The following is a 45,442-nucleotide window of genomic DNA, read 5'->3' on the forward strand; positions in this document are numbered from 1 at the left end:
CGAAGCGGTAGAGAAAGAGCTGTGAGAGGTCCGAAAAGAGCCTCTCAGCAGCAAGTGAAGCGTACAAAAGCTAGCTCGCGACCTGAAAGGTCGAAAATAGACCGCTCGGGGTCGAAGCGGTGGAGAAAGTGCTGTGAGAGGTCCGAAAAGAGCCTCTCGGCAGCAAGTGAAGGAACAAAAGCTAGCTAGCGACCTGAGAGGTCGAAAATAGATCGATCAAGGTCGAAACGGTGGAGAAAGTGCTGTGAGAGATCCGAAAAGGTCCCAAAACGACCTTGTAAAGCGTTAATATATGAAATTCCAACAGGAAATTTATGGTACAAAAGGATGAATTTTTTTATAGCATTGAAATCCCTTTCAGTTTTTTATTCGCCAAATGGTTAGGTCTATATAATCAAAACGTCTAGACCTTTATTCCCGAAAATCACTATTTTCCATTTTATGAGACACAAAACTACAAATAATACGAAGTATATAGTCATATTCAGCCCTTTTGACTGTAAAAATTTAACTGTTATGATAATGGTAAACTTGGGTATTGTTTAAGGAACCAAATACAAATATCGGTTAAAGGATGATTACACAGATGAGAAAGATGTTCTCTGGTGGAAGTAAAGTCTTTTACTTGTACCGGTATATTTCACTTGGTGGAACTTCGTTAGTGTATGCCATTGAGGATCGTGGCCCCCCGTTAAGTATTAAAATTGGCATCATCTTGGCGCTATTCATCTTTGCCAAGTGGATTACGGACATGTATTCCCGAAGTGGCCAAGCCTCTCGCACAATTAAAATAACCGTAGGCTTGGAAATGACGGGGATGATGATCCTGCATCTTCTGAGCGGCGGTATGGACAGTCCGTTTCTGTGGTGCGTATTCAATCCCGCTTGGATGGCTGCCAGCTATTTATCCTCGGTTTATTGCTGGTTTATGATGCTGATTTACTTCTTATTCGTCACCGCATTTTCCTACTTTTTTGCCAATGACCAATCGCTAACCACTATTTTGCTTGAAGAAAATCGATTTTACTTGATGTTATTGTTTATGACGCTCTCGATTCAACTATTAGCTGGCGTCAAAAGTAGGCTTGAGATCGCGAACGCTCGCACCACGGAAACGATGGAGCATATGAAGTCGCTGTATCAATTCGTGGAAGCAGCTACGCATAGTGAATCGGAGAATTTGAAAATTATTTTTGCAGAATTTGCTTTAAAGCTGACCAAGCTCAAGATGTCCTTCTTCTGGGATGTCAATGGGAATGGCGGACATGATCCGCTTATTACCCAGGGTATCACGCCAGCTGGCGTAGAAGCTTCCCTGATTGCAGCAATTGACATGCATGCAGCCGAGCTTAGACAGCTCGATAGCTGTATGGTGATGAATTTACCTGAGTATGGTGATTTTCTTGTGATTCCCATCAAGTCGTCTACCCGGTTCTGGGGAGTGATGGGGGTGAAGATTGAGCGCTCCACCTATGAGGAAGGCAGGCATTGGTTCGTCAAACAGCTGTATTTTCTATCTGAGCTATGCGCCGTCATTCTGGAAAGGCACCAGCTTGAGCGTATCGAGAACCAGCTGATGATTATCGAGGAACAGAATCGGATTGCTGATGAGATGCACGACAGCGTCTCGCAGTACATTTTCGGAATTGTGTATGCCGTCCATTCGCTCAGTCGCAAATGGAAAGACATTTCAACAGATCAGATTAAGGAACAACTGCAAATCATTCAAGAGTCATCTGTTGCAGCTTCTCAAGAGCTTCGTTCCACGATTTATAGTCTTAGCTCTCGGAAAAATGGCGGTGCTTTTTGGATCACTACCGTCAAATCTCATCTGGATAGCTTGTCCAAGCTGCACGCTGTGAAAGTAACCTTAAATGTTACTGGAGATGATCATGGCCTACAGGTCAATTATCAGAAGGCATTGTTTAGAATTATATCGGAAGCAACTGGAAACGCCATTCGTCATGGTCGAAGCAGTCACATTAAGGTAGATCTCAGTATGAAGACAGAAGAGGTAAGGCTTTCGGTCTTGGATAACGGAAGTGGTTTCAGTGTTACAGAACGTCTTTCTGACCCTAAGGTATCAGGGCTTGGCGTGAGCAACATGGAGCTGCTTGTTCATTCTTTTGGCGGAACGATTAGCATTCAGAGCACGAAAGGAAAAGGTACACATATTCAAGTGACTCTCCCAACTGGGAATCAGGATAAAAAAGAACAAAATGAATTTCAGTTGATGGGCTAAACAAGGTCATGAAGGCAATTCCCATTCTAACGAAAGCAGGTGGTACTTTGAAAGTTGTTATCGTAGATGATCATCCGTTGGTGCGAAAAGGATTGTCAGCTGTGCTAAAGCTTGAAGCTAACATCGAAATTTCTGGCGAATCGGAAACGGTGGAGCACGCTTTGGAGTTAATCAAGGAAACGAAACCGGATTTGGCAATTGTGGATCTGAAGCTCGGTAATCGCTCTGGTCTCGAAGTGGTTGAGAATATCAAGGATTCATCTTGCCGAAGTATCATTCTAACCTCATCGACCATGGAGCAAGATGTCAGAAGGGCAGAGGCAGTGGGGGCGGATGGTTATGTGCTCAAAGAAGCGCTGCCAGAAGAATTGCTGCTTGCAATTAAGTTGATTTTCAAAGGGAAAAAGTATTACGATCCGGGTTTGATGGAAATGTTGTTCAAGAAAGAGGAAGAGGACAGCTTCAGTAAGCTCACGCCGAAGGAGCGGGAAGTGTTAATTGGTCTAGGAGAGGGTTTGTCCAATCAAGGAATGGCCAAGAAACTGATGGTAACTGAGTTCACAGTCAAGAAGCATGTTAGCCAAATCCTAAACAAACTATGCGTCAACGATCGTACACAAGCGGCTTTGTTAGCGCAATCCAAGGGACTGGTCAGCAGTTTTCAGTAAGCTATTTATGCAAATATGGTCCGAAAGTATACCATCGCTTTATTACATATAGCCATTGGTGGATACACGAAATAGACCCAAAAATTATAATATCGAGTAATATCATAATTCTGGGAATTCATATAGTATTTGTGTATAACCAACTAACTGACAAAAAGCGGCATTCTTCATTCCTTTTGATCGTAGAGTGCTTCACCTAAGCTACTGAATAGCTAACTCTGTCGAAAAGAGATTGTTGAATGCTCTGGCTAAAGGAGTGATTGAATGTCGGTTCGATAGTGGGTGTAATCGTAAATGAAACGCTTTCATTGCAAATATCATAGCTCAATTTTTTGGGAAAAGCAAGACTGAATTCATCGGTTTTTAATTATTTTTTTGGGAGGGTACCATGGAGAAATCGATCTTGGATTACTTTGTACTCATTCGCAAAAAACTGTGGATGATTGCGCTGTTCGTTCTTCTCTCGTGTCTGACAACGTTCTATGTCAGCAAAACTTTCGTCGAGCCGGTTTACAAGGCGAACACACAAGTGCTGGTTAGCAGCACGTTCAAGAGTGAAGAAGCGATAGATCTTAATGATGTGTCGATGAACTTGAATTTAATTGAGAGCTACAAGGAAATCATGAAATCAGATCATATCATTCAACAGATGCTGCAGAGTCACCCCGAATTCGGAATGACTCAGAAGGAGCTGCTGAAGAATCTGAAAGTGAGCTCCACGGATAAAACACAAATTATCAAAATTGAGCTTGAGGATCATAGCTATGAAAAAGCGGTTGTGATTACCAAGACACTTGCGGATACGTTCATTAATGAAGTACCAAGCTTGATGAATATGAATAATGTCAAGATTCTTTCTAGTTCCGATGCTGCTGTGAAGCCATTGCCAGTTAATTCCAGTGTGGTCATCAATCTTGCTTTGAGCTTCATTTTATCGGCGATGGCAGCTATTGGTGTTTTCTTCTTCTTTGAAAATATGAATGATACGATTCGTTCTGAAAAAGAAGCCGAGCATATCGTTGGGCTGCCTGTACTCTCTTCCATCGGAACAATTAAAAAGGGCAAAGCATCGAAACCTTCGCGTGCACGAAGCAGAGAGGTAGGGGAAAAGGCATATGTCACAGCTAAGTAATGTTCTTGTGGCTGAATTGGATCCGATTTCGTCAGTCTCTGAAGCTTATCGTTCCTTGCGTACAGCGGTACGCTATAAAAAGGTTGTGCCAGCTGGTCAAGGAATGGTGCTCATGGTTGCATCTCCCAAGCCGCAAGAAGGCAAGACGACGACACTTGCTAATCTGGCTATTACCTACGCTCAGGAAGGTAAGTCTGTCGTGGTCTTAGATTGTAATTTACGGCAACCAGCCCTGCATGAGATGTTTGGTGCCAAGAATACGAAAGGCCTGGTCCACTTTTTAAATAAAGGGCTAACCGCCCAAGAAATCATTACACCGACAGGAATCATCGGGCTTGATCTGATCACCAGCGGTGGTCAACCGATGAATCCATCCGAGCTGTTAGGCTCCGCCAAAATGGATGCCTTGATGAACCTACTCAAGCAGCGATATGAAGTCATTCTCATCGATTCGCCATCAACGCTTGACTACACAGATGCTTGTTTACTTTCTGAGTATAGTGACGGCGTGATGTTAGTTGCCAAGAATGGCAAGACGAAGCGAGAATGGGCGAAGCAAGCGAGAACCCAATTAGAGCAGTCCGGAGCCAGGATGCTCGGTATTGTTTTCAATCAATAATTGAAAACATTAGACTTTCCATAATCGACAACGGATGCTTACGAAGTTAGCTTTGCTGAAGCAAAACTTTTAGGAGGATGAAAACGATGAAAAAGGTGAAGAAAGCCATTATTCCGGCCGCAGGCTTAGGAACGAGATTCCTGCCTGCTACGAAAGCGATGCCTAAAGAGATGCTCCCGATCATCAACAAGCCGACTATTCAATACATTGTGGAAGAAGCCATCGAATCCGGAATCGAAGATATTATTATTGTTACCGGTAAAGGGAAGCGGGCAATCGAAGATCACTTCGATAATGCTTTCGAGTTAGAAAATAAGCTGTTGGAAACGGGGAAGCTGGAGCTTCTTAAGGAAGTTCAACGTTCATCCAAAGTAGAGATTCATTACATTCGTCAAAAGGAACCCAAGGGTCTTGGACATGCGGTCTGGTGTGCAAGAAGGTTCATTGGAAATGAACCATTCGCTGTGCTGCTAGGCGATGATATTGTCACAGGGAAGGTGCCCTGCCTAAAACAGCTCATTCAGCAATATGAATTATCAGAAAATTCGGTTATTGGCGTACAGACTGTACCGCCAGAGCTTACCAATCGTTACGGTGTCATTGATCCAGGTGAACAAAATAACCGGCTTTATCAAGTGAAAGACTTTGTTGAAAAACCAAAATTAGGCACTGCCCCTTCCAATCTTGCCATTATGGGCAGATATGTGTTCTCCCCTAAAATCTTTGAATTTTTGGAGCTTCAGGAGAAAGGCGCTGGCGGAGAAATTCAGCTGACGGACGCGATTCAGAAGCTTAATCAAATAGAACGAGTGCTAGCCTATCATTTTGACGGTATTCGTTATGATGTGGGTGAACGTCTCGGTTACATTCTCACAACAATGGCGTTCGCCTTGGAGAGTAAAGATCTACGTCCGGATGTACTTGAAGCGATGGCTGCCATCCTTATCAAAGAGCAATATGCGCCAATTCTAGAGCATCTGGGAGGTGGAGACCATGAGCTTGCGCGAATTGCAGGAGGATTATGAGTACCTGGGACCACAGAAAATTTCCCAGAAGAGCTACTACACGGCTGCTGCCCCTAGATCGCAAGAAAGGAAAAGCGCCGCTTCCTATTTGTTCGTAAAGCGTATGCTCGATATTATGCTATCCCTCATGGGCCTTTTCTTCCTGACACCGTTATTTATCATCATTGCTACTTGGATTAAGTTGGAAGATCCTAAAGGCGCCGTTTTCTTCAAACAAAATCGAGTCGGGAAAGACGAAATCCTGTTTCCCATGTATAAGTTTCGCTCGATGGTATCCAATGCGGAAGAGCTGAAGCAGCAGTTGATGAGTCAGAATGAAGTTGAAGGCGCGATGTTTAAAATGAAAAATGATCCTCGGGTCACACGCGTCGGACGATTATTGCGCAAAACAAGTATAGATGAGTTGCCACAATTGTGGAATGTACTCGTCGGTGATATGAGCTTAGTCGGGCCAAGACCGGCTTTGCCGAGTGAAGTAAGTGAGTATACACCATATGAGAAGAAGCGTTTAGCCGTTACTCCTGGCTGCACGGGTTTATGGCAAGTAAGCGGACGAAGCAATTTAAGCTTCGAGCAAATGGTTGAGCTCGATTTGACTTACATTAGAAAACGAAGCATTTTCTATGATTTGAAAATCATCCTGAAGACAGTATCGGTCCTTCTTGGCTCCAAAGACGCCTTTTAGAGAACAAAAGGGAAAGGAGTAACACCGTCGTGCTAATTCAGCCAAAACCAAGGGTTTCTATTGTCATCTGTACCTATAACCGTGCTGATTTGCTTCAAATCACCTTGAACGCCTTACCTGCTTTAAAGGCTATAGACAAGGCTGAGATTCTCATCGTGGATAACAATTCCGCAGATCATACGCGTGAGATCTCACAATCGTTTATTCAGCGTCAAGCAGGGGAGACAGACGTTCATTATCTGTTTGAACAAACCCAAGGGCTTTCGGCTGCGCGAAATAGAGGTATTCAAGAAGCTAAGGGTGATATTGTTGCCTTTCTCGATGATGATGCAGTTCCTTACATGGAATGGATTCGCACCATCATAGACACCTTGGATAGTCGACAGGATGTCTATGCGCTGGGAGGTATGATTCGACCTCGTTTCGAAACAGAACGGCCGAAATGGCTGATCAAATCGTTAGAGCTGCCTTATACGATTGTGGATAGGGGAGCAGCTGTTCATGAGTATCCGATGAACAGGCATCCATTTGGTGCGAATATGGCGATTCGCAAATCCTTTCACGACAAATACTTGTTCCCAACCGACCTAGGAAGGAAGGGAACACTGCTGTTGTCTGGGGAGGAATCCTGGATATTTGAGCAGATGAAGAAAGAAGGGAAGGCTATTCTTTATCAGCCTTCCATGGTGGTTGATCACTTTATCCCGGATAGCCGGTTGACGAAGGATTGGATCAAGCAGCGCTATTATTATCAAGGTGTTACGAATGGCTCGATGCATAAGAGTCGTATCAGCAAGCTTATTCTTCTCGGTAAGGTTGCCAGTAAGGTGCTCTACATTGCCGTAGATGCCTTGTTCGCACGTACCGAAGGAAGTAAACTGCTGATCACATGCCGATTGCAAAGCATACGAGGCACGCTAGACACGCTCAGTAGACGTGGAAAAATGCACTTAACAGGGTGAGGATACTGATGATGCCGGATCTTCCGATACAGCTCAAAAAACCGATGTATTATGGTGCGGTTTATGTCCTTCTTGCCGTCATGGTTGGCGTAGCAGTTGCTTATCAGCCTATGTTCAGTATCTTAGGACTTGGCGTTATTTTCCTAATCATGTATGCCATCTGCCAGCCGGAGAAAATGAGTTATCTAGTCCTGCTCTCAACCGCCATATCGATTAACTACATTGTCGAAGCGAATGTGCCTGGGCTAGAGATTATTTCTCTGTATAAGCTTGGCATTTTGATTCTGTTAGTTCCCAGTATGCTGCAAAACGGACTTCGATTGAAGTTCATCTATCCCATAGCAGCTATCGCCAGCATGTTATTTCTTACCTTGTTCTTCTCAGAATGGCATCCAAGGCTGACGTTGTCACTCACCTTGAAAGCATTTATCGGACTGACGCTTCCCTTCTTTTTTCTCATGATTAAATGGAACAAAGGAACAGCGCAAAGGCACATCCGAATCATTTGTCTGCTGCCATTGGTAAGTGTTGGAACTGGGGCCCTGCTTCAATTGGCTCATCTGTATTCGTTTCTCAATGTGGAGTTTACGGGAGCGATTCGGGTACAAGGAGCGAATATAGCACCTCATTTGGCGATGCTAGCTTTTCTAGGCATTACCGTTGCCTTAATAGAGACTAAACGCAATCCGCTGCAAGCCAGGTTTTTTTATTGCACATTGGCTGCTAACTTTGCGATTCTGATCGCTACGGGAACTAGAGGACCTATTCTCGCCATGCTGGCCATGGCTGCTTACTATTTCTACGATATGGTTAAGCAGTATATCAAAGGGAAGCTAATCTTAATTATCCCGCTGCTTTGTTCCTTGGTCTTGATCGGCGGGGCCGTTTATGTACAGTGGGACAATATGACAAAGCGTTCGTTCGAACGGCAGACCGGCACGGGGATCGACTTGTCAGGAAGAACCGAAGCATGGAGCTACTTCTTAAAAGGGGTGAAAGATTCTCCTCTGACAGGTAGAGGGCTAGGTGCAGTTACCGTTGCAAATGATGGAAGTTTATATGAAGGATTTGTGGTTCCCCATAACGAGTATATCCGTTTTTATTATGATGCTGGTTATATCGGATGCAGCCTGTTGTTTCTATCTTTACTCGTCTTATTTGGAATGATTTATCGAGTAATCCCGCAGAGAATTAAGATTTACTACATGGCGTTCATCCTGGCGTTCTTCCTGTACTCCTTGTCGGATAACACCTTATCGACTGTTCAATTCATCATCCCTTTTTGCTGGTATTTGAATAGCTTGTATATTCTGTCAACGACAAATTCGAAAAAAGAAGAAGTGATCTGATGAGTAGAGTGACTATGTTCGATGTACATTTTGATAATTATGATTTTCTGGACTTGCTTGCCTATATGGATGAGGTCATACGTCAGAAAAGTCATTCTTACATTTTGACCTGTAATGTCGATCATTTAATCAAGCTCAGAAAGGATGCTGAGTTTCAGAAGGTGTATTCAGGCGCAGGTGCTATTGTTGCGGATGGAATGCCGATCATATGGGCATCGAGGATGCTCCGTAAACCGCTCAAGCAGAAAGTATCCGGATCCGACTTGTTCAATAAGTTAGGTGGAGCTTTCGCAAGCAGACAATATAAGCTTTTTTTCTTAGGATCAGCTGCTGGCATTCCGGAGCAAGCGGTAAAGAATTTGAAGCTCGTATTTCCAAATCTGAATATCGTTGGCTGTTATTCACCCTCTTATGGTTTCGAGAAGAAAAAAGAGGAGAATGAGCAAATTGTTCAGATGCTGATAGATACGCAGCCGGACATCGTGTTCGTAGGCGTTGGCGCTCCGAAGCAAGAGAAGTGGATTTACCAAAACTATCTTCAGTATAAAGTTCCGATCTCAATTGGCGTTGGCGCAACGTTCGATTTCATTTCGGGCACAGTGAAGAGAGCTCCAAACATTATGCAGAAAACAGGATTCGAATGGTTCTGGCGTCTTGCCCAAGAACCGCGAAGGCTATGGAAGCGTTACTTGGTTCACGATGCGATGTTTGCGGTCCTGCTATGGCGGGAAATAGTTAAGCAATTCAAGATGAAACGGGAGGGGACGGGAATCAACAGTGGATGAAATAAGCAAAATGATTAAGCCCCCTTTTATTATGATGCAGGCTAGCCGGATGCCAATCCTGTTGGTTGGAATGGCTTTGTTCGTCTCTTTACTCATTGGTTATTCTAGTGCGACTCTGAGTCCTGAACTTAGTATCCAAATCACAATCTTGTCGATGCTGCTGTTTCCCGCATTTGTGATGGCCTTGCTAGATTCTCGTCGATTGATTCCTTATATCCTGCTCGTTTGGGTCATTTGTCCGGAGATCCGGAGAATCCAGGATTGGATGGAAGGTACGTACCATTCTGTTTCCTTGCTGAGCATTGCCCCGCTGTTAACGAGTGCGGTGCTTATCATTCCAATCCTTGCTAAGTTTCATCAGATGGAATCTCGCATATACAAGCTGCTCATCTATGTGGGTATTGTGCTGCTGTATGGAAGTTTGATTGGTGCAGCTAAGAATGGGAGCGGAGCTTTCTATGACTTAGCTAACTATGTGATTCCATTATTGTTAATCCCTTATGCTGCCTTATCTCATTGCGATAATAAAGCGTTAGACCGCTTAATTGTCGCATTCTCTAACACCGCTATCTTGGTTGCTGCTTATGGCATTATCCAATATGTGATGGTACCGCCTTGGGATGCATTCTGGATGAACCATGTGGAGATGACCTCAATTGGTCACCCGTTTCCCTTGGAGATCCGAGTGTTCTCTACATTGAATTCCCCGGGACCCGCAGGGATGTATATGGGAACTGCGCTTGCGCCGATGATTCTGGAAAAAAGGTGGCGGGGACCGCTGGGCTGGATCGGCATTATACTGGTAACGGTAGGGCTGCTTATCACATTAGTCCGGTCGGCTTGGGTCATGTTATTCATCGATATCGCCATTTATACAGCCGTATCAGCGGGTAGACAGAAATGGAAATTGATTGCTCAATTAACAGCGGTTATTGCAGCCATGTATCTGATTATTCCAAAGCTGCCTGGAGCACAGGGGTTGATCGCCCGATTGGATACAATGACAGCGATTCAGGACGATCATTCCTACAATGAAAGATTAGATTTCTTTCATACCGTATTCCCTATGTTGTTTGCTAAACCGCAGGGGTTAGGTCTTGGCAGTATTGGCGTCGGCACCAAGCTTAGCAACGGAGGGGCACTTGGTGAATATGGCATTTTCGATAATGGATTTGTCGCCATTTTCTTGACCTTTGGTATTCTTGGAGGCTTGCTGTTTCTATGGGCCTTATGGCTCGTGACTCGTTTTCTTTTATCCCAAAAAAAACAACCAGGCGGTATAACCGCTTACGGAAAACTGGGGCTCTCAGCTTTGCAAGGAAGTATTGTTTGTCTCGTGTTTGAAAATGGTTATACGGGTTTGAAAGGCTTTCTACTATGGATGGTTGTAGGAATTGGAATCATGGCGCATCAAACGATCGTTCAAGAGAGGAGGCAAATTCCGGATGCAGCAACCAGTCAACTTGAAAATAGTCCGCATAAAGCCTCTATTCGGCTTCATTAAAGCATTTTTTTCAAGCAAGAGTCATATCTCGGCTTCCATTAGAACGATGTTTTTCAGTGTACTCATCTTAGTGATTAATATGCTTACAGGTATTCTAACAGCACGTTTTCTAGGACCATCCGGCCGAGGAGAGCAAGCAGCTATGGTCTTATGGTCACAGTTCCTAGCCTTTAGTTTCACTTTCGGTCTGCCTTCCGCCATTATTTACAACGTGAAAAAGAACATGAAGGATTCCGCCAAGCTTTATTCAACCGCTGTTCTCATGGGTTTGACAGCAGGCATGCTTGCGATGAGCTTGGGGATACTGGTGTTACCCTATTGGCTCCGTACGTATTCAGACAGCGTGGTCCTTTTCTCCCAGTGGTCCATGGTGCTCGTACCTCTCATTGTATTGTCTCAGATTAATAATGCGATGATGCAGGTGAGAGGCGAATATAAGCTGTTCAACCGTCTGCGCTTTCTTGTTCCGCTTAGTACGCTCATCGGCTTAGGGCTGCTAATCCTAACAAGAACCATGAATCCTTACACGTCAGCCGTGGCTTATCTCGCTCCGGCGGTTCCCTTTTACATATGGACGACAGTACGCTTACTTAATCAGTACAAATTTGTGATAAGGGATGCTTTTCACTCCTTCAAGACATTAATCCGGTACGGTATTGGATCTTACGGCAACGATTTAATGGGGAATGTCTCCTATTATATTGATCAAATTGTTATTATCGGTCTCCTTAATCCGGCAGAGCTTGGACTATATGCGGTGGCGGTAAGCCTTTCCCGTGTAGTCAATATATTCTCTACATCCATTATCGTGGTGTTGTTCCCGAAAGCCTCGGGTTTACCTAAGGATAAAGTCGTTGAGATGACCTTCCGTGTATATAGGATCAGCACATGTGTCGCTTTGCTTTGCTCATTGATGATTATGCTGATTGCACCTTTCGTAATGCCTTTACTGTATGGCCCTGATTTTAAGGAAGCGATCAGTGTTTTTCGAATGCTGCTCCTCGAAGTTTCCATCTCCGGTGGAACCATGGTCTTGGCTCAAGCGTTCATGGCATTAGGAAAGCCCAAGATTGTTACGATTCTGCAAGGGATAGGGCTGCTAATCGTCATCCCGTTACTAACGGTACTGATTCCGAAGTTCGGATTGTTCGGTGCGGGAATGGCCATCTTATCATCGGGTTTACTGCGATTCGTCTTTATTCTACTCAATGTCAAATACACTTTGGAGACGAAACTTCCTAAATTATTGATTAATAAAGATGATGTGCGTTGGTTACTTTCAGCAATATCAGCATATAAAGCCAAATAATTTGTTTGAAACTGGGGGAGGGGCGAACGAAATGAGTCACTATAGTGACGCTGTAGGAGAGAATCGGATTTCTGTTGTCATCATTGCGCAAGACGATGAAACGAGAATAGCGAGTGCGATTGCCTCCTGCAAGCCTTTTGCAGACGAAATTGTTGACATTGATGGCGGGAGCAAGGACGGAACGGTCCGTGTATCTGAGCAGTTAGGCTGCAAGGTATATGTGAATGCTTGGCCTGGTTATGCAAAACAGCGTATTTATGGCAGTGATAAAGCTACCTATGATTGGATTTTCGTTATTGATACCGATGAGGTTGTCAGTGAACCTTTAGCGGCTTCCATACAGAAGTTAAAAAGTGACTTGTCTAATCCGAGCAAAGCCTATGCTGTCTTACGAATTGGTGACTTTCTAGGACGCTGGATGGGCAAAGGCGAGAAGCTTGTCCGTTTATATAACCGTACCGAAATTCAGTACCAGGAAAGTCTGGTACATGAAACACCGGATGTTGCAAGTGAGAATATCGTGTATGTGCCAGGTGTTCTGTGGCATTATGGTTTCCGCAGCATTCATGATCACATTCAGCGGTTTAACAAGTATACCGATCTGGAAGCGGAAGGCGCTGTTGCTGCGGGGAAACGATTTAGCCTGCTGCGAATGATCGTCCGTCCTCCCTTGCGATTTGTACAGAAATATATCGTTCATCGCTTGTATAAGAAGGGAATTCCAGGACTTGCGGTATCCCTCTTCTGGGGCATATACGAATTCCTAGTATGTATGAAGCAGTATGAGCTTGGGCTAGCTCGGAAAAGAGTGAAAAAGTCCCAGGAAGAGCCAATTAAGGAGGGGAAAGCTTATGCTACACTGCAATAGTTTGCGGATCCTGTGTACCGGAATGGGTTGGCCATCTGCACAGCCTGGAGGATTAAACACCTATTTCAAGCATATTTGCGAAAGCTTAGCTGCCCGTCATGAGTTGGAGGCACTGGTATGCAGTGCGAAAAAGCCGGTCGTTCAAGACATCCGTGTCACGAATGTTGCCGCAGCTGATATGAAGTTAAGTAAAAGACGAGATGCCTTTCGGAAGCACGCTGCAGAGCTGATGAATGGGCAGGACATCGATATCGTTTATTCCCACTTTGCTCCCTATAGTATAGGCGTTGCCATGGAGGCCAAAGCGCGAAATATTCCGGTGGTGATGACGTTTCATGGTCCTTGGAGTGAGGAAATCAGGCTCGAAGGCAAGGGACTTAAGCATCGAATCAAAACCATAATCGCTAAGAGTTGGGAGATGAAAGCATATCGGCTCGCGGATGCCTTCATAGTGTTAAGTGAAACTTTCCGTGATATTCTTCATCACCAGTACGGTGTCCCGCTTTCAAAGATTCACATTATTCCAGGCGGAGCTGATGTAGCCCGGTTCAAGCCGGCTGCGGATCGCACAGCGATAAGAAGGAAGTTGCACCTGGAGGAAGGGACGACAGCGGTGTTGACCTTAAGAAGACTAGTTAACCGAATGGGGCTTCTTCAATTACTAGAAGCTTGGAAAGAGGTGGCGAGAACGGTTCCGGATGCCGTGCTGTTCATTGGGGGCAAAGGGCCGCTGCATGGAGAGCTGGAAAGCCGAATTGCTGAATATGGACTCCAGTCTCGCGTCCGATTGCTTGGCTACATCCCGGATCATGAGCTTGCTGACTACTATCAGGCCGCTGATCTGTTCGTTGTACCTTCCCAAGCATTGGAAGGCTTCGGATTAATTACGGTAGAAGCAATGGCTGCCGGAGTTCCAGTCATGGCGACACCGATTGGAGGCAACCGTGAAATTCTTCAGAAATACCGGCCAGATATGCTGTTTGCAGGTAAAAGCAGCGAAGCTATGGCTTCTGGGTTAATTCGCTTATTGCAGCACCGTGAAATGTGGCCTACCGCAGAGCAATGCAGAAGCCATGTATTGGAGAATTATACGTGGGATCGTGTATCCAAACAGGTAGATAGCGTATTTAATCATGTTATCGATCAACATCTGATTGCTTACGGCGGCATTCGTCAGGAAACCGCTGGGAAGAAAGGAGGACGTGAACAGGATGAGGGTAGCTTATTTGGATCATACCGCTAGATGGAGCGGGGGAGAAGTCGCACTTTATAACATTATTACCCATCTCGGAAATGAAGTAGACCCATTAGTCATTGTGGCCGAAGAGGGTGCGCTCGTAGATCGTTTAAGAGACAAAGGTATCGACGTTCGCGTCCTGCCTTTAAGTGATAAGGTGCGTAATCGCAACCGGAATGCCGTGAATTTGCAAGCTGTATCGGCCGCTTTTGAGCTTCTCGCCTATGGGAAGAGGCTCTCCAAATTATTGAAAGCCGAACAAGTCGTCTGTGTACATACGAATTCGTTGAAATCAGCCTTTTATGGAGCGGTAGCTGCTAAATTGGCAGGTATTCCTCTCATCTGGCATATACGGGACCATATTGGAGTTCCGTACTTGAAACCGATCGTCGCTCAGGCGATACGATGGATGTCCCGCTTGCTGCCGAATGGCGTCATAGCCAATTCAAATTCAACCCTGAATGCTCTGCATTTGCCGAAATCGAAAAAAACGTTAGTTGTCTACTCAGCTTTCGCTAAAACGAAGCATGCTGGGGTTGCTGTAGAGAAAAAGTGGATGAAGCCCTACGTTGTGTTGCTTGTTGGCAGGTTGGCGGAGTGGAAAGGCCAACATATTTTACTCGAGGCGGCCAAGTCGTTTCTACCCGATCAGCAGGTTCAGTTCTGGATAGCCGGGGATGCCTTGTTCGGGGAAGATGCTTACAAGCAGCAGCTGCTTAAGCAAATGGCAGATGACAAGCTGTACAATGTCACGTTATTGGGACATGTGGATCATATTCAAACCTTAATGCAGCAAGCGGACCTTCTGGTTCATACTTCCATTACTCCAGAGCCATTTGGTCAGGTCATTGTAGAAGGTATGGCAGCTGGATTACCCGTGATTGCATCTAACGAAGGCGGTCCGACAGAGACGGTTGTCAATGGCGAAACGGGACTTCTCATAACTCCCGGGGACCCCGCTTTGCTTGCCGATTCCATACGCTACCTGTTGGAGAATCCTGATGTGCGGCGCAAAATGAGCGAGAATGGCATAAAACGCGTGGAACAACACTTTGTCATTGAACGAACCGTTACCCAAATCACTCATTACTATGCAGGTTTAATTGCTAACTCGTAATTATCCTACTAGTAAATAAAGGATGGATCAAATGAAAATAGCAATCGCGCATGATTATTTGGTTCAAATGGGCGGGGCCGAAAGAGTGGTTGAGGTCTTTCATCAAATGTACCCGAGTGCTCCCATCTATACAACCATGTTCAGCAATAATCGGCTGCTCGATGAGCTTAGAGATGCGGATATACGAGCTACCTGGTTGCAAAAAATGCCCGGTGGGAAGAGCCATTTTAAAGAAATGCTCCCCCTATACCCGTTTGCGATTAAGGATTTTGATTTTCGAGAATTCGATATTGTACTTAGCTCAAGCAGCGCGTTCATGAAAAGTATTCAGGTTCCGAAGGAAACGTTTCATCTCTGTTACTGCCATACACCGATGCGATTCGCTTGGGATTATGACACATATATGGAGAGACAAAGCAATTCAAGTGTGATGAAGCGGCTTTTGAAAATCTATATTGATAGGCTAAAGCAATGGGATCAAAAGACGTCCGCCAATGTGAATCAGTTTATAGCAAATTCTTCCGTTGTAAAAAGTCGCATTCGTAATTATTACCAACGCGATTCAGATGTTATTTTTCCGCCGATTAATACGTCGCGCTTCCATAGCTCAACTTCCATTGATGATTATTATTTGATTGTGTCGAGACTTGTTTCGTACAAGCGAATTGATCTGGCGGTAGAAGCATTTAATCGAAATGGACTGCCTTTATACATCGTTGGAGAAGGACCCGATATGGCGAGGCTTAAGGCTATGGCCAAAGGGAATATCCGTTTCCTGGGAAGGCTGGATGATGGTTCGGTCACCCAAATGATGGCGCAGTGCCGAGCGTTAATCTTTCCTGGTGAGGAGGATTTCGGCATTACACCGCTAGAAGCGAATGCTGCCGGAAGACCCGTTGTTGCCTATCAGGCGGGTGGTGCACTAGATACGATTGTGCCTCATGTGAATGGTGTTTTTTTCAAACGGCAAGAGGTAGAAGATCTGCTGCTTGCGATTCAGGAAGTGGAAAATCATGCATGGGATGTACGGCAAATCGTGCAGCACGCGCAGAAATTCGATGAGAAGACGTTCATGGATAAATTAAAAGATTACATGGGTAAAGCCTACCAACAATTCAGAGAGGGGCATTGATCGTATGGATATTGCAGTAATCGGGACGGGGTATGTGGGGTTAGTTTCCGGGGTATGCTTCGCTGAAGTGGGCAATAACGTCATCTGTGTGGATCACGATGAACAGAAAATTGAAAAGCTGCAAAACCTGATTTCTCCGATCTATGAACCTGGTATTGAACAACTGATGGAGAAGAATCTGAATGCCGGTCGGCTGGCCTTTACCTCTGATTTGGCCCAAGCGATCAGTCAATCCGAGCTTATTATCATTGCGGTTGGCACACCTTCTTTACCCAATGGAGAGGCTAATCTGACTTATATCGAGCAAGCGGCCATGGAAATCGGGAAGGCGATGAATAGCTATAAAATCATTGCAACGAAAAGCACTGTTCCTGTTGGTACGAACGAGCATATTCAAATGATTATTGCCATGAACACGATGCAGTCTTTCGACGTCGTATCGATTCCAGAGTTTCTGCGAGAAGGCTCGGCGATCAACGATACCCTTCATCCGGATCGAATTGTCCTCGGGATTGAAAATCCAAGCTTAGCCGCACCTCTCACGGAGCTGCACCGTTCATTTACCGATCAAATCTTCGTTACGAGCATTCGCAGCGCGGAGATGATCAAGTACGCTTCGAATGCCTTTCTGGCAACCAAGATTTCCTTTATTAATGAAATATCGAATATTTGCGAGAAAGTTGGCGCTGATGTCACCGAGGTTGCCAAAGGAATGGGGCAAGATAAACGAATTGGCTCCTCCTTCCTGAGTGCGGGGATCGGCTATGGGGGTTCTTGTTTTCCTAAGGATACAGACGCGTTGATTCAAATAGCCGGTAATGTCGACTATGAATTTCAACTGCTAAAGTCAGTTGTCGAGGTAAACAAATCACAGCGGTATAAGGTGATTACCAAGCTGGAGGCGTCCCTCGGTCCGCTTAGCGGCAAATCGGTTGGCATCTGGGGATTGTCTTTTAAACCGAACACGGATGACATTCGTTATGCGCCTTCCATCGAAATCGTTGAAACCCTGATTCGTGCGGGAGCGCGGCTGAAGCTGTATGATCCCATTGCGATGGAGAAATTTCGGGAACGCATCGACCATCCGGCGATTCAGTGGTGTGAGAATGCTTTGGAGGCAGCCACGGGGGCCGACGCCATTTGTCTACTTACGGATTGGGAGGAATTCAAAGCGGTTCCCTTGTCTCAGCTCATTTTCGTTATGGAGCAGCCGATTCTGATCGATGGTCGCAATGTATTTAGCAAAGAGCAGGTTCAGGGAACTGGTCTCGAATATTATTCCGTAGGGAGACCAGATTTGATCGGGGCATCTCGTCCAAAAGCATTGGCTAGATAATTGACAAATAAATCGAGTGGAGCGTGGTATTCATGAAATTGGTTCTTCTTTCCGGCGGGTCGGGCAAACGACTATGGCCATTGTCCAATGATTCCAGATCCAAGCAGTTTCTAAGGGTACTTGAAGATGCTGAAGGCAGAAGCGAATCCATGGTTCAACGTGTATGGAGACAACTGCAGAATACGGGCCTCGGCGATGATGCTTACTTAGCGACGAACCGCTCCCAGGTAGAGATGATCATTAGTCAATTGGGTGGCGATGCCCCGCTTATTGTCGAGCCAGAGAGAAGAGATACCTTCCCTGCAATCGCGCTTGCGGCTGCTTATATGTATGATGTCGAAAGTTTGCCCCTGAACACTGTGATTACGGTGTTACCGGTAGATCCGTATGTCGATGAGGCTTTCTTCCAGAAAATCAAACAGCTAGAGTATGTTCTGCACGAAACGGATGCGAATTTGGCACTAATGGGCGTTGTTCCAACGGTTCCGTCTGAGAAATACGGGTATATCGTTCCCTCTGACAAACGTAGAGAAGGGTCAGAAGCACTTCACGTTAACCATTTTGCTGAAAAGCCGAATCGTGAACAGGCAGCTGCCTTGATTAAACAGAAGGCGCTTTGGAACTGCGGTGTCTTTGCTTTCCGACTAGGCTATCTCATCGAAGTCATGGTGGAGAAGGGCATCCCGATTCAGTATGAAGAAATGCTTAAAAACTATCATAGATTAACGAAAATTAGCTTTGACTACGAAGTTGTAGAGAAGGAAGCTAGCTGTGTTGTCGTACCTTATGACGGCTATTGGAAAGACCTTGGCACTTGGAATACACTGACAGAGGAAATGAGTCGATCGCAAATTGGAACGGGCATCGTGACCGATGATTCCGAGAATACCCATTTGATTAATGAGCTGGACATCCCTGTTACGGTGATTGGAATTAAGGATGCCGTCATCGCTGTCAGCCCTGATGGAATACTTGTAACGAGCAAGTCGGAAAGTCCACGTATTAAGGAAGTCATGAATAAAATTGAACACCGTCCGATGTACGAGGAGCGCAGGTGGGGACGTTATCGCGTGATTGACTATGTCAAATATGCCGAAGATAATGAGGTGCTAACCAAACGGATTCTCGTTCATGCAGGTAAAAATATAAGCTATCAGCTGCATTATAAACGCAGTGAAGTGTGGACGATCGTAAGCGGTGTTGCGGATATTGTCATTAATGACAAGCTCTATCAAGTGAAGCCAGGTGATGTCGTTCGAATACCAGATGGAACCCGGCACAGCATTCGAGCCATAACGGATGTTGAATTTATCGAGGTTCAAAGCGGGTCCGAGTTGGTTGAAGAAGACACGGTTCGTATTTGTATGGCATGGAAGGATATCCCCCTTCACCAATTTATTTAAGATTTGTTTTGAAACAACGAACCGCCTTCTATTCGACTTTAAGCGAATGGAAGGCGATTCCTTGTTTGAAAGCATAACTGAAATTGGAAAAACTTTCAAAACATTAATATAATGCTTATACAAATCTAATATATGCCCTGTATGGTAGATTAAGCAGAATGAGCACGCGTGTAAGGAGCGTACATCAGGGTTCATTGTGTAAACTACCATACTGGAGGAAAGATGATGATCAATTTTTTTGGAAAGGCGGGTGTGTATAAGAAGGTGGTTTCCTTATTGTTTCTACTCTCTTTGCTAGCACCGAATATCTTGCTTCACCCTAATGTAACGAATGCGTCAGTTGTTCCTATCAACTCACAAGCTACGTACGAGGCAAAGGCTGTACTGCAGCAATTGTATGCCATTTCGGGGGTAAGCATCATTAGCGGGCAGCATGATTATTTAGAAAGCCCGGATGAATGGACGAATCAAGTCAAGGGCTTGACGGGTAAATATCCGGGACTTCATGGTTATGAATTCGGCGCCATTATGGATCAAACTGAAAGCCAATTGGCAGATCAAAGACAAAAGGTGGTTAATAGTGCGATTGCGTGGAACCAGGCTGGCGGTCTGGTAACGATATCATTTCATGAAAGTATTCCTGGAACATGCCTTTGCTGGTCGAATGTAAAGAAGGAAATGAGCCAAGCCGATTTTGATAAGTATGTTACGCCAGGTACTCCCGAGTACACGCAATTGCTGGCAGATCTCGATAAAGCAGCCGTGTACTTAGGGAAACTAAGGGATGCAGGTGTTCCTGTCTTATGGCGCCCTTATCATGAAATGAATGGTAATTGGTTCTGGTGGGGTAAGAAGAGCAACTTCCCTACCTTATGGAATATCATGTACGACCGCTTCGTTAATGTGCATAAGTTGAACAATTTGCTTTGGGTTTGGAGCCCGAATGCACCGAATGCATGGTCTGACTCGTATACAGCCACTTTTCCTGGAGAAAATAAGGTGGATGTTCTCGCCGTTGATATCTATGACAATGATTACCATCCTGATTATTATGCGAAAATTGTTGAATTGGCGAATGGTAAGCCTGTAGCGGTGGGGGAAAATGGTGAGCTGCCTAACGGCACTATTTTGAATGAGCAGCCCAAATGGGCCTATCTGATGACTTGGGGCAAAATGCTGGCCGAAAATAATAACCTTCAAGAAATTGAAACCTTTTACACGAATTCCAAATTACTGACCAGAGAGTCTCTTCAATCTATGAAAGCTCCAGTCTCTCCACCTGTCTTGCAACCTGTCTTACAGGATGAGAGATATGGACTGCAAGCAGAATATTACGATAATAAGGATTTGACCGCGCTGAAGGAAACGAAGGTGGATGCTAAGATTGATTTCAATTGGTCTACGGCGGCTCCCTTTCCTTCCATGCAAGCAGATACGTTTTCCGTGAGATGGACGGGGAAACTTAAGCCCAAATATACGGAAACCTATAAGATTTCAACCTTAAGTGACGATGGCATCCGAGTTTGGGTGAATGGTGTGTTGGTTATTGATAGTTGGTTTAATCAAAGCTGGGTGGAACGCTCCGGAACTATAGCACTAACCGCTGGCGTGCCAGTTGATTTCAAGGTCGAATATTATGATAATACGAACGGTGCTGTTGCCAAAGTCATGTGGACGAGCCCGTCCCAAGTGAAAGAAATTATTCCCGCGAGTGCCCTATTACTTCCTTGATGGTTGAGAGGTATCTAACATGATGAGATATGTGATTGTACCAACTGCCTTGTTGATCTTATTGATCTTGACCTCGGCTTCGAATAACTACGGTGCATCGGCAAAAACAGATTTGATAAAAGTGATGACAGCTTCTAATCAGATTGGTAATCAAATATGGATGTTGGGTAATCAGAACGATTCCTTTTTGGAATTTGGAAAAGAAAGTGCAGGACAGAGCAGTTACACGGTAACGCCCGACTTGAATCAGACGGATGTTTGGGACAGCGTGCCTCAAGGTCTTAATAAATCCTTGAATCCTACCTTTGCGATCCATTTCTCGTTAGCTGAAATACCCGAATTTGGCGTTCATTTCCGTGTTCGAATTCTGGATGCTCATAAAGCCGTTCCACAGATGGCGGTTTTCTCCAACAAGATGCTTTCCGGCATCATCCAGATTGCTGGAGTCGGGGGAACAACTAGCACTTACCCCTACAAGAAACTATATGAGCTTTACATTCCTAAGGAGCAGCTGCAGCTGGGAACTAACGAATTGAAGCTGTCAGCCATAGGCTGTTTGTATTGTACAGCTGATGAGAATAAATTTCTCTGGTGGAAATGGGACTACCTCGCGCTAGATGCGCTGTCTTCACCTGCCCAAGAACCGATTCATGGGAGATATGTGGAATCCGGTACGAAGGTAAGTAATCTGTCGTTCTACTATGATCAGGGAGCAGTAAGGCACCTTCCGTATGTATTGAAATGGTTAGGAATCGCCTACAGCGGCAATGTGATGAGGGTAGATTGCGCGACTGATGTGAAAATGGGGTGTTCTTCGATCAAATCGTATTACGAAACTTTGCGTGATTACCACACTGGGGCCGTAGCTCTTCATCTGCATACAGGAAATATTAAACTGAAAGAGGATGGCACACTGCCAGCAGATGCCGAGAATAAATTATTGGATTATGTGAAGCAGTACGGATCCATGTTTCAATACTATGAGATTGATAATGAGCCAGGCTTGTTCAATCGCTCCAAAGAGGTGAATATAGCCATTGCAAAGTGGTTAAAAACCCATCTTCCTGAACTTGCTCCTCATGTAAAAACAGTGGCCCCCGGCTGGGCATATGCGCCTAAGTACAACATTAGAACATGTCGGAATCAAACCTCATCAGGCATGTTTAAATGTGGAGACCCCGACGGGTGGGAAGACGATCCGGCGCAGCGAATGGAATTAGAAGAGTTGACAGATCTAACGAATGGACATGCTTACGGAACTTCGTATTCCGATAATAAGGACGGAAGCTTCATAGAAAATCTGCAAACCTTCGGAGGATCAGAGGATGGCCTCAAGAAGCTAATGTTGAATACGGAGTATGGGACATCGGATAGTCATATGGATCCCAAAGAATTTGGCGCTACGCAGCCCCATTCGGCGGTCTTCGATCGGATTATGAGGGCTCATATCGGTTATGCCGATATGTTTATGCAGCATGCAGCGTTTTATCCGCAATATGCCTTGTTCGAGTCGGGAAATGATTTGAATCATCAAAACCCAGCTCAAATGAAGATTCATAAGAACTCAGTGGACAAAGATACACGAGTTGGGATTATGCGAAGGTTGAATCTAGCCTATGCCACGCACGGGAAACCGCTGGTTTACGAGCTCACCAACAAGTCGGAGCTGGCTGATAAGCTTGTTTATTTTCGCGGCGTGGATACATCGACATTGCCGCCACTGCCAGGATCAGGAGCGAAGTCGGACAAAATTCTGCTGAACTTCGTAAATTTTGGGACAAGCACGCAAACGATCCATGCGAAAGTCACTATGCCCGAAACTGCTTTGTACGAGGGAGAAAGATTCGGAGCGGGTGATACCTATGCATCAGCTCGTACGTATTTGACAGGACTGCAAGCAGCTCCTGAGCTTGAATTCAAGGAAACGCTGCAGCCAGGTGAAGCAGTTCAGTATATCCTAACACGGACGGATCGGGTAAAACCGATCGCACCTTCGTGGATTCAAGCAAAGCCAATAGAGAATCATGCAATTGAGCTTAGTTGGAAAGAATCGGAAGGAGCGCATAGTTACGATGTTTTACGTAAAATAGGTACAGCTGAAGGCGGCTACGAGGTGATCGCTGAACAAGTGGCAGATACTGGCTTTGTCGATACGGATACTATGGTTGGGAACCAATACATGTATCAGATCAGGGTCTCAGGTACAAAAGAGGTTTCACCGGCGGCAACGGTGACAGCTGCCGATGAAGTTGCGCTAAAGCGGGAAGAATGGGAAGTAACCAGCAGTTCTGGCAAACCTCAAGGTGCGATTGATGGCAGTCCCTATACGCGCTGGGATACTGGGATAGCTCAAGCACCCGGGCAATTTTATCAAATTGATATGAAGACCTCGTTCACAATCAACCAAATCGTGCTGAGAACGGAGAACTCGCCGAATGATTATCCAAGGAAGTACGAAGTATACGTTTCTAATGACGGCTTCAATTGGGGATCACCAGTTGCATCGGGTGTTGGCATAAGCGTACTAGAAATCAACTTGAAGCCACAAAATGCGCGATACGTCAAGATTGTCCAGGCAGCGAAAGCAGGAAATTATTGGTCGATTCATGATCTGCAAATTTACGGTCACAAAACAGATTGACAGAAGCTTGTCACGAATAGAAGTGAAGGAAGGACAGCTGCTCCGAAGGAGAGCTGTTTTTTTGTCGCCATATTACCAAAATAGAGGCTCCTCGCTTTCCCCGCACGATCCTCAGACTAGCAAGGTCCTAGAGAAAGTGAGCGACATTTATGAGCGGGAGTTCACACTGCGGCACTAACAGAATACACTTAGAATAGATGATATTTAACAACGGTGTGACGAGGAGGGGTACAGTTGAGATATACAGTGCAATATATACCTCTAAGTAAAATTAAGCCGGAAAGTATCGCTGCTAAGACCTCACTAAGAAATAAGGAGTTTAAAAAAGTTGCGCAGGATCTAATGCATCTGTTAATTGTTCGTAAAAGCAGAAAAGAAGGTGGTTACGTCATTTTGGGCGGACATCATCATTTCGATTTCCTCAAAAAGCATACAAAAAAAAGTGCAGCTGTATGTCTGGTTGATGAAAGAAAAATTTCAACACGTGTAGGAACTTGGATTCATCGCTTTAGGAAACGACCGCTGCCTTATGATATTCCTGAAATCTCACCGGACCGGATTGCAGTCAACAGCTGGACGATCATTCGTACTTTTCTGAAAAGGGAGCCTCGATTTCGAAGGCTTTCCCGAAGACAGCAATTGAAGGTACTTCGGCTTGGTATTCAATATAGGAAAACAACGATACGATCCATGCAAGCAAAAGTAGAAGATCTATTAAATAAGATGGTGCATTGAATACAAAGAGGAAGGAGCTCCCGCGGGCAGCCCCTTCCTTTTTCATGAACCCAAGGATAAACGACTCCGTCGTCCTTTTGGGACGAGCGCGTTTATCAAGGTAGATGCGAAGCAAAAGTATAAAACTTATACTTTCTTATCTACTAAAAAAATGTCCAAGACGAAGACCATTTTAGAAAATGGCTGACGTAGTTTTTATTGACGACCGCACCAGATAACACCGGATAAAACATGATAAACATGAGAAGCACTGTGCCCAAATACATATAGATCCATTTTGCTCGAAGCTTCAAATGTTCATGGGCATATTTAATGACGTAAGTGATACATAGGATCATGAAAGGAACGGTCGCGAAAAAGTGGTAAATAAATGTAAGCCGAGGTACGCCAACCCATGGCACATATTCCGCCGCTAGTCCGATAAGGACAACCATCATCCACTTTTCTTTCGTTTTCACGCAAATATAGAAGGCTGCAAAAACGGCCAAGATGCCAGGCCACCAAATGGCCGGATTCCCCATAGCGACAATGCTGGAAACTTGGTCAGGTGAGAGCGAAACCTGCCCATAGTACCAAATCGGTTTTCGAATAATAGGCCATTCCCACCATGAGGAGGCAAAAGGATGAGTAGCTACAAGGTGACTGTGGTAGTTGTACATAAATTTTTGGAAAGAGAGTACAGCCGATAAGTCGTGTCCCGGTCCGGGAACGCGTAGAAAGGGAATATAGCTTAACGTGTAAATGACAACCGGAACAAGAGCGAACATGACGAATGCCGTACAGATTATTTTCCATAATAAGGGAGGGAAACTGTGAGCGAGAGTTTGCGTTTGACGAATAGCTGATGTGTTCGATTTATGTTTGGCTTGTGTTGTTAGAAGAAGTGTTGTATGTCGGTATTCTTTATATTTTTCATATAAAACTAAGCCTAGAATAACAGCCAAACCAGCACCGGCGTAGAGGTCAATCCATTTACAAGCAGCGCCGATACCAAAAAATAACCCCGATAAGCTAAGCGAGATCAATGCAGTTTTGAGAGGAGCTCGGCTGAGGCTGAGCACGTAATATTTGTACATAAAGTAGTACATCATCATAATGAAAAATACGCCGTAAACATCAATGGTAGCAATCCTTGTCTGAGTAAAATGCATAAAATCACAGGCTAGCAAAAAAGCGGCAATAAACCCGTATTCGGATTTTCCAAACAATTTTTTAGCGAACAGATACATAAGGGGGATCATCGCGATACCAAACAGCGTGCCCACAATTCTCCATCCGAACGGATTCATGCCAAACATGGCGATACCCATGGATATTAGCACTTTTCCCAGCGGCGGGTGGGTCGTTTCGTAAGGCTCCATGCTGTGTAAATGCTCGAAGGCTGTTCTGGCGTGATAAATTTCATCAAAATACATGCTGTTCATAAACGAAGGTTGGCGCGGAACGGTACCGGGTTCGTTAAATAGGTTTTGTGCCTGTGCCAAAGAATCATTGCCCATGTTCAAGGGAATCTGTTTGGTAATAAGGATGGGTTCCTTCTCCAGATCGTTCATAAATGCAAGCTCATAAAGAGACGCACCAGGTTTAACTACGGTAATCTTAGCAAATTGCGCAGAGAAAGAGACAGGGGACTGCTTCCACTGAAAAACGGTTCCCCCGTTCAAGGAAATGGTGGTCACAGGTCTCCATTGAATGGAATCGTTCGACTGTTCGATTTGAAAATCGCCATCTCCGATACCGCCATACCACATGACGCGATTGATGGATGCGATGTGATTGAAGTCTACGTAGAAGCTTTCCTGGGCTAGCTTTGGCTTCCAATCCTTTTGTGGAGCGCTGAATGAGCCGAGCTGATACAGTGCAATGGCGGCGTAGAGCAGCGTCAACACGGTCATGGCAGTTTTATCTTTTTTGGTAAGTTTGGTGAGCATTTTCATTGGCGTAGAGGTTTGCTTTTGCAGCTCAGTATGCTTGGACACTGATTTAGTGAGTCTGTTCTCCTGTTGATCTGATTTTCTAGATTTAAAGAGCTGAACGTTGTTTCTGATATAAATCTCCCATCCTACATAAATGGCATAAACAGCTAGAATCACATGGCATAGGGACACAATTTTCATGAAAATATCAGGGCCACTCGTGAAATACTGCTGGTCCAAGCTATATTTGAATATATAAGCTACGTTGGCAAATTGGGTGAAGCTTAGCGAAATGAACAAATATAGGATTCTTTTATCTTTTATGCTTAAATAACTAATCAGAGAAAGCAGAACGACAGGATACCCATATCTCTCGTGCATACCGGTTTTGAATACGAAAACGAGCAAACAGATGAGAAATGCTGAATAGTAAAATCTCGAATTGTCCCGACTCTTGAAAAACAAAAATGCGGTAATAGCTACAATAGCGACTACAATAATATTTCCCCAGGTGCTCATACTCATAAAAAGCCACTTCGTAGAGGCTGGCGAGCCGTTGAAGCCGAATAGGGTATACAGGTTAGCCGCATTCAAAGATGCGTAAGGATAACTTAGAAACATGGATTTATACAGATCCAGAATCCAATACCATGGTTTGTGAAGAGAGAAGGGTAGCACACCAAGGACAAAAACAACTGCACTCATGGCAAGGGAAGAAACCCACGTTTTCACATTTTTTTGTGTTATTAATGGATACAGCAGCAGCGGGGTGAAAATAATCGCCTGTGGTTTGATCAGGAAGGCTAGGGCCAGCAGCCCGGCAGCTTTTGGAACTTTTTGATCGGTAAGTGCCGTAATCATGAAGAAAATTACAAGCGTATAGACGGAATCAATTTGCCCCCAAACCGTAGAGTTCAGATAGATAGCAGGGTTTAGGAGGTATAGGAAAGCAAATAGGGCGGAAACTTGATGGTTCATGTGCTTTTTGGCTAGTCCATAAATCAAATACGAAGTGAGAAGATCAGCAATGATAGCAGGGAGTTTGATCAAAATGGTGGCCGCCGCCGATTGATAATTCAGAGAGAAAATCTGCTTAATCGCCCCGATCACATAGAGGATATAAATGTAGCCGGGAGGATAATCGACAAACATTTGATCATTGTAAAAACCGGGCAACCCTGCCGAGAAAGCATGGTCGGACCAAGCACTGAAATCGATGAAATCGATAGGATGCCCTTGAATGAGCGGGGCACCAATCGTTCTAAGGACAAAGCCTGCAAACATAAGCAGTCCAATATAGGTGGGAGCAATGTTCTTTGGATCTGTAAGTTTACTGTTGTGATCAGGCGCTTTTGCTACCATCCGAATGCAAATGATGACATACAAGAGAGAAAATACTAGGGTGAATATGAAAAAACCTGTATGAGAGCTCGTGGTGGCATGATTAGTAACGGAAGTGTGCTGATCGTCAGGAGAAACGGAAAAGACTTGTACCCCAGCTGGAACAGCAGCCACTTCTTCCATTGAAAAATCATCGAAATCAGCTGTACCTGTATTCAAACTTCCATACCCTCCGAGGCGCACAGCTACGACAATCTCCTTCTGGTTGGCACTTGTTTTTCCATAAAAATCGACTAGTTCCCATTTCCCGTTCGTATCCTTGATGTCCCGGGACATGGAACCAACGCCAAGCACTGAAATGTTAGCGCCAGTCTTATCGGATCCGATACTGCTTGCCCTTACCCAACTGGAGAGCTTATAGATGGCGCCGGATTTCACTTGCACACGCTGGATCCATCTAGCGTCATTAGGTTGACTATTATGAATACGCAAAAAGTGATTGCCTGCATGTGCCTGGCCGCTTTCCAATGTAAAAGTGCTCACATCAGAACTTTGCTGATACGCGTCTTGCGTCCATCCGGTTGGCCTATTTGATTCCGCAGATTCAAATGAACCGTTCGTTAGTTCAACGCCATTCTCATATGAGTGCGCTTTCAAACTGGGGATTAACAAAACTAAAAATAAACAAAACAGTGCCAAGCTTTTCTTCATAAATCACCTGCCAGTTTATGTATATTACCTATACGCGTATTATCTTGGACGAAACCAATAAAGTCAATCAACTTTTTAAACGCAAACTAATTAGAATTAGACATGTTAATCGTAATAATGCTCATCGGAAATAATTAACAACTTAGCTATAATTTATGAGTAAGACTTTTCAAACTTTGAGTTTAATAAGTCGGGAGGTGCTTGTAAAGACGTTTGACTTTTACATCTTTGAAAGCGCATACGTTTTAGAGGGAATCCATTAGAAGTATGGAATTCAAGTATTTTCAGACTAGGAGGATGATTATGTCTGCAAAAAGATATTCTTTTAAAAGAAATCCATTCATAAGTTGTTTGCTGGTTATTGCTTTAATCATCACACAGTTTTCATTCTTTCCTTCAATTTCATCAGCGGCAACGAATTTGGCATTGGGAAAAGCGGTTACGGCAAGCGGTCATAACGACGTTTACATAGAAACCAACGTGAATGACGGCAATCAAGCAACGTACTGGGAAAGTATCAATAATGCCTTTCCGCAATGGGTTCGGGTTGATCTTGGCAGCACAAGCACGGTAAATCAAGTGGTGCTTAAGCTTCCAGCAGGCTGGGGAGCAAGAACGCAATCCTTGTCGGTACTGGGAAGCACAGACGATGTAAACTATAGCACAGTGGCGGCATCTGCTTCTTACACGTTTGATCCAGCTAGCTCCAATACGGTCACGATTAATTTCACAGGTACCAGCGCAAGGTATGTCAAATTGAATATTACTTCTAACAGCGGATGGGCAGCTGGACAATTATCAGAGTTTGAAGTATATGGAACTACAACACCGTCTCCAACACCAACACCGACGCCAACGCCAACACGGGCTGGAACTTATGAAGCGGAAGCAGCAGTGTTGTCTGGCGGTGCAAAAGTCAATACAGATCATACCGGCTACACTGGGACTGGATTTGTTGATGGCTATTGGAACCAAGGAGCTATGACACAGTTTAATGTCAACGCAGCTACTGCGGGGAACTATAATGTAACCTTGAAATATGGAAATGCAAATGGCGGAACTCAAACTCTAAGTATATTTGTCAATGGAACTAAGATTAAACAAACCTCACTAGCCAGTTTGCCGAATTGGGATACTTGGTCCACCCAAAGTGAGACATTGGCATTAAATGCCGGTAACAATACCATTGCCTACAAATATGACACGACCGATCTAGGCGTTGTTAATTTGGACAACATTACGGTGGTCGGTACGGGCCCGACACCAACACCAACACCAACACCAACACCAACACCAACACCGACACCAACACCAACACCAACACCAACACCAACACCAACACCGACACCAACACCAACACCAACACCAACACCAACACCAGGTCCTAATTCAAATTTAGCCTTAGGTAAACCCATCGCAGCCTCATCCTCCGTGTTCACTTTTGTACAAGGAAATGCGAACGACGGCAGTGTTACGACTTATTGGGAAGGCAGCGGCAATCCGAATACCTTAACTGTCAGCTTGGGAGCCAATGCCAATACAACATCGATTGTGTTGAAATTGAACCCTGACCCTGTATGGGCTGCACGAACTCAGACCATTGAGGTGCTTGGACATAATCAAAACACGTCAAACTTTTCAAGTTTAATCCCAGCAACCGTATATACATTCAACCCTGCTTCGGGAAATACGGTAACTATTCCTTTAACAGCTACGGTTAGCGACGTCCAGCTTAAAATCACCACAAACTCCGGTTCTGGGGGCGGACAGATTGCTGAGTTCGAAGTGTATGGTTCAGCTGCGCCAAATCCGGACTTAACGATTACGGGAATGTCATCTTCTCCGGCTTCACCCATTGAGACCGATGCCATTACGTTAAACGCTACGGTGAAAAATATGGGAACAGCTCCATCTGGAGCTACAACCGTTAATTTCTATGTGGGAACCACGCTGGCTGGTTCAGCTTCAGTCGGCGCATTAGCGGCGGGAAGCTCAGTTACGGTTTCCAAAACTATCGGTGCACTAAATGCTGGAACCTATACGATCAGTTCAAAGGTTGATGAAGCTAATGCAGTCATCGAACAAAATGAAATGAATAATAGCTTCTCGAATCCAACATCACTGGTTGTCGGTCAAGTGGCAAGCTCTGATTTGATCGCATCATCGGTTAGTTGGACGCCGAGCAATCCATCTGCCGGAAATGTCGTAAGCTACTCCGTTTCCATTAAGAATCAAGGTACTGTTGCTTCTGCAAGTGGAGCCCATTCGGTAACACTGACGCTTACCGATGCTGCTACTAATGCGGTTGTGAAGACATTGACCGCTTCCTACTCGGGTACGATTGCTAGCGGAGCTGCAACCAGCCCTATTCAAATGGGCACCTGGATCGCTGTGAACGGTAAATACAATTTGAAGACAGATGTGGCTGTCGATGCTAATGAGCTTGCAGTGAAGCAGACCAACAACATCACGACACAATCCTTCTTCGTTGGTCGCGGTGCAAACATGCCTTATGATATGTATGAAGCTGAAGATGGAGTGGTTGGCGGCGGTGCTGCTGTCATAGGTCCAAACAGAACGATCGGTGACTTAGCCGGTGAAGCTTCCGGAAGAAAAGCGGTTACTCTGAATACAACAGGCAGCTATGTTGAATTCACGACAAAAGCAAGCACCAATACCCTCGTTACCCGATTCTCAATACCGGATGCGGCTGGAGGAGATGGAATAACGAATACGCTAGATATTTATGTCAATGGCGTCTTCACCAAAGCGATTACCCTTACTTCCAAATATGCGTGGTTGTATGGTTCGGAGACGTCTCCCGGCAATTCGCCTAGTTCAGGTTCTCCACGTCATATTTACGATGAAGCCAACATCATGTTTGATTCAACTATCCCAGCAGGAAGCACGATCAGACTCCAGAAGGATGCTGCCAATACGACAACGTATGCCATCGATTTTGTCAGTCTTGAGCAAGTCGCTCCTATTGCTAACCCTGATCCTGCAAAATATGTGACTCCATCAGGCTTTACGCAACAAGCTGTACAGAGTGCTCTTGATCAGGTTCGCATGGATACGACAGGCACCCTTGTTGGTGTTTATCTGCCAGCAGGAAATTACGATACTTCCAACAAATTTCAGGTATACGGCAAAGCGATAAAAATTATCGGTGCCGGACCTTGGTACACGCGTTTTATAGCTCCGGCAAGCCAGTCAAATACAGACATTGGGTTCACGGCTAGCTCAACAGCTAATGGCTCCACGTTTGCAAACTTTGCTTACTTTGGCAATTACACATCCCGTATTGATGGTCCGGGAAAAGTCTTTGACTTCGCCAACGTTTCAAACATTCTCATCGACAATATATGGGTTGAACACCAGGTTTGTATGTATTGGGGTGTAAACACAGACTACATGACAATTAAGAATTCAAGAATTCGCGATACCTTTGCCGACGGCATAAATATGACGAATGGCAGTACCAACAACTTGGTCAGTAACAATGAAGCCCGTGCGACGGGTGATGACAGTTTTGCCTTGTTCTCGGCTATTGATGCCGGAGGAGCTGATGAGAGAGATAATATTTTTGAAAATCTCACATCCATTCTGACATGGCGTGCTGCAGGAATTGCAGTTTATGGCGGATATGCCAATACGTTCCGGAACATCTATATTGCCGATACTTTGTGTTATTCCGGCATCACGATCAGTTCTCTTGACTTTGGTTATCCAATGAACGGATTTGGCGCTTCGCCGACAACAAACTTGCAAAATATCTCGATCGTACGTGCTGGCGGGCATTTCTGGGGTGCTCAAACTTTCCCTGGTATCTGGGTCTTCTCAGCTTCTAAGGTATTCCAAGGAATACGAGTTAGTGATGTTGATATCATTGATCCTACCTACAGCGGAATCATGTTCCAAACGAACTACAGCGGAGGCAGTCCGCAAAATCCAATAACGGATACCATCTTTACAAATATAACGATTTCAGGCGCTCAAAAAAGCGGGGACGCTTTCGATGCTAAATCAGGGGTTGGAATTTGGGCAAATGAATTACCTGAACCTGGTCAAGGGCCTGCTGTGGGTTCCGTGACGTTCAATAACCTGAAATTTATCAACAATGTCACAAACATTAAGAATACAACTTCAACTTTTACGATCGCCGTGAATCCGTAATATTCGAATTCGTTTTTTGCATAATCGCTAAAACGCAGAAGGGCCGCTTCAAAATAGCGGCTCTTTTTGTGCGCTTTATAGTTACTATTAACCCAAAACTATACCTGCGGATCTGTGCATGCAAAAATTCAAGTATATTACACATGATTATCGTCATATTGCACATTGTTCATAAGTAAGCGTATTCATATACTTTATACAGCATAGTAATGACGTCCTTCATATTAACATTTCTGCTTAATTTTAAAAGAGAAAAGGTGGTGAAAACCCTCGATAGGATTTGCGTAGAAGAATATGTATACAGGTTCAACTCATTCGAAGCCAGGTTGATGGAAATAGCTTTGCAATCAATCCATTTGGAGGTATAAACCGGAATGTCACAATTCAAAAAAATCGTTTTGTTATGGTTGGCGATTTTGTTAGTGCTGCCTTTTCAGACCCAATCTTACGCTGCACCTTCAACGTCCTCTAACCTAAATACTTCCACTGCGGATTCAGTAACAGGCTTTGTACGCCTCAAAAATAAATGGAAAAGCAATTATCTTTATGAAGACTCAAGCGGCATTGTCAGATATGGATTCACGAATATTACGGACCCCACCTCGCAGTGGCAGATTGAAGCTGTTCCGGGAACGGAAGGTTTCAAACGGCTCAAGAATCGGGCGACAGGTCACTACATAACAATAGCAAATGTGGCTAAAAGGAAAGATGCGCTGACAAGTAGGGATATTCAAACAAGTTCAACAATGGATCAGTGGATCATCAAAGATGCAAGCAGGGTAGGCTATACAACGATTCAAAGCGCTACGAATCCGGGAACGAACCTCTTCATACATGAGGAAGACCAACTGGGCTTTGCCGAAGTCAGCTCGGACATAGGCGCAGCCTGGGAAAGTCCGCAATGGATGCTGGAGCCGGCTTCTGAGATGGAGCCAGTTCGTATTCTTAATCAGTATCGGGCAGGTCAATATTTGTTTGAAAATAAAGACGGTGTGGTCGAGTTTGGTAAAATGCCAACGAACGATCAGACTTCGCATTGGTACGTAGAAATAAAGACCGAAAACAATGGAACACCAATCGTTCGATTGAAAAATAGAGCTACGGGTCATTACATTACGCAAGGAACACTATGGGCTCCAATAAAAAGCTTGAATCTCAACAGATCAACAAAAAATGAGTGGATTATGGCCGCAGGCACGTCATCGAATTGGGTAACTTTTACGAATGTTTACGCTTTAGGCACAGATCGAATAGCCAATGACCCGGATGAGATTGACGCTGGAAGCGTTTCTTATGTGCTGAATACACAATTTGACGATACTTCCGCCCGTTCCAATAACTGGTCCAACGCTAGTAAAGATAACGCCCAATGGAAGTTGGAAATGGCTTCTGATGTTCCTCCAGTTCGTATTGCAGGCTATACAGACCAAACGATTAGCCAAACGTATCTTTACGAAGATCAGGGGACTGTGAAGTACGGCTCTTTGGGAGCAGGCAGCGTCACGAATGCAGTCTATCAGTGGTTAGTGGAGGACTATAACGGGAAGAAAAGATTTCGCAACCTTGCAACCGGCAATTATGTTTCTATGCAAAACGCTGTGCATGCTTCAGATCCTTTGCAAAGTCTGAATTTACCGTCGAGCTCAACCAGTGACCAATGGATTGTTGCCAATTCTAATCAGTATGATGATTATGTGACTGTGCAAAGTGCCGTATATTCATCCCATTACATCAACATGAAAGATGGCCAAGGGTTCGCTCAGTCAGCGGCTATTAATCCGATGATGGATGCAGCACAGTGGTTGTTTGAGGATCCTTCGGCAGCAGCTGGAGGGGTGCAATATGTGCAAATTCAAAGCGAATGGCAATCGCTCGTCTTGTACGAGGATGAGCAAGGCAATTTGAAATACGGCAATGCCAAGCAAGACGATCAAAGAGCGCAGTGGCTTATCGAAAAGTATGCAGGTCGAAAGCGGATTAAAAATCACGCCACAGGCCATTACATCAACATGCAGGATATGTCTTCAGGACATATCAAGGTTACGAACGTGGAGGATAGCTGGACCAGCGCGATCTGGGTTATTGAAACTTTGGATGGAGGGGCCAAACTCATTCATAGTGTCAAAGATAGCAACAACGATCCCAATCATCAAACATTCATCCATCTGCAGAACTTAACGAAGTTCGCAGAATATGGCGAGATCAACCGAAACTGGGGAAGTCCGCACTGGAAGTTCGTGAATGTGACAGACGACTCCGTCAACTATTTTTTACTGAAAAATAAAGACACGAATACGTATTTATTCGAGGAAAAGAAAGCAAACGAAGAGAACGGTAAAACCAAGTACGGCAATCCGGATGTTACCGACGCAAATGCGCATTGGTTTATGGAAAGCGCTGGGGGCGGACCGCAATATATCCGTAATCGCGCGACAGGGCATTATATGGCCATGGAAGGCATTGATCCCGCGAACGATACCCAAAAGGATCCTCTGAAAAGTATGTTTGTCGATTTAAGCTGGGGGATAGCAAGCCCCAAATGGTATATCGAGGATGCGCAAACGCCAGGGTACAAAGTGTTCCGAAGCGGTTGGACGGGCGAGCACTATGTCAATGAGAAGGACCATACTGGCTATGCCCAAGCCAACAAGAACGTTGCGGCTCAGGATAGTGCACAATTTAAGCTGGAGATAGCACCTAGCCTCCCATTGTCTCTTCCACAAGGCCACATACGGATCAAAAATTCGGCGAACGGCAAGTATTTGTACGAAAACAATAAAGGGATCGTCATGTATGGCACACCTGCTGAGAACAATGGATATTCGCAATGGATCATTGAAACAAGCAGCGGTATTCAGCGGCTTAAAAATGTGGCAACAGGGCATTACATGGCTATGAATACCGATTACGCTTATATTGAGAGCGTCGAAGCAGCAAACGTTGGCTCTGCTGCACAGTGGGTGATCGAGAGCAACACGGGTGGAACCAGCTACTTAATCCGCAGCAACCATTCGAGCTTTAATGACGAGTATGTGAATGTTCAAAATGGCGTCGGTTACCCGGAGCGAGGCTTGTATCCGAATTCATTTGGAACGCTGCAATGGATTTTTGAAACAACCACGCAAGAAGCCCAAGTTCCTCCTTCCAATGAAGTTAGAAATTTGAATACGAGCACTAAGGTATTTGACGATTCTAATTATGTACGAATCTATAATAGAGCTTCAAAGCAATATCTGGTTGAGCAAGCAGGACAAATAAGTTTGGTTAGTGAAGCACAGAACGAATCTGCCCAGTGGCTCTTACAAGATTTTAACGGCCGTAAGCTAATTAAAAATCGGGCTACGGGGCATCTCATCTCAGCAAACAGCCCAGGACAATCCATTACGAGCCGTGATGACAATAAAAGCAATTTGCGCAGCCAATGGACGATTGAAGATTACTTGGGTTACAAAAAAATCAGCAGCCCGGCTGGCCCCATCCTTTATCTCTATGAAGAAGATGGTACAGCTAAAGCAGGAACAACGAATACCCATCAAGATCATGTGCAATGGATGGTTGAACCTGTTGCGGGAGATGCCGTCTACGAAGCAGAGAATGCCTTTGTTGCTGGAGGTGCAGCCGTATCGTCCGTGAGTAATAATTTCTCGGGAACAGGCTACATCGATCAGTTTGTAAATATTGGCGCAAAAGCGATCTTCGCTGTTAACGCCCAGACAGCGGGCAGCTACAGCGCAACGATTCGTTACTCTAATCCTTCAACAGTTTCAAAGACATTGAGTCTATATGTGAATGGCTTAACCGTTCAACAGCTCGCCTTTGGAGCGACAGAATCTGGGGATTCGTGGAAGGAGCTAACGGTATCACTGCCGCTCAGAGCAGGCTATAACTCGGTTTCGCTTGAACTACAAAGTGCCGATAGTGGACATATCGCCATCGATTCTCTTACCGTCCATCATGCGGTGAACAAAGCATATCGAGGCTCTATCGAACCTTACACGACTTACGAGGCTGAACATGCGGATACGAATGGTTTGATTATCGGACCAACACGTGTGTATCACGAGATGGCTTCTGAAGCATCTGGCCGACAAGCGGTAAGGCTGGATCAGACGGGACAATACGTGCAGTTTGCCCTCGCCAAGCCTGCAAATTCCATTGTGCTCAGGTATTCCGTTGCAGACAGTGTTTATGGCGATGGCATCAATACGACTCTTGGCTTATATGTGAATGATATGAAAGTGAAAGACTTACAGCTGACATCCAAATATGCTTGGGAATACGGCAACTATCCTTGGTCGAATGATCCTTCACAAGGCAGCGCTCATCGCTTCTTTGATGAAGTCCATGCATTAATCGGCGAAGTGCCTGCGGGAGCCGTCATCAAGCTGCAAAAGGATGCGGCCAGCACAGCAGATGCTTATATCATTGATTTTGCTGAAATGGAGCAAGCTCCAACCGCGGCCTATGAGCGTCCTGTTGGTTTTGTTTCAATAACCGAATTTGGCGCTGTACCTGATGATGGGCAGGACGATTCGCAAGCTTTTAAAGATGCTATGGCGGCTGCCAAAGCTCAGCATAAGGGCGTATGGTTCCCTGCTGGCACATTTGAGATGAATAATGGCTCGATGTACTTTTTGCTTGACGATATTACAATTCGTGGAGCTGGCATGTGGTATACGACGTTAAAAGGAGCCAAATTTTTCGGTAACGGCAGCCATATTCGCGTCTACGATTTGGCCATTGACGGGGAGCTCAACATTCGCGATGACGCAGCGCATACGAACGGATTCGAGGGAGCTTTTGGAACGGGTTCCACCATACAAAGCGTATGGATCGAACATACCAAAACAGCGATGTGGATTGCGCGACCTAAGCAAGAATTTGGCTTAAACAGCGATAATTTTACCAATGAGTTTTATGTGGCAGGTTTAAGAATGCGCAACTTAATGGCAGATGGGATTAACTTCAGTATTAATACGAAAAACAGCATGGTCGAACAATCCAATGTTAGATACGCAGGTGACGATGGTCTCGCCATGTGGTCTACGTTAACGGAAGGTTACCCATCGGATTATACCGAAAATAACACATTCCGCTTCGATACGGTTCAACTGCCGTGGCTAGCAGACAATATGGTCGTTTTCGGAGGAAAAAACAATAAAATGCAAGACAATATCCTGACTGATACGATTGGTCTTGGTGGCGGAATCGCGGTATCCACTCGGTTTAGTCCGGTTACGGATTTAGACGGAACTACACGGGTTGAACGCAACACGCTGATACGGACGGGAAGTCGTGATGCCGGCTTGAACTTGAATTTTGGGGCGATTTGGATCTATGCCGATACCAAACCGATTCATAGTTCGGTGATAGTGAAAGATAACATAGCACTGGATAGCACCTATCAAGGGGTTTCTATTCAAGGGACTTCACCGCTAAGCAATGTAACTTTTGAAGATATGGTTATTGACGGTGCAGGTACTTCGGGCTTTGAAATTGCTAGTACGATATCCGGCAGTTTGACTGTTGATAATGTTATCATCCGCAACGCTCGGTTAGGCGATGTAGCCAACAATGCCGGGGAAAATGTTTCCATGCTTGAGATTCATGATGGATTTGCGAGCACGAAGAAGCCGACGATACCAAACCCATCAGACCCTGACACAGGTTCATACGCCAACCCAATGCCAACGACAAGCCCAGGAATAACGAAGCTGGATGATAAGATGTTTGATAATGCGATTGCGGCGAATGAAAAGAAAATAGTTGTAGAAGCTGATTCGTCGAAAAGCTCCGCATGGGTAGAGATCAGCGGCAGCACTTTACTCAAAGCAGCTAAGCAAATGCCTAAGGCCGAAATCGTGATCAAGTTTCAAAATGTGAGCTATACATTACCGATCAATATTGAGCTGATTGCAGCAAATAATGATCTCCAGCTCGATTTTGCCAGCAGTATGGTGCTTATCAAGATTGAGAAGGTCGATTCAACTACGGCTGAAGCTATTATGAAAAATGCGCAAAGTGCGAACATGCAGCTTTTAGATACACCTATTCGGTTTGAAATCCTGCTGCAAGCCGGAGACAAACAAGACGAGATCAAACATTTTGGGCAAATCTATGTAACCAGAACGATTACCGTTGACGGCATCCTGGATAACAAGTCGACCACGGCCGTTATTTACAATCCGGAAACGGGTGAATTTCGTTATGTGCCTGCCATTATTGCCTCTGAAGGCGGCAAAACAAAAGTAACGATTGAAAGCACTAGCAACAGTATCTACACCATTGCCAAAAGTCAAAAAACCTTTGGAGATATCCAGACTCACTGGGCGAAGACAGAGATTGAACTACTTACCTCCAAGCTTATCGTAAATGGCAGAGCGGATTCGAACTTTGCCCCTGATCAAAACGTTACTAGGGCCGAATTCGCGGCATTGCTTGTACGTTCGTTGGGACTATCCTTGAAAAGCTCAACAACAATTAACTTTAAAGATGTTACCGCCAAGGATTGGTATTACAACAGTGTGCTGACGGCAGCTGGATATGGGATCGTGAATGGCTATGACACTGGAACGTTTGCGCCAGATCAGACCATTACTCGTGAGCAAATGGCCGTGATGGTTGCAAGAGCGATGAAATTGCATACCTCAGATCCAAAGCTATTAACAGGAAATAGTGCCAGACTATCCCTTTTTGAGGATGCAGGAAGTATTAGCAGCTGGGCTAAGGACGCACTTGAGAAAGTCCTTTCCTATGGTGTTATGCAAGGCAAAGCGTCAAAGGTGCTAGCGCCAGGGGATCTAGCGACACGCGCAGAATCTGTCGTGGTGCTGCTCCGTACATTACAGGCAATGAATTTGATCAATAAATAGCTTACCATCTCACGACTAGTCGAAATAAAGCTTATAGAAAATCATCTCATGCTATATAATTAAAAAGGAGCCGTTTAACGGCTCCAGGTCTGAGGAATAGACGTCCTGTGCGAAGGGAAACGTCTATTCCTTTCTTATGGTTTTACTTCCTTCCATTAGTCTCCTTCACCAACCTTTGCAATGATGACCTTAACTCCTTTACTTTCAATATCCTCAATAGCTTCAATATTTGCTTCTTCATCTGTAATGAGTATGTCAATTGGTGTAATAGGTACCAGCTTTGCAAAGGCATCTATGCCTAATTTCTCATGGGGAGCCAAGCAAATTGTTTTCCTCGATATTTCAATGGCACTTCTTCCTAAGCTGGCTACTTCAGGAGTTGCTGTACTAATGCCATTTTTGGATATGGCGCCACCCGTAATAAAACAAAGGTCTAACGAGAATTGACGGATAAAATCATAGGCTAAGGAATCTGTTATATTGCCTGAACGCTTTACTTTGCCTCCGACAAGATAGGTTTCAATGTTTGTCCGCTCTTTCAGATGATCCGCAATTTTAATTGAATTGGTTACAACAGTGAATGGAAATTCGGGGAGATATTTCAACATACCATAATGAATACCTGAACCTGAAATAAAAACAGTATCTTTTTCTTGAATAAAAGCGGCAGCTTTCCTTGAAATGGCATTTTGGAGTGGGGTGCCTTCTCCATAGCGTAGTGATAGATCTGGGGTTGGTGTATTTCTTACTTTTCCAACGGGAACCGCGCCTCCGTGCGTGCGCTTCAGTAATCCCTTTTCCTCCATGATCGAAAGGTCTCTTCTAATGGAGTCAATCGACATTTCAAACATATCTGCTAACTCCTTTGCAAGTATTCGTCCGTTCTTATGAAGAAGTCTTAGGATTTCCTCTCGTCTTTCTTCAGAAAACATGGTACCTACCTCCAATCGAAAATTTCATCGATTACCGATGATAATTCCATTATATTCATGTTTAATCGGTTATGTAAATGATTATTTTCATGAATGTTCATGTTTGTTCACGTTTTAAGGTGGGGGACCAGTAGGATAGCCCATCTACCTTCACGAATCTGGCGTTTCGTTCTATGAACAAGATTTCTTCTAAAGACGCTTATTAACCTTTTGAGTCAGCCTCCATTTATTTGCCGTTAATCCTCTAAACATACTCACCGATGAATTGGGCTACTTCACGGTCATACCTCACCGGATCCGAGTGTCGGGCCAGCCCGTGTCCTGCACCAGGTACGATCAATAAATGTTTTGCCGAGGGAGCATGCTTGAACAATTCGTAAACCATCTCGGACGGCACGAACAAATCAGCGCCGCCGTGGATGAATAGCATCGGTGTTTTGGATTTTTGGATTTGGTCTATAGCCGAAGCGTCACCGAAAAAATACCCGGCTCGAAGTTTGGTTAATAGACTAGTTAAATGAAGCAGCGGAAATACCGGGAGCCGATACATTCTCCTCAACTGGTAAGCCAGTTGGTCCTTAACAGAACTATAGCCGCAATCCTCTACGATGGCTTTGACGTTGGACGGTAAAGCCTCGCCGCTGGTCATCATTACCGTCGTTCCGCCCATTGACACACCGTGAAGGACGATCTTCGATTGTTCACCCGAATGATCGATAACTTTGTTGATCCATTGGACGTAATCTTTGCGTTCAGGCCAACCGAAACCGATATAGTGGCCTTCGCTTCGCCCATGCCCGCGGGCGTCAGGGAGGAGGACATTGAAGCCTAATGTGTCCCTATACATTTGCGCTAGATTGCCCATCTGCATAGCTTGTCCAGCATATCCGTGAGCGAGAATGACCGTTTTATCCGTCGGTTGATCGGCAGCCATATAGTAAGCATGGAGTTTTAAACCGTCGTTGGACGTTATGCTCCATTCTGCAGGCGCTTGCTCAATCCACCAGTTTTCGTTGCCACTAAGCGGATTTTCGACGCTTGTAGTAACAGCTAGATCGGGATTGTTGTTCAAAAAGCTTTTGTAGGTGCAGGCAATGGCAACACGGTAGAAATAAAAGCTTGCGGAAACGAGGATAAGAAAGATCACTGCCACTAAAGCAGCGATTAACAACAAAATCAACAACAAACACCCTTTCTTATTACATGTTACCGAGTTAAATCAGATGAAGTGGATTATGAAAGCAGCTTCATCTCTCTTAATTTATCAAAAATGATTTGGCAAACAGGAGATACACGATCCCGGTCCTGATAGGTTAACCAGTCCAATTCTTCTATTTCAGAAGCTGATCTTAGATCTCCGTCAAAATCCCCCGTATAGCAAGTCATTTTTACTTGCATACCTTCCGATTTACCATGAGCCCCAGCTTCGAACGTTCCAAAATGCAAGACGGTTTCTTGCTTTATGCGAACGGATAATTCCTCTTCTATTTCTCGTAAAAGAGTTTCGATATCGGTTTCACCGGGTTCCCTTTTTCCTCCAGGTAGATAATAGATGTCTTTTCCTTTGGAACGAGCACCTAATATTTGACCATCAACAACGTATATCCATGCAATTTTATCTATGAATGTAGTCATCCCGTACTCCCTTAACTTATTTTTCTGAAATTATAGCATAATGGCATACAAGAGTGTAATCATTGATCAGACTTCTGCTGGGGGCTTTTGATTATGGGAACGGGAGATTATTTTGAAAAAGGAATTCCAAGAGATAAAACCGAAATAGAATATAGTGCAGGACGGGTAAGGAAATGGACGAATGCACCTGGATAGCTAAATAAAAAGAAGTCAACCCGTATAAACTGGCTGACCTCATTATATGCTGCTTTATGCTCTAGAAAGTGGACCAATGCGCTGGTCGAGTGAGGGATGGTGGCAACTTGGTGTCGCCATCTCCCTTCGCCGCGTTAAGTTGGGCTTGGGTAAGAAAAATACTATCGGTTAGGTTTGCACCGCTAAGATCAGCGTCCCGGAAATCAGCCCCGATGAGGTCTGCTACTCTCAGGTCGGCACCTCTGAGGTTAGCTGCAATAAGGTATGCCCCTCTTAAGTTAGCGCCTCTGAGGTCGGCGCCTTTGAAATTGGCCCCGATGAGGTCGGCTCCTCGACCGTAGGTTTTCTGACGTCCAGCGTTTTTTGGCTGCTTGGGAGAGGCTTCGGCACGAACGAGCTCGCTCGTCCTTAGAAGCAGCACATTGACATTGGCTCGGTGAGCTGCCACGTCCAGTTTCATGAGAGAGTCGCTGCTAAGGTGAGTGAGGCGTTCCGTTTCGTCGAGCGCTAAGCTCAGTTCACCATGGATAGAACTGGCCGGTTGCAGCGTCAGCGCTTCGGTCAAATACCAGAGCAGCTCATGGAGTTGACGCATGATCGGGAAAACCTCGAACATTTGCTTCGCAGACCCTGGAACTTGACGCCAGTCGTTTCCACCGAAGGTGACATGGGAAACCTTTTGTCCTGCGCCGAAGCAATCATAAACCGTACAACCTCGAAAGCCCAGCTGTCTGAGGTTATTGTGAACGCCACAGCGGAAGTTAGGCTGCAGGTTGGGGCAGGGTTGGCCGGCGTCTTTATCAATCGCGAAGTCTGACGAAGCTGCATAGGGCAGTGCGACACAGCACAAGCCGAAGCAATTCTCGCAGTCGGATTGCAGACTGAGGGGATTTCTGCCGTTTAAAGTTTCTGCATACTCGTGATTCTCAGACACTGTTGGCCTCCTTCCGCCACACCAATTTCTCATACTTGTCTAGTTTAATTAGCAAGGTTATGGGATGGTAATAGAACGTTTTTATATGTATGAAAAATGAATGGTTTTTCAATTCTATTATAGTATTACTGAAATTTTTTTCTGTCAATCCTTTACTATGACAAGGAGAGGGCTTAAACGAAGGAGTAGATAACCATCAGCAGTAATTGGTTCGTTCATAATTATGATAGACTTATGAAACCCTTGGAAACTAAAAGATTTATACATATTCGCTCCGAGTTAATTAGCAAAGCAAAGGGAGACGTGTTGGAAATTGGAAGCGGAACAGGAATTAATTTCAGCTTCTATAAGGATGTATCGGTAACAGCAATTGAGCCGAATCCATTTCTAAGGAAGACGTCGTACGAGCGAGCTGCCGCTGCCAAAACTCCTATCCATGTCATGGAAGGTAACGCTGAGCAATTGCCATTTTCAGAGCAATCGTTTGATACTGTGATTGGGACACTAGTTTTATGTACGATACCGAACCCAGTCGAAGCGATCAGGGAAATTAGTAGAGTTTGTAAGCCTACTGGAACCATTTTATTATTTGAACATGTTCGGCATGAAAATAGCCTTTTGGGGAAGTTACAAGATTTCCTGACACCGATATGGAAGCGAGCTTGTGATGGGTGTCATTTGAACAGAGATACCATTCATTTACTGAAACAAGAAGATATAGAAATAATTGAAATAAACAAGCACGTAGGAAATATTTTTATAACCGTTGAAGCTAGAAAAAAACAGATGTGAGTATAAGTGCATTCGCGTAACCAGTTGAGGGCGGCAGTGGATATATAATAATATTTTTTTGAAAATTACATCTGGAATAGAGGTTTTTTTCCATTAGAGACGAATAAGCTACAATCACTTGTTTGGAGATAAGGGGATGCTTACTCTTGAAATTGAAAGAACATCTAATTGATTCCTTTATGAATTTAACCTCAGACGGAATTGTTATTGTTGATGTGAATGGGAAAGTTTTAGAGGTGAATAAGAAGTTTGAAGAATTACATGGCTGGACAAGAGAAGAAGTGATCGGGAAAGTATTGCCGATGACTCCTGATAAATATAAGGAAGATGCGCTTCGGCTATATCAGTCATTAATAGATGGGGAGCAAAGCTCGGATTTCGAAGCGTTAAAACTAAGAAAAGATGGTTCTACCTTTTATGCAAATGTTACGGTCTCACCAATGAAAGATAGCGATGGAGTTGTTATTGGGTTTATTGGTGTGGAAAGGGACATTAGTGAAAAGAAAAGAGCCGATGAGGAGCTTTTAGAAAGAGAAAGACAATTTAGAAGGCTGATTAAACTTAATCCAGAACCTATTGCTTTGCATAACGATGGTCTTATTCAGTTTGTGAATGATGCCTGTTGTTCACTGTTTGGTGGTGTTTCTTCAGACGACTTCAAGGGGAAACGAATATATGATTTTTTCTGTTTAAGTGCCAAGGATTTTATTTTGGAGCGGCTTCAGTATGTGATGCAGTCGGATTCTTATACGGATTTTATGGAAATAAAACTGCGAAAGTTAGATGGCACTTTTTTTGATGCCGAAATATCATCCATTTATGTCCACAAAAACATGGGAGTTCCTGTCGTGCAGACCGTGATACGTGATCTCACTGAGCGCAAAAAGTCTGAAGAAGCCCTTATTAGATCAGAAAAACTGTCACTCATTGGTCAATTGGCAGCGGGGATCGCGCATGATATACGGAATCCTTTAACTTCGTTGAAAGGTTTTGTAAAATTACTTAAGGCTAAAAATGCCGACTACGTTGATGTCATGTTGGAAGAGTTAGAACATATCAACTATGTCGTCAACGAATTCATGATGTTAGCTAAACCACATCTGAATTGTTACATGGAGAGCACTTCCCTAGGACTTGTCAAAAGTGTAGTTGGTTTTCTGCAGCCACATGCTCATCTCTATAACGTTCAAATACATATAGATATAGATCCAGACATACCAGCCTGTTTATGATCAAATGAAAAGGGATGGTTTTATCATTAGAAAATCCCTGGTGTGATCATCAGGAATTCCCTGGTATGATCATCGAAAAATCCCTGGTCTGAGCTGGAAATTCTTCTGTGGTATTTGAGATATTTCAGCCCCTTTCGGTCATCCAATTGACGTACAATTCTTCTTGCAGAGATGCAAGGAGGAGAAAGGATGATGAAGAGCATGGAGCAGATCCACCGAGTCAAAG

Annotated in this window: 30 protein-coding genes; 24 read left to right on the forward strand and 6 right to left on the reverse strand. The window is 44.6% G+C overall.

Going from position 1 to position 45,442, the window contains the following annotated elements:
• Positions 1-586 precede the first annotated feature (586 nt).
• The 20 genes from G519_RS0139060 to G519_RS0139155 all read left to right on the forward strand — a co-directional run bounded on the left by G519_RS0139060 (position 587) and on the right by G519_RS0139155 (position 24,480).
• The gene (locus G519_RS0139060) at positions 587-2,242 is read left to right on the forward strand and encodes a sensor histidine kinase (RefSeq protein WP_029199144.1); all 1,656 of its coding nucleotides are present in this window, start codon (positions 587-589) and stop codon (positions 2,240-2,242) included.
• 8 nt (positions 2,243-2,250) lie between these two features.
• Positions 2,251-2,910: a response regulator gene (locus G519_RS0139065; protein WP_307720143.1), complete on the forward strand. Its 660-nt coding sequence runs from the start codon at positions 2,251-2,253 to the stop codon at positions 2,908-2,910.
• Positions 2,911-3,298: 388 nt separating this feature from the next.
• Positions 3,299-4,042 (forward strand): YveK family protein, encoded by a 744-nt coding sequence (locus G519_RS0139070; RefSeq protein WP_029199146.1) that lies wholly within the window; start codon positions 3,299-3,301, stop codon positions 4,040-4,042.
• Positions 4,026-4,661, forward strand: coding sequence for a CpsD/CapB family tyrosine-protein kinase (locus G519_RS0139075; RefSeq protein ID WP_029199147.1), 636 nt, complete (start codon positions 4,026-4,028; stop codon positions 4,659-4,661). The genes G519_RS0139070 and G519_RS0139075 overlap by 17 nt, the downstream gene beginning before the upstream one ends.
• An 86-nt stretch (positions 4,662-4,747) precedes the next feature.
• Complete coding sequence (gene galU, locus G519_RS46835; protein WP_051254132.1) at positions 4,748-5,686, forward strand: UTP--glucose-1-phosphate uridylyltransferase GalU; 939 nt, start codon at positions 4,748-4,750, stop codon at positions 5,684-5,686.
• A complete protein-coding gene (locus G519_RS0139085) occupies positions 5,655-6,371 on the forward strand; it encodes a sugar transferase (protein WP_029199148.1) in 717 nt (238 codons plus the stop codon). Before galU ends, G519_RS0139085 begins: the two co-directional genes overlap by 32 nt.
• 29 nt (positions 6,372-6,400) lie before the next feature.
• The gene (locus G519_RS0139090) at positions 6,401-7,333 is read left to right on the forward strand and encodes a glycosyltransferase (RefSeq protein ID WP_029199149.1); all 933 of its coding nucleotides are present in this window, start codon (positions 6,401-6,403) and stop codon (positions 7,331-7,333) included.
• A gap of 8 nt (positions 7,334-7,341) precedes the next feature.
• Entirely contained in the window at positions 7,342-8,682 is a 1,341-nt protein-coding gene (locus G519_RS0139095; protein WP_127528228.1) for an O-antigen ligase family protein, read from the forward strand.
• The gene (locus G519_RS0139100) at positions 8,682-9,467 is read left to right on the forward strand and encodes a WecB/TagA/CpsF family glycosyltransferase (protein WP_029199151.1); all 786 of its coding nucleotides are present in this window, start codon (positions 8,682-8,684) and stop codon (positions 9,465-9,467) included. The genes G519_RS0139095 and G519_RS0139100 overlap by 1 nt, the downstream gene beginning before the upstream one ends.
• Positions 9,460-10,971: an O-antigen ligase family protein gene (locus G519_RS0139105; protein ID WP_244280364.1), complete on the forward strand. Its 1,512-nt coding sequence runs from the start codon at positions 9,460-9,462 to the stop codon at positions 10,969-10,971. Before G519_RS0139100 ends, G519_RS0139105 begins: the two co-directional genes overlap by 8 nt.
• Entirely contained in the window at positions 10,913-12,280 is a 1,368-nt protein-coding gene (locus tag G519_RS0139110; RefSeq protein WP_036635676.1) for a lipopolysaccharide biosynthesis protein, read from the forward strand. The genes G519_RS0139105 and G519_RS0139110 overlap by 59 nt, the downstream gene beginning before the upstream one ends.
• A gap of 31 nt (positions 12,281-12,311) precedes the next feature.
• Positions 12,312-13,148 (forward strand): glycosyltransferase family 2 protein, encoded by an 837-nt coding sequence (locus G519_RS0139115; protein WP_029199154.1) that lies wholly within the window; start codon positions 12,312-12,314, stop codon positions 13,146-13,148.
• Positions 13,132-14,391, forward strand: coding sequence for a glycosyltransferase family 4 protein (locus tag G519_RS46840; RefSeq protein WP_064743627.1), 1,260 nt, complete (start codon positions 13,132-13,134; stop codon positions 14,389-14,391). The genes G519_RS0139115 and G519_RS46840 overlap by 17 nt, the downstream gene beginning before the upstream one ends.
• Entirely contained in the window at positions 14,360-15,502 is a 1,143-nt protein-coding gene (locus G519_RS0139125) for a glycosyltransferase family 4 protein (RefSeq protein WP_029199155.1), read from the forward strand. Before G519_RS46840 ends, G519_RS0139125 begins: the two co-directional genes overlap by 32 nt.
• A 31-nt stretch (positions 15,503-15,533) precedes the next feature.
• Positions 15,534-16,634, forward strand: coding sequence for a glycosyltransferase (locus G519_RS0139130; RefSeq protein ID WP_029199156.1), 1,101 nt, complete (start codon positions 15,534-15,536; stop codon positions 16,632-16,634).
• A gap of 4 nt (positions 16,635-16,638) precedes the next feature.
• The gene (locus tag G519_RS0139135; protein WP_029199157.1) at positions 16,639-17,970 is read left to right on the forward strand and encodes a UDP-glucose dehydrogenase family protein; all 1,332 of its coding nucleotides are present in this window, start codon (positions 16,639-16,641) and stop codon (positions 17,968-17,970) included.
• A gap of 32 nt (positions 17,971-18,002) precedes the next feature.
• Positions 18,003-19,373, forward strand: a complete 1,371-nt coding sequence (locus G519_RS0139140; protein ID WP_029199158.1) for a sugar phosphate nucleotidyltransferase — start codon at positions 18,003-18,005, stop codon at positions 19,371-19,373.
• A 222-nt stretch (positions 19,374-19,595) separates the two neighbouring features.
• The gene (locus G519_RS0139145; protein ID WP_029199159.1) at positions 19,596-21,104 is read left to right on the forward strand and encodes a glycosyl hydrolase; all 1,509 of its coding nucleotides are present in this window, start codon (positions 19,596-19,598) and stop codon (positions 21,102-21,104) included.
• Positions 21,105-21,123: 19 nt separating this feature from the next.
• Positions 21,124-23,745, forward strand: coding sequence for a discoidin domain-containing protein (locus G519_RS46845; RefSeq protein ID WP_036635627.1), 2,622 nt, complete (start codon positions 21,124-21,126; stop codon positions 23,743-23,745).
• Positions 23,746-23,979: 234 nt separating this feature from the next.
• On the forward strand, positions 23,980-24,480 hold the full coding sequence (locus tag G519_RS0139155) for a hypothetical protein (protein WP_029199160.1): 501 nt from the start codon (positions 23,980-23,982) through the stop codon (positions 24,478-24,480).
• A 143-nt stretch (positions 24,481-24,623) separates the two neighbouring features.
• Here G519_RS0139155 and G519_RS46850 read toward each other — a convergent pair whose 3' ends face one another.
• Positions 24,624-28,448 (reverse strand): glycosyltransferase family 39 protein, encoded by a 3,825-nt coding sequence (locus G519_RS46850; protein WP_051254137.1) that lies wholly within the window; start codon positions 28,446-28,448, stop codon positions 24,624-24,626.
• 297 nt (positions 28,449-28,745) lie between these two features.
• On the opposite strand from G519_RS46850, the gene G519_RS0139165 reads away from it, so the two are divergent.
• On the forward strand, positions 28,746-32,624 hold the full coding sequence (locus G519_RS0139165) for a galactose-binding domain-containing protein (RefSeq protein WP_409372037.1): 3,879 nt from the start codon (positions 28,746-28,748) through the stop codon (positions 32,622-32,624).
• A 374-nt stretch (positions 32,625-32,998) separates the two neighbouring features.
• Positions 32,999-39,496 carry an S-layer homology domain-containing protein gene (locus G519_RS48315; RefSeq protein WP_051254139.1) on the forward strand — a complete coding sequence of 2,166 codons (6,498 nt, stop codon included), beginning with the start codon at positions 32,999-33,001 and terminating at the stop codon, positions 39,494-39,496.
• A gap of 155 nt (positions 39,497-39,651) precedes the next feature.
• Here G519_RS48315 and G519_RS0139175 read toward each other — a convergent pair whose 3' ends face one another.
• The 4 genes from G519_RS0139175 to G519_RS0139195 form a co-directional block, all read right to left on the reverse strand.
• On the reverse strand, positions 39,652-40,428 hold the full coding sequence (locus tag G519_RS0139175; protein ID WP_029199162.1) for a DeoR/GlpR family DNA-binding transcription regulator: 777 nt from the start codon (positions 40,426-40,428) through the stop codon (positions 39,652-39,654).
• Between the two features lie 244 nt (positions 40,429-40,672).
• The gene (locus G519_RS0139180; protein ID WP_409372038.1) at positions 40,673-41,602 is read right to left on the reverse strand and encodes an alpha/beta hydrolase; all 930 of its coding nucleotides are present in this window, start codon (positions 41,600-41,602) and stop codon (positions 40,673-40,675) included.
• Positions 41,603-41,661: 59 nt separating this feature from the next.
• Positions 41,662-42,063 (reverse strand): NUDIX hydrolase, encoded by a 402-nt coding sequence (locus G519_RS0139185; RefSeq protein WP_029199164.1) that lies wholly within the window; start codon positions 42,061-42,063, stop codon positions 41,662-41,664.
• Between the two features lie 256 nt (positions 42,064-42,319).
• Positions 42,320-43,192, reverse strand: coding sequence for a pentapeptide repeat-containing protein (locus tag G519_RS0139195; RefSeq protein WP_029199165.1), 873 nt, complete (start codon positions 43,190-43,192; stop codon positions 42,320-42,322).
• Positions 43,193-43,426: 234 nt separating this feature from the next.
• Between G519_RS0139195 and G519_RS0139200 the strand changes: the two genes are divergently transcribed.
• On the forward strand, positions 43,427-43,984 hold the full coding sequence (locus G519_RS0139200; RefSeq protein WP_051254141.1) for a class I SAM-dependent methyltransferase: 558 nt from the start codon (positions 43,427-43,429) through the stop codon (positions 43,982-43,984).
• Positions 43,985-44,130: 146 nt separating this feature from the next.
• Positions 44,131-45,216, forward strand: coding sequence for a PAS domain-containing sensor histidine kinase (locus tag G519_RS0139205; protein WP_029199167.1), 1,086 nt, complete (start codon positions 44,131-44,133; stop codon positions 45,214-45,216).
• Positions 45,217-45,242: 26 nt separating this feature from the next.
• Here G519_RS0139205 and G519_RS51865 read toward each other — a convergent pair.
• Positions 45,243-45,442: hypothetical protein (locus G519_RS51865; protein WP_208860937.1), on the reverse strand; the 200-nt coding region annotated here is incomplete at its 5' end.

It is taken from the genome of Paenibacillus alginolyticus DSM 5050 = NBRC 15375 (assembly GCF_000422905.1).
Lineage (GTDB): Bacteria > Bacillota > Bacilli > Paenibacillales > NBRC-103111 > Paenibacillus_E > Paenibacillus_E alginolyticus.

Bases quoted from the DNA above. Each gene is read 5' to 3' on its own strand.
- G519_RS0139075 (WP_029199147.1), top strand. From the start codon at position 4,026: ATGTCACAGCTAAGTAATGTTCTTGTGGCTGAATTGGATCCGATTTCG.
- G519_RS0139125 (WP_029199155.1), top strand. From the start codon at position 14,360: ATGAGGGTAGCTTATTTGGATCATACCGCTAGATGGAGCGGGGGAGAA.
- G519_RS0139185 (WP_029199164.1), bottom strand. From the start codon at position 42,063: ATGACTACATTCATAGATAAAATTGCATGGATATACGTTGTTGATGGT.
- G519_RS0139135 (WP_029199157.1), top strand. From the start codon at position 16,639: ATGGATATTGCAGTAATCGGGACGGGGTATGTGGGGTTAGTTTCCGGG.
- G519_RS0139145 (WP_029199159.1), top strand. From the start codon at position 19,596: ATGATGATCAATTTTTTTGGAAAGGCGGGTGTGTATAAGAAGGTGGTT.
- G519_RS46840 (WP_064743627.1), top strand. From the start codon at position 13,132: ATGCTACACTGCAATAGTTTGCGGATCCTGTGTACCGGAATGGGTTGG.
- G519_RS0139095 (WP_127528228.1), top strand. From the start codon at position 7,342: ATGATGCCGGATCTTCCGATACAGCTCAAAAAACCGATGTATTATGGT.
- G519_RS46850 (WP_051254137.1), bottom strand. From the start codon at position 28,448: ATGAAGAAAAGCTTGGCACTGTTTTGTTTATTTTTAGTTTTGTTAATC.
- G519_RS0139065 (WP_307720143.1), top strand. From the start codon at position 2,251: ATGAAGGCAATTCCCATTCTAACGAAAGCAGGTGGTACTTTGAAAGTT.
- G519_RS0139115 (WP_029199154.1), top strand. From the start codon at position 12,312: ATGAGTCACTATAGTGACGCTGTAGGAGAGAATCGGATTTCTGTTGTC.
- G519_RS0139110 (WP_036635676.1), top strand. From the start codon at position 10,913: ATGCAGCAACCAGTCAACTTGAAAATAGTCCGCATAAAGCCTCTATTC.
- G519_RS0139070 (WP_029199146.1), top strand. From the start codon at position 3,299: ATGGAGAAATCGATCTTGGATTACTTTGTACTCATTCGCAAAAAACTG.
- G519_RS0139140 (WP_029199158.1), top strand. From the start codon at position 18,003: ATGAAATTGGTTCTTCTTTCCGGCGGGTCGGGCAAACGACTATGGCCA.
- G519_RS0139085 (WP_029199148.1), top strand. From the start codon at position 5,655: ATGAGCTTGCGCGAATTGCAGGAGGATTATGAGTACCTGGGACCACAG.
- G519_RS0139100 (WP_029199151.1), top strand. From the start codon at position 8,682: ATGAGTAGAGTGACTATGTTCGATGTACATTTTGATAATTATGATTTT.
- G519_RS0139200 (WP_051254141.1), top strand. From the start codon at position 43,427: ATGAAACCCTTGGAAACTAAAAGATTTATACATATTCGCTCCGAGTTA.
- G519_RS0139130 (WP_029199156.1), top strand. From the start codon at position 15,534: ATGAAAATAGCAATCGCGCATGATTATTTGGTTCAAATGGGCGGGGCC.
- galU (WP_051254132.1), top strand. From the start codon at position 4,748: ATGAAAAAGGTGAAGAAAGCCATTATTCCGGCCGCAGGCTTAGGAACG.
- G519_RS0139165 (WP_409372037.1), top strand. From the start codon at position 28,746: ATGATTATGTCTGCAAAAAGATATTCTTTTAAAAGAAATCCATTCATA.
- G519_RS46845 (WP_036635627.1), top strand. From the start codon at position 21,124: ATGATGAGATATGTGATTGTACCAACTGCCTTGTTGATCTTATTGATC.
- G519_RS48315 (WP_051254139.1), top strand. From the start codon at position 32,999: ATGTCACAATTCAAAAAAATCGTTTTGTTATGGTTGGCGATTTTGTTA.
- G519_RS0139175 (WP_029199162.1), bottom strand. From the start codon at position 40,428: ATGTTTTCTGAAGAAAGACGAGAGGAAATCCTAAGACTTCTTCATAAG.
- G519_RS0139060 (WP_029199144.1), top strand. From the start codon at position 587: ATGAGAAAGATGTTCTCTGGTGGAAGTAAAGTCTTTTACTTGTACCGG.